Below are 57,671 nucleotides of genomic sequence, written 5' to 3'. Positions count from 1 at the left end.
TAAAAATATTTGCCAACAAGCATCTTGCCGGCAAGCTCGATTATAAAAAGACACACCTTACCTTTTTCAGGCACTTCCCTTCCCTTACGGTATCGGTAGATGACTTTTTACTGAAAGGATCCAGACCTTTTGAAAACGATACCCTGCTGGCTGCCCGGGAAGTATCGGTAGGCATCAACCTGAAAAACCTCATCTTCGACCGTCAGGTGAAAATTGATGAAATTTATGTAACGGATGCCTACGGAAACGTATTTGTAAACAGTAAAGGGGAAGCCAATTATAATGTCTATGTTTCAAAACCTTCTAGCCAGCCGAAAGATACAACCGCTACAGGAACTTCGGTTAAGCTGGATTTTATCAAACTAAAGAACTGGAACATTACTTACCGTGACCATTCGGCAAAGGTTCTGGTAGATGCCAAAGGACTGAATTATACCGGAAAAGGCGGCTTGAGTGAAGATATCTTTGACCTGGAAACGGATCTGGAGATCAACAAGCTGGATTTCAGCCTGAACAGGATTTATTATGCCAAGCAGAAAACCCTGCATGCCGATTTAATCACGAGAATCAATACCAATGCGCTGACATTTGTTTTAAGGAAAAATGAATTACGCATCAATGATCTTCCGCTAAAATTCAATGGCTTTTTAAGTATCTTAAAAGACGGCTATAACCTGGATATCAATGCGGCTTCTGAAAAAACGACGATCCGTGACATGATTTCCGTATTGCCGCCACAATACCTGGATTGGGCAAAAGAGACAAAAATTGAAGGGAACAGCGATCTGTTCTTCAGCCTGAAAGGAAAATTCAGCGAACCTAAAAACCTGAAACCCCGGCTGCAGGCAAGACTTCTGGTGAGCGACGGCTTTATTTCCAATGCCAAGGCACCGGTACCGATGAATAATTTCAATATGGATCTGCATGTCGACCTGCCGGATCTCGATACGGATCAGCTGGGAATCAATTTCAAAACACTGGGATTTGATCTGGGGCCAAACAATAATTTCAGAGCGGTAGTAAAGACAAAAGGCCTGGATGAAATGCAGATTAATGCCGATATCAAAGGAGCTGTGGATTTATATACCTTGAACCAGGCTCTTGGATTGAAGAATATTGATGTCCGCGGCCTGCTGAATACCAATATTAAAGCCAACGGAATTTTCAGCCTGGACAAAAAATTGTTCCCTAAAACCAACGGAACTCTGAATCTGAGAAACGGATGGCTGAAAACCAAATATTATCCGAACCCGATCAAGAATATCAACATTGCTGCGGATATTGTCAATACGGACGGAACCTTTAAAAGCTTAGGGGTAAAGCTTGATCCTTTTAAATTTGATTTTGAAGGCAATCCGGTTTTTGTAAATGCCGATCTGCAGAATTTTGAAGATGTCCTGTATAAAGTCAGGGCAAAAGGGGTTCTGAATGTCGGAAGAATCTATCAGGTATTTGCCAAAAAAGGTCTGGATGTCAGCGGACTGATCATGGCCGACCTCTCCCTGAACGGAAGGCAGAGCTATGCGACAACCGGACAGTACAGCAAGCTTGACAATAAGGGAACTTTAATTTTAAAAAATATCAAAGCGACAACAGCCTCCCTTCCCAAATCATTCTATATCAAAGAAGGGAATTTCCGGTTTGAAAATGAAAAAATGTGGTTTCAAAAGTTCTCTGCAACCTACGGTAAATCGGATTTTGCTTTGAACGGTTACCTGCTGAATACAATCAATTATTTTATTGAACGTAAAGGAACCCTTCACGGAAAGTTCGCGCTGAACTCGAATTACATCCTGATCGATGAATTTATGGCTTTAAAAAATGGCGACAATAAAGATCAGCCCATTGAGGTGGAATATGCCAAGGTCGAAAACCCGAAAAGCAGCGGCGTCGTGATAATTCCGAAAAACCTGGATGTTGCCCTGAGCCTTAATGCCCGGAAAGTCGAATTTAAAGGGCTGAACTTGAACCATATAAAAGGAACGGCATCCGTCGAAAAAGGACAGGTATATCTAAAAAAAACCTCGTTTGACGTAATCGGAAGCCGGATGGGCATCGATGCACGCTACCAGAATGAATCCCCGCTTACGGCAAATTACGATATCGCCCTTAAAGTGCTGGATTTTGATGTTCAGCGGGCATATAGGGAAATTGATATGATCCGAGAAATGGCAACGGCAGCAAAAAATGTGAAGGGGATCGTTTCGATAGACTATAAACTCAAGGGGGACCTTGATAAAAATATGAAGCCAATTTATCCTTCTCTTGAAGGCGGAGGCATCGTTAATCTTAGGGACGTAGAGGTAAAAAATTTAAAAATGCTTTCTGCTGTCGGCGATAATATCGGGGCTAAAGCTTTCAATGATCCGGACATGAAGGGTGTAAATATTGAAACGCACATTAAAAATAATTTGATCCACGTAGATAAATTTACGTTTAAAGTTTCTATCTTGAGGCCCACAATCAGCGGTACAACCAGTTTTAACGGCCTGCTCGATCTCAGGATCCGGGTGGGCATCCTTCCGGGCGGGATCATCGGTTTTCCAGTGGTTGTAACCGGTACTCATGAGAAGCCGAAAGTGAAAATTTTCAGCAAAAAAGGTCAGGGTATTCTCGATGCGCTCTACAACAAGAAGACCAATAAAGTAATCCGTCAGGAGCGGCGTGCGGAGAAAAAGACCAAAAGGCAGCAACGGAGAGATAAAAGAGTACAGGAACAGAAAGCGAAAGCAGCGGAACAACAGATTGATAAAGATCTTAAAGAAAAATAATTCAGGTAATAACGTGAGTCAGTTAAGCTTATTTGATGCAGATGAATACTACCGGTTTCCGGAAGAATTACTGGAGTATACCGGAAATTTTCTCCCGGAGGCTGCAGCGTCCAGGCTTGAAGAAAAGCTGCTGAATGAAACGCCGTGGAACCAGCCGACACAGAAGATGTACAACAAAACCGTCATTACGCCACGTCTGACAGCCTGGTATGGTGACGAAAGCAAGAATTACCATCTGGGAGGAAATGAATTCGGAGTCAACCAATGGTCTCCGGAACTGCTGAACCTGAAACTCAAGATCGAAAAATATTCCGGTTATAAGTTTAATTCCGTTCTGTTGAACCTTTACCGGGACGGCAATGATTCCGTAGCCTGGCACCGCGATAAAGACAGTGAGCTGGGCGAACGGCCGGTAATTGCTTCCGTAAGCCTGGGACAGGTACGCCATTTCGATTTCCGGAACGTAGAAGATCATCAGCTGAAACACAGCCTGGCGCTGAAACATGGATCATTGCTTATTATGAAGGGCGATCTTCAGGTACATTGGGAGCACCGCATCGCAAAATCCGTAAAACCGATGAAGCCCAGAATCAACCTTACTTTCCGTCTGATCCGCGAATTATCTTCTTCATAATCATGAATATGTATATTACATTTTATGATAATTAAAATATAATACAAAATTTAACAAATTTTGGCAGAGAAATTGCGTATATCATTTTGAAACGATTAAAAAACAGCAGCTATGAACATTTCATATTATGATTTTAAAAATATGCCAAACCAGGAGCAATGCAGTTTTGTAATGAATGAAGGACGCGTCATGAATGAAAGGCTTGTAAATACAACGAAATACATCCTTTATGAAGTTTCGCATTTTTCTGTTGAGGTAATCTATAATACGGTAAATAATAAAATTGAAGGCATCAATGTTTATCAGAACAGAGGAGCCTACGCCATATAGGGAGTCACTACTTTCGTTATAAATGGAGGAACGGTTTTTATAAACTGTTCCTTTTTATTTTTTCCATCCGCTTCTGCGACAGAGAAACCCCGCGGGTTTATTTATTATCCGGTTCAGGAATGATGAAATAATTATATAGGGATATCTTCTATTATCTCATTTTATTCACTGCCATCATCTGCTAAATGAAGTCCTGTTGTGAATAAAAAATAAGCAGTATGTTTATCTAAACTTTACGGCCAGAGCATTAAAATCTTTAGGTATTGAAAACAAAAAATCCTCAGAAAGAATCTGAGGATAAAAACTAATAACCATGAAAACTCAAATTAAACATGAGTTACTTAACTACATTAAAATATTGTGCCATTTAAATTTTCAAATTTAAATTTTAAGTTTTATTAATATTATTTAACACTTTTTAATAAAAAATTAGAAAATTTTATTTGGCACGGTTTATTCTATATCTGGAATACCATTAAAAAATAACGATCATGGCACATAAAATTTTTAGAAAAGGAGATTTCAGAAGGGACGAAACCGGAATATACATCCTTGAAGTACCAAAAGGAATTGTAGGAATCGGCGCAAATCTGATTATTGAAAGACAAACCGCTGATGGGGAATATGAAGTCGTACAGGCCGATATGCACCGGCATAATGATGACATCCTGATCAAATGGAGTGAACCTTTCGACGGAAGATTGCTTTACGAAGAATAAAAATGAAAGACTGTCTGAGACAGTCTTTTTTAATGGTTTAGAACCTTAATAGGTATTATTTAAGCCGCCATCCAACGGAATGCTTGTTCCCGTAAGGTAAGCTGCATAATCAGAAGCGAGAAAAGCAACCAGATGACCATATTCTTCAGGTTTTCCCAACCGCTTCATCGGAATCTTTTCTTCTTTTTTCTTTTTGAGGTCTTCAACAGAAGCACCCGTTTCTTTGGCTTCATGATCAATAAGATCCTTGATCCTTTTTGTATCAAAAGATCCTGTAAGAATATTATTAATGGTGACATTATGTTTGCCCACTTCGATAGATAATGTTTTTGACCATGCAATTACTGCCGAACGGATGGAATTGGAAAGCGCCAGATCAGGAATAGGCTGTTTAACCGACAGCGACGATACATTGATAATCCGTCCCCTGCCTTTTTTAATCATATAAGGCAATGCGAGATTGGTAGTTTCGCAGACTGTTTTGAAGAGCAGATCAAAGGCTGACTGGTGGTCCTGCGTATTTTTTTCTGACGCTAAGCCCGGCTTCGGGCCATTGGTATTGTTAACAAGAATATCAATATCATGATTCTGAAAATAGGCTGCGATGATTTTCTGAAAGCTTTCAAAATCTGAAAAGTCAGCCACGAGATAACCATGTTCTTGCCCGTCGCTTACAACAGGAAGCGAACGGACGAAATCCTTAAGTTTTTCTTCATTCCGGGCCATGACGGTAACGTTGGCTCCGCATCGGGCCAGCTCCATAGCAATCCCTGCTCCTATTCCCTGGGTGGCAGCACCTACCAGGGCGTTTTTTGAATTTAACTGAATATTCATATGTTTTTGATATTTGTTACACAAATGTATTATTAATATGATGATTAATGGTTTAGAGACTTACAAAGATTTTTAAACTATATTTTGTTTAAACTTCACAAAGTCTTTTTCACTTCTAAAAGCTTTTGGCATTTTACATTTTAGAAAGATCAAAATAAAAAAGCTGCCCAAAAGCAGCTTAAATTTTAATAAAATAGATTCTTATGGCTGGCCACTTCCTCCTGCGGCACCATAAATATGTCCTGTGGTAAAGCTGGCACTGTTATCGGCAAGCTGTACAAAAATGGACGCTAATTCGGCAGGCTGTCCCGGTCTTCCCAGCGGCGTATCCTCACCAAATTTCTCAATATTTTCCTGAGTCTGTCCGCCGCTTACTTCAAGGGCTGTCCATACCGGTCCCGGCGCCACACCATTTACCCGGATTCCTTTCGGCCCCAGCTGCTTGGCCAGTGATTTCACGTAGCTTGTGGTTGCCGCTTTGGTCTGGGCATAATCATAAAGGTTTTCCGACGGATCATAAGCCTGGACAGAAGACAGGCCGATAATGGATGAACCCGGCTTCAGGTGCGGTAAAGCTGCCTTTGTAATCCAGAATGGTGCATAGATGTTGGTTTTCATCGTTCTTTCGAATTCTTCGGTGCTGATATCCAGAATTGATTCGTGGGTTTTCTGGTGTCCTGCATTGTTGACCAGGATATCAAGTCCTCCGAGTTCCTGAACAGCCTGAGCAACGAGTTTTTTACAGAAATCTTCCGTACGGATATCTCCAGGGATGGCCACGGCTTTACGTCCGGCCTGCCGGATCAGCGCAACAACTTCTTTGGCATCCGGTTCTTCCTCAGGAAGATAATTGATGGCTACATCAGCACCTTCTCTTGCATAGGCAATGGCTGCTGCACGTCCGATTCCGGAATCCCCTCCGGTAATCAGAGCTTTTCTTCCCATCAGCCTGCCTGATCCTGTGTAGGTCTTTTCACCATGATCCGGAACCGGATCCATTTTGCCCGCTAATCCCGGGAACGGCTGAAACTGCCTTTTAAAAGGAGGCCTCGGATATTTCGTCGTTGGATCCGTAAGGTCCGGCCCCATTGAAGGATTTGCCTTTCTGTTTTGGGATTGTGCAAAGGCTCCCGGTGCTACTGCAGCCACTGCCAGGGTGGTTGCGATTTTTCCAATGGCATTTCTTCGTGTGATTTCCTTTTCCATTATTTTATATTTTGGTGTGATTGGTTTAGAATAAATTTCTGCTCAGTGGCAGGAATAACGGTGATATTTCTGCAAGTATGAGACCACCAACGAAAAAAATCTATTTTATGTAAAAAAGTGTGGTATTTAAATTAATTAAGGAATAAGCACTTATCCTACGTAATTTATATTAACATGAATCCGAAGTAGAAATCGGGACCTTAAGATAATTAATGTTTTAAACTTTAATAAAAAATCCGGGTTCTTTTTTCTTTAAATGCATACCACACCTTTAGAAACGGGCTTCCATTGGCAGATTATTTGTTTTTACAAAGAAAATTTTTGTTATGAATAATAAAATAAAAATAGCCTTGGGTTTAATCGCAGGCGGATCCCTGATTTATTTCGGGTTAAAAAAGAAAAAAGGAGAAACGAAAACATTTACCGCACCTGACGGAAATACCTACGGTGAAAACCAATTGTACCGTACGTTTGATAACAAGACGTACAAAAACGGAAAGGAAGTTCACTTCAACATGCCGGAGTCGCAAGACAAGAGCAATGCTTCCAACCACTACGAACCGAATAATGAAAAGCTGGCGAAAAACTATCAGGCAGGAAACCAGGGAGTCAATTACCACCAGAAAGGGGTAAGACACCACTGATCATCCTAAAATTAAAAATCTCCGTTTATACCTACATGTTATATAAACGGAGATTTTTTTTAAGCCGGTTCTTATTTAACCGGTTTTACAGAAACGGCAAAACCACCGCTTCTCGCCATATTAAAATTAATTTTAGACTTGCTGTTAATCAATTTTTTATAAATACGGTAACTTTGAGGATTGCTGATATAATCAGCGTCTTTTCCATCCTCATAAAAGGTGGCTTCATATGTCCTATCTTTATCAAGAAACGAAAAATCGACGGTATAAGACCTTTTATTTTCATCGGTAATCCCACCCACAAACCAGTTTTCCGTACCTTTTGCTTTTCGGGCCGTAATAATATAATCTCCGGGTTCGGCAGATAAAATCTTTGTGTCGTCCCAATCTGCAGCGACGTCTTTAATAAACTGAAAAGCATCCATATGCTTCCGGTAATTTTCCGGCAGGTCGGCCGCCATCTGTACCGGCATATACATAACCACATAAAGGGCCAGCTGTTTCGCCAGCGTGGTTTTTACAAAACGTTTGTCACCCGGAAAATAATAATCCAGCCTGGTCTGAAAAATACCCGGGGTATAATCCATCGATCCCCCCATCCATCGGGTAAACGGGAGAATGGTCTGATGATCGGGATTGTTTCCGAGAAAAGCCTCATGTTCCGTTCCGCGCGCCGATTCCGCCGATACCCAGTTCGGGTACGTCCTGCTTTCCCCGCCCGGCCGTACAGACTCATGGGAGTTTACCATAATTTTGTATTCGTTTGCTTTTTCGGCAATCCGATAAAAATGGTTGATCATCCACTGCGAAAAATGATGTTCGCTTCTTGGGATAATATCGCCAACATACCCGGTTTTTACAGCATCATAACCGTACTGATTCATCAGCTGAAAGGCTTTATCGGCCCATCTTTCATAATTGGTGGCAGATCCTGAAGTTTCATGATGCATGATCAGTTTAATTCCTTTGGAATGGGCATATTCATTCAGCTTTTCAATATCGAAGTCCGGATAAGGCGTGGTAAAATCGAAAACAAATTCCTTGGAATGCCCGATCCAGTCTTCCCAACCGATATTCCAACCTTCCACCAGCAAACCATTGAACCCGTTTTCCGCAGCGAAATCAATATATTCTTTGACTTTGATATTATTAGCTCCGTGCTTTCCGTTCGGGATCAGCTTTGTAAAATCCGTACCGTCAATATGAACGTTTGTTTTGGGCTCGCCGTAAGCCCACTGGGATTTTCCGATGATCATTTCCCACCAGACGCCCATGTATTTCGTAGGATGGATATAGGAAGTATCTTTGTACCGGGTGGGTTCATTGAGATTAAAAAGCATTTTGGAATCCAGCACCACTTCTGCCTTTGGCGAAACGATAACGGTTCTCCACGGGGTAACGGAAGATGTCTGAATATAACCTTTGGCACCGTTTTTATCCGGGGTGAGATGGGTTTTAAATTTAAAATTTTTAATATCAACCTCCAGATTTGATGCCGGATAATTTAAAACGGCAGCTTCAGCAATATTCATGTATAAAGGATCCTTCCCTTCTTTTTTAAGCATTAGCGGCGACTGTACAGCATCCTTTACCAGGGTCTGCGAAGAATGTTTATCAACGCCGTAACTCCATCGGGCTGGAATTTCCGAAATCTTCGTAGTCTGGGACGGATATTCCTGAGAATCGTAATCAGCCACAATCCACCAGGCTTTCATATCCGTAGGAAAGTCGAATTCCGTATCTTCTTCTTTAATGATAAAATAATTCAGGTTTTTCTGTTGCGGGAATTCATACCGGAAGCCAAGACCGTCATCAAACAGCCTGAATCGGATTATAATATGGCGGTCCGTAGAGGCCTGATTCAGTGTAATGGCAAGTTCGTTGTAATGGTTGATGTAATTTTTCTTTTCACCCAGCACCGGCTGCCAGGTTTCTTTTTTGGCATCCCGCTTTTCAGCCGTTATTGTAAATCTGTCACTCAGATCGTATTGTACATCTTCCGGCTTTCTAATTTCCGGGGCAAATTGTACAGTATTGTTATTGAATAACCTCAGGCCAAGCCTGGAATCTTCAATAACGGGAGTTTTGTTATACGTAAGATTATAGTAAGGAACACCCTGCTTCAGCTGGAAGTTCATTTCAAATTTTCCGTCAGGCGATTTAAGGGACTGGGCATTGGTAAATACACAGAATACCGGGAGCAGTATCGCTCCAATAGTACAGTTTTTCATATTGGCGATTTGGTCTGCTAAAAATAATGAAAGTTGACCGGACAGCCATCTTTTGAGGGGGCTAACTTTAAAAAACCCAATACTATCCTGCAGCTAATGAAACCTTACCTGCCTTTTTCTGTGGAAGCGTAAACCAGAAAGTGCTTCCCTCGCCGATTTTGCTGTACACTCCTATCTTCCCGGAATGTTTTTTTATGATTTCAGAACAGATATAAAGACCTAACCCGAGTCCGGAGTACGATTTTCCGATATGCTCCGCTCTGTAATACCGGTCAAAAAGATGGGGAATCACCGCTTCCGGAATTCCCTGTCCGAAATCACGGACCGAAACTTTTACGTAGTCAGGATCAGTTTCCGTGAAAATGTGTATTTCGTTTGAGCCTTTGGCATATTTTACGGCATTGTTCACGAGATTGATGACTACCTGCTCGATCCGGTGTTCATCAGCATAGATCTCCAGCGATTCATCGCCTTTCAGAATAAGCTTGTGTTTTCCTTCCAGCCGTATATAATGGCAGCTTTTGCCGAGCATTTCGTGAAGATTGAAATCATGGTATTCCAGCATCAGCTGATCCTGCCCCAACCGGCTCATGTTCAGCAGGTCGTCAATCAGCACGCACATTTTTTCAATGCCTTTATCCGATTGCTCAATCAGCCGTATATGGGTCTGGGAATACGGTTTTTCCTTGAGCCGGTTCAGCAGCTGTATGGAGGCCCTGACAGCAGTTAGCGGTGTCTTCAGTTCATGGCTGGCCACACTTAAGAAATCGTCCTTACGTTGCTCCGCCAGCTTCTTATCCGTAATATCGGCATTCATCCCAACCATCCGGTCCGCCATACCGTCTTTATTGAATCTCGGTCTTCCGTGAGCCTGGATCCAGTGGATAGAACCGTCTTTCCATCGTACCGGATACTCTGCCTTGTAGTCTTCATTGTTCTTAATAGATTCTTTTACAAGGTCCTTAATGCGCCTTCGGTGTTCCGGCAGGATCGACTGATAAAGATCCAGATAAGTGAATTCGTCTTCTGTCCGGTAACCGTAATTGTATTTAAACTGATTGGTGCTGTCCATGGCTCCGGTAGAAAGATTGATTTCCGTAGAACCCAAACGGCTTGCATCCAATGCGATTTCCAAACGGTTTTTTATTTCGATAATCGCTTCCCTGGCCTGTACCTGCTCGGTAACGTCGGTTGCGACGACAAGAATGGAACCCGTTGCATTATTTTCATCAAAAGTCGGCTGATATACAAAATTGAGATAGCATTCGGTAAGTTCGCCATTCTTTTCGAGCATCGCCTTCAGTTCCTTTCCAAAATAGGGTTTTCCAGTGGTATATACTTCTTTCAGGATATTAAGAAAAGGCTGATTTTTCAGCTCAGGAAGCGCTTCAGATAAAGGCATACCGACAACAGAACGGTCTTTGTTCCAGATATGCAAAGCTTTATCGTTTACAATATCCACTTTAAAATTTTCGCCCTCTAAAGAAGCCATGGCAACGGGGGACTTTTCGACCAGGTTTTTAAAACGCTTTTCATTTTCCGACAGGGTATGATTGGCCGTCAGCAACTCTCTTTTTATGATTAAAAGTTCATTATTGGCAGCAAAAAGCTCTTCATGTTTAGAAATAAGGTCTTCGTTTGTAGCAAGATACTCTTCGTTCAAGGCAGAAAGATCATTAATAAGCTTCTGTTCAGACTTGGATTTTTCATCCACCATTTCCATCGCTTTCCGTCTTTCTGTGACTTCAGAAGCCGTATGCAGAATATACTTGGTTTTTCCGTCGGTGTCTAAAATTGCCTTGTATTCGAAATCAAAATAAAATTTTTCCGGAAAACCATTGGTCAGCAGAATAGCAGGATAATCTTTGGCAATAAATGTTTCTCCGGACAGCCATACGTTTCTTAAAATTTCAAAAAAAGGCTGTCCTTCCAGTTCAGGCAGCGCAGAACAGAAATCTTTGCCGATGATTTGCTGATCTTTCCCCCAGAATTTCAGCATTGCTTCATTAGCGCTTAAGATCTTTACATCTTCATCTTTATATACCGCAGTTGCATTAGGAGAATAAAACAATACGGATAACAGCTCTTCTGCCTGGATCTGATTAGGGGAATTCATAATTTTATTTAAACGGGTCAAAGATAACCATAAAAATATCATACCACATTTAATCAAGCCATCAATTAATCCATTTTTAAATTTATTGAATCTCTTATCGTGTGGCAACCGATCCATAAAAAATAATTAAAAACAGCTTTGTTTACTGACAGACCCTTGTCACAAAGCCTTCTTATTTTTGCTTAACAATTTAAAAATCAAAAAATGAAATTAGTTTCTTTACGAATGATAACCGCTGATGCAAACCGCCTGGCCGATTTTTATGAAAAAGTAACCGGCATCGAAGCCGTACGCTATACCGAAGATTTTGCTGAGATCAAAACGCCTGCAGCCACCCTTGCTGTCGGAAGCACCCGTACCCTGCAGCTTTTCGGTGGTGAAGATATCGCAGGCCCTGCAGAAAACCGTACAGCGATTATTGAATTCTTAGTTGATGATGTGGACCATGTTTTTGAACGCCTGAAAAATGACAGGGCCATCCAGGTTGTTCAGGAACCGACAACGATGCCCTGGGGCAACCGGTCGCTTCTTTTCAGGGATCCCGACGGCAATCTGGTAAATTTCTTTACACCGGTTTCAAAAGAAGCCGTGGAGAAATTTAAAGGCGAATAATTTTTAACATCAACCTTAAAGCAGAAATCAGATGAATAGGTTGGGAGAAAGAAGCTGAATGCCGGAGGCTTTTCCTTAATCACAGCCAATAACTTTAAAGTATTCATTAACGACCTGGCTTTTTCAGATACTTAAAAACCATTAAGAACCGATAAGGTATTCGGAAAATTAAGATGAGTTTTGCTTAAGCTTGATGCTAAATAAAAACCCTTCATTTTTCTTAAGCTCTTCATATCTCTTAATGGTTTAAACTGTATTCTTATCAAGATTTACTCTTAAGTTATCGAAATTCAATATGCCCTGATTCACTTTAATTTCAATGTAAGATTGAATCTGAAATAAGGAAAGGCTGCTTATCTTCTGATCACAGCCTTTTTTTATCTGCTTTTATAATGTACGACCGAAAGGCCTTTCAGTATTTCCGCGCTCTGTTCCGGAGTGATATCCCGTTGCGGTTCGGCCAGCATTTCGTAGCCGACCATAAATTTTTTCACCTCGGCATTCCGTAATAAGGGCGGATAAAAATGCATATGAAAATGCCATTCCGGATGCGCTTTGCCGTCAGTCGGTGACTGATGGATTCCGGCTGAATAAGGAAACGAAATCTCAAAAAGATTGTCGTATTTGATGGTTAAATCCTTGATGATGGAAGCCAGGGAAAGCTTCTCAGCTTTTGAAAAATGCAACAGGTTTTCAATCTTCCTTTTGCTGACAACCATCATTTCGTAAGGCCACACGGCCCAGAAAGGAACAAGGGCTACAAAATCTTCGTTTTCCAGAATAATTCTTTCGCCGTTTTCAAGTTCTTTTTTAACGTAATCCTGCAACAGCGAGGTGCCGTTTTTCTCAAAGTATTTCTTCAGGTTTTCCTGGGTTTTTGAGATGATGGAAGGGATGGAAGACTGCGCCCAGATCTGTCCGTGCGGATGCGGGTTGCTGCAGCCCATCGTCTGTCCTTTGTTCTCAAAAATCTGAACATGGCTGATGTAATCCAGGCTGCCCAGTTCTTCATACTGTTTTTGCCAGATGTCAACGACATTTTTAATATCATCAACTTCCATTTCAGGCAATGTAAGGCTGTGATTTTCCGAAAAGCAGATCACCCGGTTGATGCCCCGTTCGGGCTGTAAAATAAAGAAGCCGGAAGATTTAAAGGATGATTCCACCTCCTCTTTTATCAGTGAGCCGAAGTCGTTGTTAAAGACATAGACGCCTTTATATTCAGGATTTCTTTCGCCGTTGACGCGGACGTTCCCCGAACACAGATAGCAGTTTTCATCGTGGGCCGGAAGTTTATCTTCCGTTCTCTTTTCGGTCTGCCCCTGCCACGGCCGGTTCGCCCGTTGGGGCGACACCAGGATCCACTCGTCCAAAAGCGGATTGTACCTTCTGTGCGGATGCTGTTTCTGATTAAATGACGAGTTCATTTCTTTTGTATTCATTAATTCCATCCGATATTTTTACCCGGTATATTTTCATTTCAATGCCAAATGCAGCTTTGTATAGGGCTGTAATCGTTTCAATAACCTCGTCCACATGTTCATCTTTGATGAGATTGATGCTGCATCCGCCGAAGCCGCCGCCCATCATCCTGGCACCCAACACGCCGTTCTGCCTTAACGTTTTCTCCACCATAAAATCAAGTTCTTCGCAGCTTACTTCAAATTCTTCAGAAAGGCCGGCATGCGTTTCATTAAGCAGTTTACCCAGATATTCCGCATTGCCTTCCGATAGAGCCTGTGCCGCTTCTTCTACCCTTTTGATTTCCTTTAAAAGGTAAAAACATCTTTTGTAGGAAGTCTCGCCCATTTCTGCTCTTGCTTCGTCCAGCATTTCAAAACTGAAATCCCTGAACTTCTGTACGGCAGGAAACTTTTCCCACAATGCCTTTTTTCCAAGGTCAACATCTTTCCGCCGGTTATTATAGCCTGAGGTAAGATGTGTATGTTTCACGCAGCTGTCAAAAAGAACCAGGCTGTAGCCATCCAGATTCGCTTCAAAATACTGATGATCAAGAGAATGACAATCCAGCATAATCACCCGATGCTCTTTTCCGAAAACGGAGGAAAACTGATCCATGATGCCGCATTGTACCCCTACAAAGGTATGTTCGGCTTTCTGGCCGATCAAAGCCAGCGCTTTTTTGGTTAAATTCAAATTAAAAATTTCGTTGAGGATGTAAGCAAAACCACATTCCAACGCTGCCGAAGAAGACAGGCCCGAACCCATCGGGATAGTGCTGCTGAAAGCAATCTGCAGCCCTCCGATCTCTTTGCCCGATTCCTGGATGGCATTGAAAACACCCAACAGATAATTGGCCCAGGTCTGCGAAACCGGAGATTGTTTTTCCTTTACTTTAAAGGTGAACGACTCGTTGAAATCTTTAGCAAAAAAAGTGCAGGTTCCTGAATCGTCTGTCTTCTTTACGGCAAAACAGATATGCTTGTCAATAGCCGCCGGCAGTACAAAGCCATCGCTGTAATCCACGTGTTCACCGATAATGTTGATCCTTCCGGGAGCCAGGAAAATACGTTCCGGTTCCGATTGAAATGCCGACCGGAATGCCTCCGAAGTATTCTTAATTAATTGTTCCTGCATAAACCTGCAAATATATTTGGATAAAAAATTTAAGTTTTAAAATAATGGATAAAGTTAACCATTTCCGGACAATTGAAGCGTCACTCATCCGGAAAAACGATTCCTGCGAGATTCCGGATCCTGTCTAAAGTCTGCATCAGTAAAATACTGTAATCGTGAGGAACTACCGTACTTTCGGTACTTCCTTTCAAAAGACACCCGGTCGCATGATGCGCTTCATACTGATACCCCAGACCCTCTTCTTTTTCTGTTTGGATAACGGTTTTTTTCTCATCAGCATCATATTCCAAAACAGAAGTCGGATCGTAGAAAGGCGCCGTCAATTTCAACCGGCCCAGCGTTCCGCAGATTTCGACCTCCGTTTCCAGATTCGCCGATATTGAGGAAAACAAGCTGGCCATTGCCCCATTGTGATATTTGAAAACAACAGCGCATTGTTCGTCGATTCCCTGCCCGGCAGGATTAATGCTGACACTGATTTCATCAGGTTTTCCCAAAATATCCAAAGCGGTGAATACATTGTAAATTCCGATATCCATCAGCGAACCGCCGCCCAGTTCAGGATTCAACAGACGGGAATCCGGTTCCGGATTGGCCTGAAAGCCGAAATTTGCGCGAACCATTTTTATTTCTCCCAGTTCCCCGCTACTCACCATTTCGATCATTTTTTGGTAATGGGGAAGGAATTTCGTCCATAAAGCATCCATCAGAAATACATTTTTCCGGTGTGCCAGCCCGATCATTTCCGAAGCCTGTCCTGCATTCAGGGCAAACGGTTTCTCACAGAGCACTGCTTTTCCATGGTTCAGGCAAAGTAAAGTATTGGGATGATGAAGATTATTGGGCGTCGCAATATAAACGATGTCAATTTCGTCGCATGCTGCCAATGCTTCATAGCTTCCGAAACTTAATGGAATATTAAATTCTCCGCAGAAAACTTCCGCACTCTGCAGCGAACGGGAGCCCGCAGCAACAAGCTCGGCATTTTCCACCCGTTTCAGGTCCGATGCAAACTTATGGGCAATCGTTCCTGTTCCCAGGATTCCCCAACGTATTTTATTCATCCTTTTTTGATGAAAATTTGATTTCATCAGATTTTAAAATTTGACTTAAAGCTTACGTTTCATTACTTTTTTAACGGCTTCAACGATATCGCTGGCAGCGTACATAATGGCTTCCCAGTTCTGCCCTTCCTGCAACTCACCGTCACCGTGAAGGCTGAAAACAAAATGCGGGTCTTTATTCAGTTTTTTTCCGGCTGCATGCCCGATGGCTACTGACATTCCCTGCCCGGGCGAACCCGAAGCAATGCGGACCCCCGGAAGATGTTCATGCGTTGTCGGATGGCCCTGAAGCCTGGAATTCAGTTCCCTGAAAGTCGCTAGTTCCGATTTGTCGAAATAGCCGGCGTGCGCCAGAACGCTGTAAAAAACCGGAGAAATATGGCCGTTGGAAAGATAAAAGACATCTTCGCCCTTTCCCGTCATATCAAACCTTCCTTTCTTTCCATTGCATTAAAATACAGGGCAACCATAAAATCGGTGCAGCCCAATGAACTGCCGGGATGGCCCGACTGGCAGGCGTGAACCATTCTTACAATATCCCGCCGAACCTGCGAAGCAATACTTTTTAATTTTGAAATATCAGGCATATTGTTATTGCATTTTTTGTGAATCTTTGATGAACTGCTCCAGGCCATTATCGGTTAAAGGATGCTTAAGCAGCGACAAAATCGGAGGCAGCGGACAGGTAACCACATCGGCACCGATTTTCGCACAGTTGATGATGTGCATGCTATGGCGTACGGAAGCCGCAAGAATCTCTGTTTCATAACCGAAATTGTCGAAAATTGTCCGGATCTCCTGAATCAGATGAAGCCCGTCGGTAGATACATCGTCCAGTCTTCCCAAAAACGGAGAAACATAAGTAGCTCCGGCTTTTGCTGCCAAAAGCGCTTGTCCTGCAGAGAAAATCAGGGTACAGTTGGTACGGATTCCTTTTTCTGAAAAATACTTAAGAGCTTTGATGCCGTCTTCCGTTACCGGAACTTTCACCACAATCTGCGGGTGCAGTGCTGCCAACTCCTCTCCTTCAGCGATCATTTCATCGTAGGTGATTCCCAATACTTCCGCACTTACATCGCCGTCTACGATTTCACAGATTTCAAGGTAGTGCTTCAGAATGTTATGCTTTCCGGAAACGCCTTCTTTAGCCATCAGCGAAGGATTGGTGGTAACGCCGTCAAGAATTCCCAAAGCATTCGCCTCTTCGATCATGGCAAGATTGGCTGTGTCAATAAAAAATTTCATTTAAATAAAGTTGTTTTATATAAGTGTTAAATTTACACTTAATTTAATAAACAGACAAATTCCTGTCTTTTTAAGAAAAGATGAATTGTTTATTTAAAAAATCAGTGCAGATGAAAATTAAATTAAATTTCCCGCAGATGAAGCAGAACTCAATCTGCGGAAAATTATAGAAGTTGATTAATCTGAATTAAAATCCTGATTAATTATGATGCCCCATATTCAGCTTGATCTTCTTCAGGTCTTCCAGCTCGTTCACCGGACGTTCGATGTCATAGGGAACCGGTCTTTTGGAGAACGTCTGGAAGTACAGCAGGCAGGCATCTTTCCACCAAACGGCATCTTTTGCCTGGATTTTAAGTTTGGACTGAACCTCAGAGAAACGCTGTTCATCGATGTAAGGCTGCATCCTATCCCAGGTTTTCTGGTATTCCCTTATCTGATGAACCCCTGAGTCGTATTTGTAGCACAGCTCGTCCCAAAGGGTTTTGCCGTCTTTCATTGTATAATTCCAAGGTACATGATGGAACCACAGGATCAGGTTTTCCGGGCAGGTTTCGATGTTTCCGTAAATTTCATTCAACGGCGGGAAATACTGCGAAACGGCGTTGCTTCCGGTTTTGGTGCGGTCGAAGCCGATTCCGTTGGCGTCTGCGCGGTGGTAATACACCGGCGACCAATCCGGTCTTCCGCCTTTGTAATCGCCCCATGGTTCCGGGCCGTAGTGGTGGTTTCCGGCAAAGATGTGATGAAGGCCCAGAGGCATCATGTAATCCACCACCGTTTCGCGGGAAGTCAGCATGATCTGTTTCACCGGATTTACAAACTCCGGTTTATCGGTAAAGGTCATTTTAATCCATTCGTCGGCGATCTGCTCGGAAGTCAGTTCATGGTTCCAGGCCAGCCTTCCGAAGGCATACCAGTTGGATTGGGCAAACTGATGACCCGTCCAGTTGGTATCTTCCCCGATATTGGCAACTGCTGAAATGGCGGTGATTTTTCCGGCCCTTAAAGTACCGTCGGTAATTTTGGCAATGGTCGATCCTTTTCCGTTGGTATAGGTATCGCTTTCAAGGGTTTCTTTAAACAATGGGGCCAGGTAAGCCAGGTGATTGGCCTGCCCCAGGTATTCCTGTGTGATCTGGAATTCCACCATTTCGGGCGTTTTTCTCAATGCTCCGAAAAGAGGATTGAAAGCTTCCCGGGGCTGGAAATCTACCGGTCCGTTTTTGATCTGGATAATCACATTGTCCCTGAACTTACCGTCCAGCGGAACAAATTCAAGGTAGGCCTGCTTGGCGCGGTCTTCTTTGCTCGGACTGTATACAAACGCTCTCCACATGACGATTCCGCCGTAAGGTTTTAGGACATCGGCCATCATATTGGCGCCGTCGGCATGGGTTCTTCCGTAATCCTGCGGCCCCGGCTGTCCCTCAGAATTGGCCTTCACCAGAAATCCGCCGAAGTCCGGGATCAGCTTATAAATTTCAGCCGCTTTGTCTTTCCACCATTTCTGAACATTTTTATTCAACGGATCCGAATTCTCTGTTCCGCCCAAAACTTTCGGAGAAGAAAAGTTCACGGAAAGGTAAACCTTGATCCCATAAGGTCTGAAAATATCTGCCAGCACCTTCACCTTTTTCAGGTAATCTTCGCGAAGCATATTCGGAGAAGCGTTCACGTTATTCAATACCGTCGCGTTGATTCCGATCGAGGCGTTCGCTCTTGCGTATTCTTCGTATCTCGGCGAAACGGTATTGGGCAGATCTTCCCATTTCCATAATGAGTGGCCTGCATATCCGCGCTCGATGCTTCCGTCCAGGTTGTCCCAATGGTTCAGGATCCTTACATCATAAGACGGTTTTTCAGTAATATTCAGGTTGTTGAGGTTCGCGTTGGTCTGCTGCAGCCTGAGCATGTGGAACACCCCATACAGCAAACCCGATTCTTTAGGTGCTGAAACAACGATCTTTTCAGGTGAGGATGTTATCCGGTACCCGTCTTTCAGGCTTCTCAGTGATTTCTCCAGTCTGAGTTCCACCGTTTGTCCCTGCCAGTGACCGGTCAGTTCTTTCCGGGCAATGTTCAGCATCGGGCTGTTGCCTCTAGCCATGATCTTTTCAGAGGATATTCCGTTTTTTGAAGGAAACCGGAGCCAGAGCTGACTTCCGTCTTCAGCGAAAATCATCATCGGAACCATCAGGAATAAGATAAGATAAGTTCGGAAATGCTGCATCGGATTGATTTATTTTTTTGATTTGAATTAAATAGGGCTTGCCTGTCGTATTTTTCTCCATAGGCTTCACCTATGGCTATTGGAACCATGTCAGGGTTCAGAGCCCTGACATGGTTGATCCAAGTTTACTGATTTTATTCCAGTCCTTCGATGGTTTTTATTTTGCCGTCGTTATCGTATTCGATTTCCACGACTTTCATGCTTCTCAGCCACGTTCTGCCGCCGCTCGGAACGGAATCGTGGAAGAACAGGTACCATTTCCCTTTAAATTCCACGATGCTGTGGTGGGTGGTCCAGCCGACAACCGGGGTCAGGATTTCGCCCTGGAAGGTAAACGGTCCATACGGATTATCACCGGTCGCATAGCAGATCAGATGCGTATCGCCCGTTGAATAGGAGAAGTAATACTTCCCGTTGTATCTGTGCATCCAGGAAGCCTCGAAAAATCGGTGTTTGTCACCATGCAATAAAGAATTTCCGTTTTCATCAAGAATCAGGAGGTCTTTCGGCTCTTCACCGAATTCCAGCATATCATCGCTCAGCTTTACTACTTTTGACGGGATCGCCGGTTCATCGTCATTCGGGATCACGGCACATTCCAGGGCTTTGTTGTTGCGGTATCTTTGTAATTGTCCGCCCCAGATGCCTCCGAAGTACATATAATGCTTCCCTTCATCCTCAAAAAGACAAGGATCGATGCTGTAGCTTCCCATCATCGGATGCTTTTCCGGAACAAACGGCCCGTACGGCTTGTCGCTTACCGCTGCCCCGATTCTGAAAATGTCGTTTTTGTCCTTTAAAGGGAAATACATATAATATTTTCCGTCCTTAAATGCTACATCACAATCCCACAACTGTCTTCCCGACCATGGAATATCCTTTACCGAAAGGACAACCCCATGATCCGTAATTTCTCCGTTTTCCACGTTATCGAGCGAAAAAACATGGTAATCATTCATATCGAAATGGTCGCCGTTGTCATTTTCCTCGATGCCGCTTTCACGGTCGTGGGACGGATAGATATAGAGTTTGCCTTCAAAAACATGCACGGAAGGATCGGCCATATAGTCTTTCGGAAAAAGGTATTTTGCTTTGTTCATTGTTTATAGTTTAGACTTTTAGATTTTTAACCACAAAAGTCACAAAAGATTTAATTCTGTATAAAGCTTTTCAAAGTTCAAAAAAGAATAATAAATTAACATATCGTTTTTTTGTTCTTTTGAACTACTCTGTTTTCAAGCATTTCTTTTGTGGCTTTTGTGGTTTATTAATTTATTTGGTTAATTCAATGATTTTCTTCACCACCGGTTTTGCCTGATCATTACGGTCGAAAAGCAACGGATAATCGGTTCTGCCTTTTACCGGGAAATCGTTTTTCCAGGACTGGTTGTCGTTGACGCCCCAAAGGGTAACCCTTCTGATTTTGTCCTGGTGTTTGATGAATAATCTGAAAAAATCCAGGTACCGGGTTTCCCATTCTTTCTGAACATCCTCCGGAAGTCCTTTGGTATACGGATTCATTTTCGCCTCGTATTCCACTTTATCGGAAACGTTGGCCGAGGTTCCCCAAGGTGAAGGAAGGGCACTGATTTCCATTTCGGTAACGTTTACCTTTACGCCGGCTGCCGCGTAATCGGTGATGGCTTTTTCATATTCTTCCAGTTTCGGATTGTCGAGTCCAACGTGGGTCTGCATTCCGACACCATCGATCCGGATTCCTTGAGATTTCAAATCTCTGACGATTTTATTAACGGTTTTTACTTTTTCAGGGAACCATTCGTTGTAATCATTGTAATACAATTCAGCATTAGGGTCGGCTTCCTGTGCATATTGAAAGGCTAACAGAATAAATTCTTCACCCAGGATTTCATAAAATTTGGATTTTCTATAGGTTCCGTCTTCCATAATGGCTTCGTTCACCACATCCCAGCCTTTTACCCGGCCTTTATATCTTCCCACCAAAGTGGAAATATGGCTTTTCATCCGCTGTTTCAGGACTTCCGGTGAAACATCTTTCCCGTCTTTGCCTATGAAAAACCATTTCGGCAACTGGGAATGCCAGATCAGCGTATGACCGATAATGAACATTTTGTTTTTCTCTCCGAATGCTACGAATTTATCGGCATCGCCAAATAAAAACTGGCCTTCCTGCGGCTGAATGAACATGGATTTCATACAGTTTTCGGCCACGATGGAGCTGAACTGCTTTCTGATGATATCGTCGGATTTTACGTCAGTCCCATCAATCTGCGGAAGACTCATCGCAGTTCCGATGTAGAATTTATTTTTAAAGGCATCTTTCAGGGAATCGCCGGAAGGCTTGGTCTGTGCTGTTTTACACGAAACCGTGAGGGCTAAAATTCCTAATACAGCAATGGCTTTCTTCATAATTATTTTTTATAATTTATCTATTAACAGGTCGCTCCTTGGGAGCTTTTCTTACCGGATTTAAATAGTGTCCTAATTTATTTTATTTCGTCACCCAATTTGATTGATGATTTTGCTTCTTTCAAGCTCCTTAGGAGCTTTATCTGTGTAGTAGAATTTTGTTTCTCTTTCACCATTCCGTAGCAATGGAATCTTTTCCGCCGTATTTTCAGATTGCACTCCTATAGAGTTCTGATTCCGGTTTATTGTTTATTCTACACAGATATAGCTCCTCCGGAACTGTTATCTTAATTCTATTATTTTCCAGTTTCTTCACAGCCCGACCTGAGTGGAGCTCTTTTTCCTGCATTGCGGTTTCAAAGTTTCCTATGATGACCAAACGTTGTTCGCAATGCCGGAAAAAAGCGGGAACCCTTCGACAGGCTCAGGATAAACTAAGGGCGGAAATAGCTGCCCAAATAAAAATTGAACCAATTTTAATTCTGTATTTTCCTTCTTTCTTTAAGATCCTGCTCGATCTGAACTTCCATCTTTTTATTGATTTTATAGAAAATCAGCAGGCCACAGGACAGGAAGAACGGAATAGACGGAAAAATACTGACCAACATTTTGGCGCCTGCAGCCACCGTTTGCGGCTGAACTACATTCTGGGCTCCTTCTGAGGAAATATATCCGTAATGCCCGATGATGGAAGAAACCAGTGAACTTCCGATGCTTAACCCGACTTTTAACCCCACCATCATGGCAGAGAAAATAATCGCTGTCGCACGTCGGTTATTTTTCCACTCGGAATAGTCGGCTACATCAGCGATCATGGCCCAAAGCAGCGGCGTGCTGATCCCGTAAAAGAATCCGTGAAGGATCTGAGAAAGGAACATCAATCCTACTGACTTCGGCGGATAGAATATAAAAGCGACAATAAATAAAGTGGAGATAAACAGGGAAGCAATAAACGCATCTCTCTTTCCATATTTATCGGCAAATCTTTTGGAGAAAGTAATTCCGACAATCATCATGATGATCCCGCCGGCATTGAACAGTCCGAAACCTGCTGACCTTGGATCTTCCCCGAAGAAATTCATCCCGATGGAATTGAAAAAGTTGGTGATTGGTGAAATGAAAGAAGCAAGAGCCGGTTCATCCACATAATTATTGAAATAGTAAACGTAAGAACCTCCTTTCATCGCCAGGGTGATGAAGATCAATGCCGTTACGGTAAGCATAATGATCCACGGCTTATTTTTAGAAAGGTCTTTCAGGTCTTCTCTCAAGCTTGATTTCTGATCGGAGGTTGGAATAATTCTTTCCTTCGTAGTGAAAAAAGTAATCAGCAACATCACCGAGCCAATGACAGCCAGCCAGGTCATTACCGTTTCAATCCCCGCTGCTTTATCGCCATGTCCTACGGATAAAATGATGGGAAGCATAAATACCTGAACAAAGAACTGGGCAAACATCACTGCGACAAAACGATAGGAAGAAATGCTGTTGCGTTCTCCCATATCTCCGGTAATTACCCCGCTTAATGCGGCATACGGCAGGTTGTTGGCTGCATACAGTAATAAAAGCAGGGAATAGGTAACCGCTGCATAGATCATTTTACCTTTATACGAAAAACCGGGTGTGCTGAAGGCCAGAAGCGCAGCAATTCCCAGAGGAACGGCTGTAAATAAAATCCACGGACGGAATTTTCCCCATTTGGTTTTGGTACGGTCTGCCAGAGCACCAATCACCGGATTGAATCCAAATCCTGCGATGAGACCGACAATCAGGGTAATAATGGAAGCATCTTCCGGCTTCAGTCCGTAAATATCGGTATAAAAATAAGCGAGGTAGGTAACCAGGGTCTGAAAAACAAGATTGGCCGCAAGGTCACCTAGGCTATAGCCTATTTTTTCGGATACTGATATTTTCTGTGGATGATTATTCATTTTTAAAATATGAAGATTAAATTAATTTTTTTCTGTTGTAAACGGTGAAGCGGGAAGCCCGGCCGTATTTTTCAGGTTGCCGTCAGGATTATCCGCCCAATCGTAGCGTACGGCTACCGGGTTTTTAACGGCATCGTTCCAGACTATTACTTTTTTTCCTTCGGTTTTTGCTTTCGCCCAGGCCCAGCTTCCGCCTGAATTTTTGATGGCAAAGCCTTTCAGCTCGGCAACCGGAGCAAGATCATCTGTTCCGGTTTTGAAAGAAAGTACGATTTTGTTTCCTTCCGTTTTCATCGACTGATACACCGGTCCGTCTGCTATGATATTCTTTTGATCCGCTATTTTCAAAGCCTGGAACGCTAACCGGTCACCGACTGCTTTTTTATTCAGCGGATGGATGTCGTTCCACTCTCCTACGTCGATGGTTACGGCCAGTCCGGTGTTCGGAACCGTCTGGGAAACCAAGCGCTGCTGGTCTCTCAGTTCCGCCCAGTTGCTTTCTATGGGCTGGCTTTTCGTTTCCATGAAGTTGGCGAGCTGAACAACCATAAACGGTGCATTTTGTTCATGCCATTTGGAACGCCAGTCGTTGATCATTGTCGTGAGCAAATCGCCGTATTCTTTCGGTTTTCCGGTATTGCTTTCGCCCTGGTACCAAAGGAATCCTTTTACTTTATAATTGGTCAGCGGATTGATCATCGAATTGTACAATCCGGTCGGTTTCCAGCGGATAAAGGTCTGTCCGGGAGCTACTCTCGACATTTTCGCGCCCACTTTATACTTCCAGGTTCCGGTAAGATCTATTTTCTGCCCTCCGACTTCCAGGTAGTACGGTTTATCGGCGATGAACTGCCCTCTTCCGCTTCCATTGGTGATCCGTACGGTGATGATGTTTTTGCCGTCTTTCAGTACGCCTGCCGGGATATCGTACCAGCGTGGCGGATATTCATAGGTTACATTTCCGACTTTGGCGCCGTTGATATAGGTAATGTCGCCATCTTTGATCCTTCCTAAATTTAGAAAGGCAGGTTTTCTGGCTGATCCGGCCGGCACATGGATTTCTTTTCTCAGCCAGACCGTTCCGTCAAATGATCCTTCCTGGTCTTCCCAGGATCCGGGAACCATCATGGTTTTCCATCCGGAGTCATCAACATCCGTTTTTTCCCAGTGCTGTGCCAATCCGGGATCATTCTGGTCAAGCTCGGCATACCATGCTCTGCTGGCTGCCTGCTCGCCGGATTCGGTAGATTTAATCAGATCATCGTTCTGCCATTTCCTGGCTTCTTCCAGATATTCGGGATATTTTTTCAGGGAATTGGTATCCATCCAGGCCTGCACCGGAGATCCGCCGAGGCTGGTGTGGATGATTCCCACCGGAACTCTATTTTCAGCATTTATTTCTTTGGCAAAAAAATACGCTACCCCTGAAAAATCAAGAATAGTCTGCGGATCGGTAGATTCCCATTTACCGCCATCGAGTTCCGTCTGCGGTGCTTTGAAATTGTATTTTTGCGGTACCGTAAAAAAGCGGATATTTTTATTGTTTGCCTTCTTTATTTCATCACCGTATAAAGGGGTCAGCCTGCGCATCGGAAGTTCCATATTGGATTGTCCGGAAGCCACCCAAACATCACCGATCAGGATGTCTTTCAGCGTAATTTCGTTGATGGTCATTACATACGGTCCGCCGGCTTTCAGTTCGGGAAGCATGATGTTCCAGTTCCCGCTTTTGTCGGCGCTGGTGATATAGGTTTTGTTTAAAAATTTAACGTTTACCTTTTCGCCTGCATCGGCAGAACCCCAGATCTTCAGCGGCATATTCCTTTGCAGGATCATCCCGTCCGAAACCAAGGCAGGAAGCTTTACTTTGGCTTCCATCATGGAAAGACTGAAGAGGCTGACGATCAGAAAAGTGGCGGTTTTGGACTTATGGATATTCATAGAAGATATGATCTGTTATTCAATTTACTTAATCGGTTCATAGTTTTGGGTGAGAAAACGGACTTCAATGATCCTTGAGGTCATGGCCTGATCCTCTGCAGAGAATTTTACCGTGAGGATTTCTTTGTTTTTCTCGGAATCGGGTACCGGTAAAAGCAGGTACTGCGGTGAATTTCCGGCTTTGCCTTCCAATTTTTTAGCAAAAACTTTTTTACCGTTGATTTCCGCATTCAGCACCCGTCCTGCATTGTTGTCGAAATACAGAACATAGAGGTAAGCTGCATTTTTTCCGGGATTCTTCATGCGGTAGCTGAACCAGCCTTTGGCATCACGGAAATGGCGGTCTTCCATATACCCTATGTTGGAATCTTTGCTTTCAAAGAAGTGATCGGATTCCGGCTGCTGCTCTCCCAACTGGATTTTATCGGCGGTAATCAGGTCAAGCTTTCTGGTTTCAGCTTCTTCCTGAGCCCTTTGCTTCTGTACGGCCTGTATCTTATCACGGTCTGCCTGCGGCCAGTAAAGAATATACCGTTCTTCCTGAATGGTGTAAAACGGAACCAGCTGCAGCCCTTTACCAAACTTTTCAGAAGGATACAATCCGTTAATGCTGAACGAAAGGTTTTTATCGCTTAAAGGCTGTACATGATTCAGCACTTCCGAAGCATTTCCTTCGATTACAGGAATTTCGTTTAAAGGAATCTGAGGACCGTGGGCAATATGCCCACCGCGGCTGTCGTCGGCCAGTAACCCCTGCTGGTTTTCTTTTCCGTAAGGAGCGGCCAGCACTACAGGACCGTATTTAAAGGCATAATAATCTGACTGATCCGGCAGCTGCTCTGCAGTAAGGTGCATCGGCATTTTCATTTCCACGACATCGCCTTTTTTCCATTTCCTTTTGATATTGATATAACCGTCGGCATCAACAGGCACCTTTATATTTTTTGAATTAACGGAAACGACTATCTGTGGAGCGTTTGTCCATTCCGGTGCTCTCAGTTTAAGGTTGATTTCAGATTTCGGAGCTACTTCAAAAACCAATTTGGTAGAAGGATTCTGCGGAAAGTTGTTTTCCTGTTTCAGCACCATTTTTTTCTCCGCCCACTTCAGAACGGATGGAATAAAAAGATTGACGTACAGGTCTTTATCCGTATGGGCGTAGATCATTTCCCCATACTTGGCATGATTCTCCATTCCTGAACCGACACAGCACCAGAAGCTGGTCTGCGGCTGCGAATACACCCGGTAATGTCCGGGACGCATCGGTGTGAAATACACGAAACCGCCTTTGTCATGATTTTCCGTGGACAGGATGTGGTTGTACAATGCCCGCTCGTAATAATCCATATAATAGGATTTGGGCAGTGTGGCAAACAGCTGTCCTGTCAGCTTCAGCATATTATAGGTATTGCAGGTTTCAGGGCCTTCAATGCTTTTGATCATGCTGCTGAAATCATTTACCGGATTGAAGTGTTCGCTTACGCTGTTCCCGCCGATGGCGGAAGACCTTTTTTCAGTGACGTTGTGCCAGAAAAAATCGGTTGCGGCGTTCCACGAAGCATTATTTTCAAGATCGGCAATGCGTTTGTAGCCGATGACTTTCGGGATCTGCGTATTGGCGTGGATTCCAGTGAGTTTATCTTCATTATTCAGCAGCGGGTTCAGGATCGCCTGATGCGAAAACCGGTGCGCCAGCTGAAGGTATTTTTTATTCCTGGTAATATCGTAAACATCGGCGAAAACTTCATTGAGCCCGCCGTGCTCGCTCCGGAGCATTTCCTGGATCTGTTCATCGGAAAGTCCCGAAACTTCACCGGCCATCCAGTCCGTCAATCTGATCAGCATCTCTTTTGCCTTTTCACTTTCTGCATACCAGTAGGCATCGCGCAGTCCGGAATAAGTTTTATGAATGTTATATAAAGGTACCCAACGGTCATTCAGTCCGAACCCGGAAGCCCGGATATTTCCTGCTGCAATTTCGTTCCAGATCTTTTTGCCGTTCGGAACCCCGGAAATATAGCCGTTACCTGAAGCTTTCTGGCAGCGTTCGAGTTCATCGATCATGTAATCGAGGCGCTGCTTTACTTTGGCATCGCCCGTGGAAGCATACATCAGTGCCAGGGCTGAAATATAATGTCCGCCGATATGTCCGTCCAGTCCCGTATTTTCCCAGTTGGGATAATTTACCGCTTTAGCGGAAAGGCCGGCTTCTTTCAGATAAGGCGCCAGTAAACGGTCCGGTTCCATCGCCATAATATACCCTTTGTCCGCCTGTATCGCTTTGTTGAAGACACTTTCGGTCAACTGCACCGTATTCAGTGGAAAATACCGGATATTTTTCTTTACCTGAGCGAAGGCAACAGCCGTAAAACCCAGGAATAATAAAGACAGTTTTCTATTCATTAATAAATGTTATTTCAACATTTCTAAAATAACAGAAAGAATCTATATATAAAACAATTTGGAAAAACGAGGAGGCAAACCCGTCAAAAACCCTATTTCTACCGGACCTTACAACAGGCAAGACCGCTCTACCTTATCATAAAAAATAAGATTATCAATAATCAAATGAATCAGATGAATACTCCCAAACCGGCACTATTTAAAACAGATAAGATGAATTTATATAAAATTGTTAATTATATCCGGAAATACTTATCGTATTTTTAAGATTAAGCCTGAAAGATGATTTCTCATCACCTGATTTTACAAATTGTTAAACTTTAACATAATTTTAACATTGCATTCATATAGATTTAATGGGTTTTACATCGTTTTTTCAGATATAAAACGCATTAACAGTTCCCAAAAATGATTCTGAGAGCCAATATTTTCACAGAATAGAAAAGATTCCGTACAAAAGTGTAAAAAACACATTTGTTTCCGGCCTTCCCGTCTTAAAAGCTTTATCTTTGTATAAAATAAAACGATGGAACAGGATTATTCCCAATATCCCAGACATTTGGTTGCGGTAGACTGCATTATATTCGGATTTGACGGAGAGCATCTTAAGATTCTCCTGGTCAAAAGGAATTTCGAGCCCCAGCTGGGAGAATGGTCGCTGATGGGCGGATTCGTCGGAAACGAGGAAACGGCTGATGATGCAGCCCAACGCGTCCTCCATACGCTTACCGGACTAGAAAACATTTACCTGGAACAGCTGAATTCCTATACTGAAATCGATCGGGAACCAACGGCACGGATTATTTCAATTTCCTATTACGCCCTGATCCACATTGAAAAGGATCTTCAGATCAATGAAAACTACAACGCCCAGTGGTTTGAACTCCAGAACGCGCCGAATTTGATATTCGATCATAACGAAATGGTAAAAGATGCGGTCCTGAGGCTGAGAAGGCGGGCTTCTACTCGGCCGATCGGATTCGAGCTGCTTCCGGAAAAATTCACAATGAAAGACCTTCAGAATCTGTATGAAGCGATTTTCAGCGAAACCTTCGACAAACGGAATTTTACCAGCAAGATCACCGGAATGGATATCCTGGTGAAAACGGATGAAAAAGATATGACTTCCTCCAAAAAAGGATCTTTCCTCTACCGCTTCGATGAAAAGAAATACAACAAAAAGATTTCTCAGGGGTTTATGTTTAAAATGTAATTTTTTCAACCACAAAAGAAACAGAAGATTTTTATACTGCATAATACAGTTAAATACGGGATGCTGAAAAAGTCTGCAAAAGTTCTCAAAATCTTTGATTTTTATACTTCCTCATTTAGCCGTAATCCTTTTGGCTCAGCGGAGGCGAAGCCATAAAAGGTTGTAATGCTGCAAAACAAAGATAAATACCCGAATCAAAACCAGAACATAGAATTCTGTACAATTTCTGATTTTTAAATTGCTTAAGTGCTATTGATTGAATCAACATTAAATTAGCTTTTATGTTTTTCAATCTTCATTCAGATTAATTTAAAATACAAACCCTTTCAGTATTCAAAATGCTGAAAGGGTTTTGTATTAATAATGAGGAACTATAATCTTTCCATCACCATTTTTCTCGGTCCCATATCCACTTCCTGTTTCAGAAGTTCAAGGGTTTTGCTGTCGATGAAATAGGTGCTTACGGCTTTTTGCTGAGAGATATCATCCGTTACGGAAACCATCCAGACCGGCTTGTTTTTGTACGTTCCTTTTTTTGTCCCGGTGATATACGCTTTCATGATGCCTTTTCCGGAAGCAGGATTGTAATCGAAAATGGCCATTTCAGTAGTATAGCCTTCTTTCAGCGGCAGCCAGCGGATCAGCTGGGTATACAGATTACTGTCGAAGAATTTTCCTTCGGTAGCTTCATTAATTTCGGTCTTTTCATTTTTCGTTTTGTCAAGATAATATCCTGTCACAGTATTTTTCTTTCCGAAATCCAGCAGCATATCGCGCTGAACATTAAAAGACGTATGTTTCACCGGAGCAAAATTCGAGAATTCCGCTACGGTTTCATCTTTCCAGTCCGGCATGTTCTTCATTTTAACCGTCGTATTTACTGTAATACTCTTATCTGATTTCAGGATCCGGGTATCTACTTTTCCGATTTCAACTTTTGCCGTATCCTTGAGTGCATACCAGGCCATAGAGTAATCTTCGTTTCTGACCAGCGAACGGTCTACCTGATTTTTTTCCGGTGTCTGAACCGGCTGCTGAGCATTTGAAAAAGCCGGCTGTAAAAACAGCAATACAGGAAGAAGTTTTAACAGTTTCATAGGTTTGTTTTTACTAATTAGTGAAGGACCCTTCTGAATTGTTACAGGATGATATTGAAGAATTGCAGTTAAGGCGCTCTTTGAATATTTTAATCCGGCTATTTATAAAGATGAGGCTCATGAATTCCTCTTTTGTTAAGATTCTCTTTATTCATTTCATAATGCATGATGGTCATATCATTGTAATATTTTTTAAAGGACGGCATATCATATTCTTTTCTAAGTTGCTCTACATGGGCGCTGTCGATAAGTCCGTTTTTAGGAACAGCCTGTCCCAGTTTATTATAGGTCACCTGCGAACCGAATCTCTGTTTCTGATCGGTATTGATAGCAATCCGGTCTTCAAGCATGGCATAATGTAACTTCGGGGCATTGTTTCTTCTGATCTCTTTTCTTAAAGCTTTCAGCATTTTCTTTTGGAAGTCGATATCATTGTCCGCATGCTGTACTGAAATCCAGAAGTCGGTTTCATTCGATCCTACTTTATCAAATCCGAGATAGCCGTAACGTTCATACAGTCGCTTGATTCTTTCCTGATTGTCATTACCCACACTGTCTCTTTTACTGATAAAAATCTGCCATCCTTTTTCTTCTCCATACTTTTCCATGACTTCTTTAGGCGGAATTCCTGCATATCTCTGATCTATCTCAGAGATGTATTTCAATTCTTTCAGCACAGATGCCTTTTCATTTTCAGACATTTTATGGGAAGCACAACCGAGAATTGTAAGGCAAAAAATAAAGACCAATACGTTTTTCATAAGATTTTCATGCAAAATTGCTTTAAATGATATAACGGAAATTGTACAAATGTAAACTCAGGCCAACATCCATGGATTAGAGGTCATAAAATGTATATTTTTAAAGAATAATTTGGGCTGATACCCTGTAATGTTTCTGATTTCTTTCGAGAAATGCGACTGATCATAAAACCAGGCATCAAGTCCTTTATGGGTTAAGCTTATTTCTTTACTCTTTGCAGACTGTATGAATCTCTGGATCCGTTTAAAATCCCGCGGAGACTTTCCCAGATAGCGGTGAAACAAATAATTGATGTATTGTCTTGAGATATTGTATTTCAGCGACAGGCTTGCCATATCAAGGTATTCGATTTCTTTGACGAGGTTTGTAATAAGATCTATTTTTTTTAAAACGAATCGGTTAGCAAAATAATTTTCCAGTTCCGATAAAGATTCTCTGGGATTTTCAGCACTTAGGATGTTCCAGATGCCTGATTCAAAATCATGGAACAGGTTAAAATTTTCAAACTGTTCATGATTTTCGATTTGAGACACAAACTGATGTAATCCTAAAGGCTTGAAATAAATGGTGAGCTCTTTTACCTTCCCGAAATATTCGATCTTCATGGGCGAAGCATAATGGTTGATAAAATAAGCCGAGACTGGATTGCCTGAAGGCATCACTTGTATCAGATTACCTTCTTTGCTTGCTGTACCGTTAAGGAGAAAGGTTACCATCTGGAAATTATTCGGAAAGGTCTGGTAGGAAAATCCGGAATCTTCTTTTTCATTAGTCAGCAGATAAAAGCCTTCAATATACTCTGACAGCAATTTGCTGTCCGGTTTTTTAAAATAGACATCCATCATTATATTTTTTAATTACCGAAAACATTAGAGGCTTCCGGTAAATTTCATCCGAATGCCCTGCTGGAAGTTGCTGATAGTCTTGAAAATCTCGGTCAGGGTCACGCGTTCGATTTTGGTAAGACGGCTGATCTCAATGTAATTGTCCGGCATTTTCTTTTCGATATTAATCTGATGCACCTGGTTTTTCAAACGCAATGCCATCAGGTAATAATACGAATGATGCAGTTCCTGGTATTGTTCTTTGCTGAAAACGCCTGCTTTCTGCAATTTTTTCATCCGTTCCCCGGTATTTTCATTATTGATCCCGTTTTTCAACGCGTACACCCTGAGCAGGTCGACAATCGGGCTCATGGCCGTTTTGATGTCGAAAACTTCCGCTTTACCGATCGTCTGCGTCCTGATCCTTTTAAAAAAGGTCAAAGGTGCTTCGTACTGGAGGGCATTTTTGGCAATAAAAGTAAAAAACCTTTCATTCGGAACGCGAAGCTGGTCCTGTATGAAATCTTTCAGTTCGTTGATAATGGATTCTTCCCCGTAGATATAACGGCAGTCGAAAAGGGTAGAAAATTTCATTGCATTCTCAGGAACGGTTTCATTGATCCATTCTTCGTAATTCCTTTTCCAGTGGGACAGCGAATGGGTCCATTTCGGATTGCTGGCCATGAATTCGCCTTTGCAGTATACAAAACCGATGGTATTCAGGTCATCCGAAACCCTTTTGGCAAAATCGAGAAAGTATTCGCGTACCATTTCGCGCTGTTCATTCGCTTTGTCTTCGTAAATGATGCCGTTGTCCTGATCGGTGCTCAAAGTCTGCTCTTTCCGTCCTTCGCTTCCGGTGACCATGAACACGAATTTCGCCGGCGGTTTCCCAATCTGGCGGATCACGTTTTCAATCACTTTTACCGTGATGGTATCGGCAATGGTGGTAATGATCTGGCTGGCAATTTCCCCGTGAACGCCACGGCCCAGCAGCTGATTGATCATATCCGGAACCTGAAGCCACTTTTTCCGGAGTTCTGCCGGAGTTCCGGCCTGCTTAACCGATTGGATAAAGACCAGCGGCGACTGTGCCTGTTCGCTCAGCAAGCGGTTTCTGCTAAGAAATCCTGCCATCTCGCCGTCTTTCTCCACCAGTAAATACCGGGTCTTGGTTTTGAACATCATCAGTACCGCTTCGTAGAGATAGGCATCGCTGGAAATAGAAACAATGGGATTATCCATTACTTCCTTCACCGCTTTCTGAGGATCGATACATTGGGCAATCACATTGTCACGCAAGGTTATATCCGTTACGTAACCAATGATTTTCCGGCTGTTTTCCTGCCTGATGAACAGACAGCTTACCTTGTTTTTCGCCATGATCCGGGCCGCTTCAAAAATGGGTGTATTTTCGGCACATGAAACGATATCTTTAAAAGCAATGCTTTCTATTTTCCTGGAATACAGCTGGTCCGCCGCAAAATAACTTTCCTCAAACGACGCCGGGGTCTTCACAAAGTGCGCAAATTCCTCATCCAGCATTTTCTTTCCGAAATCCGAAGTGAAATAATGGAAGAAATCCTCGTAGGCATTGCAGAGTTCCGTAAATTCCTTTTTGGGAAGGGTATACACCACCGTTCCTTTCTTCGCCATCACCGATTTTAAGGCACGGACCCTGTTCAGCACTACTGATATTCCTCCGAAACAATATGGTGAATGGTGAATTTCGATGGATCTTTTATTCTGGGAAGCATCAAAGAAGAAGGTTTCGTATTCGCCTTCCATAATCACATCGACGCCCTCCATTTCCGTAACTTCCTGACGATATGCCAGTGTTTCTTTAGGAAAAGTTCTTTTCTGCATGCTTTCGGAGACTTCCTGCAACACGCTTTCCGGCAAAAGGCTGAAAGGCGGGGTTCTTTGTAAAAGCGGGATCAGATGTTCCATAAATTTATTGGGATTTTAAAACGGAAAAATGTAATGTATCGGCAATCATACGGTTGTTTTCTTCAAGATCTTTCTCAGTCATTTGATTTTGACGCCGGATTTCAAAAAAACAGCGGGCCGTCATTCCGGCATCAACAATCGCATTATGGGAAGGTTCTGCTTTATCATTTAAAAGGAGACGATAGAGCTGCGGCAGACGCATACCGGTTTTTGAAGTTCCTGACCTGTATTGATGGCTTTTCAGCATCGTACAGTAAAAGCGGCTGTTTCCGAAAGGATTCGGCAATTGCGCTCTCAGGAAATCAGCTGACAGGATGTGCAGGTCAAATTCCAGGAAATGGCCGACAACTAAAGGATTGTATTTTATAATATCTGCGGCAAGATCATTCAGCACTTCCCTTCTGCTTTTCCCTCTTGATCTCAGGAATTCTTCGGTAATGCCGTGCACCCTGAAAGAGCCTTCGCTGATCACCAGATCTTCTTCAAAGATGTACCGGTCTTCCTTTTTTATCTCCGTCCCGTCTTCCGAACAGATGATCCAGGACACCTGAACCGCAGAGGGCCAGTTTCCGGTATCGGAATACGGCAGATCCCAGCGTTTGGGAACTGCGGTGGTTTCCGTATCGATAAATAAAAGGTAAGAATTCACGGGAAATGTTTAAATACAAATGTAGTGATATTGATCTTTTCAGGAGCCTAATTAGTTGTTATAATTTTATATTTTACAGTATATTTCAAACTTTAATTTTGAAATATACGCTCGCAGATTTAGCGGATTCTGCAGATTTTTAAAATAATAATGGACCAGGAAGTAAAGCAGGATATTAAATGTGGTCAAACCGGCCAGGTAAGAGAAATTAATTTCTCCTGATCAGTGCACCTGCATAGTATTTGTACAGTTTAGCTACATTCGTACTCCGTACTCCGTAGGTTTTTTTATCTTTCTTAATCGCCATTTGAAAGAGTGCTTTATAAAAGTATTTTTATTGTAACTTATTTATAAAACCTGATTTTTTTTCAGAAAGATTTATAGATGAATTAATAAGAAGTCGTATCTTTCATTAATATACAGATAACTTCTGAACTTTTTTAAGTTGTTTTTTCAGTCTTCTTTTTATTTACTTTTTCTGTAAATTTAATATCGTTACTTTTTTTATTATTACTGAGAAAATCACTTATTTTATGTTCCTCCTGTTTTGTCAATGGCTTTCCATCTCCGATGAAATCTACATCCAATTCTTTTAATTTATTTTTCATTGGGAAAGTATTTATGAGTTAATTTTAATGCAGCAATTCTATCGATGATCATAATTCTTCCACCAATATGAACAGCTCCCACAGATTCTTCGTAATGCTTGATAAGCTGGCTTTTAGCGATAAACGAAACATTACCGTCATGACCTCTTTGAAAAGATAATTTACAAGCGAAAGCAACAAGATTTCCGGGAACACCGGCATAAACCTATTCTCTTCCTTTATTGAATGGTGAACTTTCAATTAAATGCATATAAACGTGGTCTGATTTTACTTCCAAGCTTATCAAACCCTGAATTATATTACTATTATTTGTTATCGAAAGCTTGTAAACTTCTCTTTGCGGTTGCTTTAATTCATTTTTCCAATTAAATTGCCAGCCATTCTTCTTTAAAATAGCCTTTAATTCAGAAATCGAATTTATTAAGATTACTTCAGTTGTAAAACTATCACCGGTAATAATATTCTGAATCGAATTTGTAAGCTTATCAATTTCAAATTCAAGACCTATTTCCTGTTTTTGTTTCATTAAGTGAATATACAAAAATTGAATTATATAACAAAGATACAGCTTAATATTCTGCGCCTGACACAGAAAAAAACAGAACACCGATGGCATCCTGTTTTTTATTTATCTTGTCATTAAAACTTACCAGAATCTTACGTAAATAGCGGTAAGCAGTAATAAAGTAACGACAATAAGTATCATCGTTCTTGGATCTACCTTGAACATTTTGCTGTCGATGGCAAAAGCTTTCGGGTTAACTTTCGGACCAGCCAAGCTGATCAGTACCATCACGACGATAGTGATGAAAAACGACCATCCCATATTGATGAGGAACGGGATTTCGGTAATGGTATGCACCACGCCGTTTTCCAGCTTTTCGTAAGTGAATGCCGTATACAGCCAGGTTTCTTTTCCAAAGATGCCGATGGCAAAGCTGTTGAAGAAGATCGCCAATACAAAACCTAAAATGACCCCCACCAAAGCGGCAGTTCCTGTTGTTCTCTTCCAGAACATTCCCAGTAAGAACATCGCGAAAACCCCCGGGCTGATAAATCCGGTGTATTTCTGGATAAAGGTGAATCCGCCTTCTCCACCGATGCCCAGAACGTCCGTCCAGGTAAAGGCAAGCGCAACCATCATTGCGATGATGATGACCCATCTTCCGGTTCTTACCATTTCAATTTCAGTAGCATCCGCTTTCAGGTATTTTTTATAGATATCCAAAGTGAAAATCGTAGAGATACTGTTTACTTTTCCGGCCAGGGAAGCTACGATGGCTGCCGTTAATGCCGCCACCGCCAGACCTTTCAATCCCGAAGGCAGGAAAGTAAGAATGGCAGAATACGCACCGTCTTTCACGCCGTTGAATCCCGGAAGCTGTCCTTTGGTATACAGCACATACGCTGCAATTCCCGGAAGCATCACGATGATCGGCATGAATAATTTCAGGAATCCGGCAAACAGAATCCCGGTTCTTGCCGTTTTCAGATCTGCCCCCAAAGCACGCTGGGTGATGTACTGGTTGCAGCCCCAATAGTTCAGGTTTACAATCCATTGTCCGGCAAAATACATGGCCAGTCCCGGTAATACCACATATTTCTGAACTTCCAGGTTTTGTGGCATTCCCAAAGTAGTGGTGGTCGTTGTCGGTTTATCAAGCATCAGCTTAAAGTGTCCCGGTGCTTCGTTCATCAAAGTATTGAATCCGGCGAATGCATTTCCTACCGCTACGCCGTTGATTCTCTGGTCAACAATCTGCAACGCCATGTATACGGTAGCAAAACCACCGATGATCAGTACCGCTACCTGGATTACATCGGTATACCCGATTACTTTCATTCCTCCCAGACCGATCAGCAAAGCCATCAGCAGGAGAACGATCATAATGATGTGAAGGTGTTCGCCGCCCAATAAGGTATCAATCGCCAGAGCTCCAAGATACAGGATGGAAGTCAGGTTTACAATCACATATAAAAACAGCCAGAACACGGCCATGATCAGGGAAACCGATTTGTTGTAACGGGTTTCCAGGAACTGCGGCATCGTGTAGATCTTATTTTTAAGATAAATCGGAATAAACCATACGGCGATGATGATCAAGGCTACGGCTGCGATCCATTCGTAGGCGGCAACGGCCACTCCCACAAAGAATCCTTCACCGCTCATTCCGATGAATTGCTCCGCCGAAATGTTGGAGGCAATCAGGCTGGCACCGATGGCCCACCACGTAAGCGATCCTTCGGCAAGAAAATAATCTTTACTTCCGGTAGACTCGGATTTTTTCCTTTTGTAAATCCAGAGTCCGTATCCGGCTACCACCACAAAATAAATGAGGAATATAATGATATCAATGGTTGCTAGTTGTCCCATAGTTTATTTTTTAACTGAAAATTTATAGATGGTTTTAGTCTGGTATTTCTGTCCGGGCTTCAGTTCCGTGGTCGGGAAAGCCGGCTGGTTCGGAGAATCCGGATAATGCTGGGTTTCCAAACAGAATCCGCTTCTCTTTTCGTATTTGCCACCGGTTTTGGTATCAAATTTTCCGTCCAGGAAATTTCCGGAATAGAATTGTACACCCGGCTGATCGGTCATCACTTCCATTACTCTTCCACTTGCCGGATGGTATACGGTTGCAATGGTTCTCATTCCGTTTCCGTTCAGGATCCAGTTGTGGTCATAACCGCCGCCCAGCTTCAGCTGCTCATCTTCTGCATTGATGTCTTTTCCGATGGCTTTGGCAGCCGTGAAATCAAACGGAGTTCCTTTAACCTCTTTCTGCTCTCCTACAGGAATAAGCGTTTTGTTCACCGGTAAAAAGGTATCGGCATTGATCTGCAATTCGTGATCGGTAATCAGGTTGGAAAAGTTTCCGGAAAGATTGAAGTACGAATGCTGTGTAAGGTTTACGACAGTTGCTTTATCGGTTTCCGCTTCATAGGAAATTTCAAGGGCGTTATCGTCCGTTAGGGTGTACAGAACTGTAGTGGTAAGTTTTCCCGGATATCCTTCTTCACCGTCAGCACTTACATAGATTAATTTTAAAGTTGGTAACTTCGCATCTTTCACCGGTTCGACGGTCCAAATTTTAGTATGGAATCCCTCTTTTCCTCCGTGGAGACTATTTGGGCCATCATTTTTATCGATGTCATAGGTTTTGCCATCCAATGTGAATTTAGCATTGGCAATCCGGTTTCCATATCTTCCGATTAACGCTCCGAAATAATACGGGTTTCCGTTAAAATAATCTTCAGGCTTCGTAAATCCAAGAACCACATCCTGGTATTTGCCGTCTTTACTGGGAGCCGTAAGGGAAGTGATGATTCCACCGTAATTGATGATTTCTACCTTCATACCATTCTTGTTGCTCAACGTGTATTTTTTGATGGAATCTCCCTTTGCGGTGACCCCGTAATCTGAAACCTGTACATTTTCCATGGTATCTGAGTTCGTTTTATTGTTGTTTTCCTTTTTATTGCAGCCGAAAATACATAAAACTGCTAATAAAATGAATACACTGCCTCCTATTTTTTTCATAATACATGATATTTGTTGAAGAATTAACGGTAATAGATTTCATTCCAGCGAAGGGTGTTCTTAAAATCACGGATTTTCGTGTCTTCATCGATCACCAGCGATTCGATGTTTGCCATTTCTGCAAAGTCTTCCAGCTGATCTACCGTCAGATTTTCGCTGTAGCAGGTATGGTGTGCGCCTCCGGCCAGGATCCAGGCTTCAGCAGCCGTGTACAGGTCAGGAAGCGGTTTCCAGAGCACCCTTGCTACCGGAAGTTTCGGAAGCTCTTCAGTAATATCAAGCGATTTTGTTTTGTTGATCAGCAATCTGAAATGGTTTCCGAAATCCATCAATGCGGCAACCAGCGAATCGGTATTGCCTCTTGAATTGAACACCAGTCTTACAGGATCTGCCTTTCCTCCGATTCCCAATGGGTGGATTTCACAAGAAGGTTTATCAACAGCCAGTACAGGATCCACTTCCAGCATGTGGGAACCCAGAATCGATGGGTTTGAAGGGTTTAAATGATAGGTATAATCTTCCATGAATGCGTTTCCACCTTCCAGTCCCTGCCCCATAGTTTTCATGGCTCTTACCAAAGCTGCCGTTTTCCAGTCGCCTTCGCCGGCAAAACCGTATCCTTTTTCCATCAGTCGCTGTACGGCGATTCCCGGAAGCTGTTCCATCCCGTGAAGGTCTTCGAAAGTATCGGAGAATCCTTTAAAATTTCCGTCTTTCAGGAATTTTTCAAGACCAAGCTCAATTCTGGCAGCGGTTTCCAGGGATTTTCTGCTGGCTCCGCCGGCAAGCAGGGATTCTGCCATCCGGTAGGAAGCTTCATATTCTTCGATCAAAGTTTTCACTTCGCCTTCTCCGATGCCGTTGATCACGCTTGCCAAATCCCCGATTCCCCAGGTATTTACGGAAAATCCGAATTTGGTTTCCGCCTCCACTTTATCGCCATCGGTAACGGCCACATATCTCATGTTATCTCCGAAACGCGCGAACCTGGCACCCTGCCAGTCGTCCCAGCCGGCAGCCACACGACTCCAGTCGCCGATCTGTTTCTGTACTCTTTCTTCCGCCCAGTGTCCTACCACCACTTTCCTGTTTTTACGAAGACGGCTTACCATAAATCCGAATTCACGGTCGCCGTGTGCAGCCTGGTTCAGGTTCATGAAATCCATATCCATCGTTGACCACGGAATGTCCTGGTTGAACTGGGTGTGAAGGTGCAACAAAGGTTTCTGTAAAGCGGTCAGTCCGCGGATCCACATTTTTGCGGGTGAAAAGGTATGCATCCAGGTTACCACTCCGATACAGTCGGCGGTGTGATTGGCGGCTACCAGGGTTTCAAAAATTTCTTCCGTGGTTTTTACGGTAGGCTTTAAAACTACTTTTACAGGAATCTGTGACGAAGCATTGAACGCTTCCACGATTTTCGCCGAGTGCTCGGCAACCTGCGCCAGTGTCTCAGGGCCGTATAAATGTTGGCTTCCGGTGATGAACCAGATTTCTTTCGTATTGAGAGGTGTTAACATAGTTTATAAATGATGATTGATAATTGATGATTATTTTTATTGTAAAATGTATCGGCGTACAATGTAAAAAGTACACTATACATTTTTACATTGTACATTGTACAGAATTATTGCCCGTAATAAGCATCCTTTCCGTGCTTTCTTTCGTAATGCTTTTTGATTAAAGAATCTTTTAACCGGAGCGCGTCCGGGTTGATCTGCCGGGTAAGATAGGCCATTTCAGCAATGGTTTCCAGGACTTTGCTGTTGTACACCGCCTTTTCCGCATTTTTTCCCCAGGTAAACGGGCCGTGGTTCCCGATCAGGACCATTTCCACTTCCTGAGGGGAAAGGTTTTTCTCCCTGAAACAGTCGAGGATCTGGATGCCGGTGTTGTATTCATAGTTGCCTTCGATCAGGCTGTCGTCCATCGGAGGCGCGCACGGAATATCAGAGGTCAGGTGATCCGCATGGGTCGTCCCGAAAATAGGAATGTCCATCTGTGCCTGGGCCCACGCCACGGAATAAATAGCATGGGTATGGGAAATTCCCCCGATGTTTTCCCAGTTTTTATAAAGGTACGCATGGGTTTTGGTATCGGAAGACGGTCTCAGTTGGCCTTCAATGACATTCGCATCAAAATCGAGGATGACCATATCTTTCGGCTTTAAATCGGCATACGGAACACCGCTTGGCTTGATGGCGAAAATGCCTTCGTTGCGGTCAACGGCACTTACATTGCCGAAGGTATAAACCACGAGCTTTAAGGCATCAAGCTGCATATTGGCTTCGTAGCATTCCCGTTGAAGTTCTTTATATTTTTTCATTTATTATTTTTTCTTAATTAGTCCTAAGCCCTGTTAAGGTCTTAACCTTAACAGGGCTCTTAATTACGCTTTCCGTAAAATCGGCCAGCTGCTGGTACTGCTGCATCAACCGGGCATACTGCTGAACTCGTTCCGGCTGCGGATGGTATTCGGCTTCAAAATCGGAGCCCATTTTCCGGCTGGCTTCCTGAACATCAGGATAAACGCCTGCGGCAACGGCAGCATAAATGGCGGCACCCAACGCCGGAGCCTGGTCTGAAGCGGCAACGATGATCGGCATATCCAGCACATTGGCCAATGTCTGCATGATAAAGGGCGATTTTCGGGCAACGCCCCCGATTCCGATCACTTTATGGATAGGAACGCCTTCTTCCTCGAAACGGTCTACAATTTTTTTAGCACCGAAACAGATGGCATTGACCAAAGCTCTGAAAATATGCGGTGCTTTGGTTCCAAGGGAAAGATGGCTGATGGCGGCTTTCAGTTCCTGGTTGGCATCCGGGGTTCTCCTTCCGTTGACCCAGTCAAGGGCTATCGGTAAAGCTTCATCGGCCGGAATTTTTTCCGCTTCCAGGGTTAGATTTTTAATCAAATTGTTTTCAAACTCTTCTTTAAGCTGCGCTTTCTGTTCCGGAGAAATGATCTCGGAATGGTGCAGCATATTGTTCACCGGCCACATCAGAATGTCACGGAACCATGCCAGTACGTCTCCGAAGGCAGATTGTCCCGCTTCGAGCCCGGCCATTCCCGGAATCACGGACCCGTCTACCTGGCCGCATATGCCTCTTACGGTTTTGTCGCCAATGATTTCGTTCGGGGCGACCATAATGTCGCAGGTGGAGGTTCCCATGATTCTGATCAGGGTGTTTTCTTCCACTTTGGCACCTACCGCACCGGAATGGGCATCGAAAGTTCCGACGGCAATCACGGTAGAAGTCGTTAAACCTAATCGTTTTGCCCATTCTTCATTAAGGTGGCCGGCGATTTCGTTAGAAGTATAGGTTTTATCATATAACCGTTCTCTCAGTTCTCCCAAAGACGGATCGAGCCTGTTGAGGAACTCTTCGGAAGGCAGTCCGCCCCAGCTTTCATGCCACATGGCTTTGTGTCCGGCTGCGCAACGGCTTCTCTTGAATGTTTTTAAATCTTTATGATCCGACAACAGGAAGGTGATATAATCGCAGTGTTCCATCCAGCTATGCGCTGCATTTTTTACGTCTTCATCTGCCCTGTTGATGTGCAAAATTTTGGCCCAGAACCATTCGGAAGAGTAGATACCGCCTTCAAAACGGGTGTAATCTTCGCCACCCCAGGTTCTGGCGAGGATATTGATTTCTTCGGCCTCACGGATGGCAGTGTGGTCCTTCCAGAGCACCATCATGGCATTCGGGTTTTCTTCAAAGCCCGGCGTTAAGGAAAGAGCTATTCCCTCCTGAGTTACAGGCAGCGGAGATGATCCCGTAGTATCGATGCAGATGCTGACAATTTCTTCCGGCTGTACACCGCTTTGCTGAACGACTTCGGAAATGGTTTTTTCCAGTCCCTCGATGTGGTCTGAAGGATGCTGCCTGAACCTGTTCTTTTCAGGACTGCAGAAACGGCCTTCTTTCCATCGCTGGTAATAGCTTACAGAGGACGCCAATTCAGCTCCGTTTTCGGTGTCGATGAGTACTGCCCGAACGGAATCGGTTCCGTAGTCTAATCCTATAACATATTTTTTCATGAATGGGAATGCTTGATTTCTTTTTTTAATCTGTTTAAATTCTCTACCTCATTTAATGATTGATGTATTCTCGCAGATCAGCAGATTCAGCAGATTTTTTCGAGATTAAACCTGCGTAATCACTGCGATCTGTCAGAAATTACAATGTTATAAAGTCATTATTTATTCATTCCAGAGATTTAAACAAATATAAGATTCTTTTCAATTAAATGTAATAAATACACTTAATTTTTATTAATTATTGATTACCAATTATTTAAAATTACTTTACCTTTAAAATTATGAGAGATTGCGAAGGAATTTCCACCGTCATTTTCCCTTTTTTGAGACTTACCGTTTCTTCTTTGGGCTGAATGGGTTCATTTTCAAAGCTGTTCTCGGTGGAGAGCTGAGGGGCCGTCAGGGTAATTTTGGTCAATGTGTTCCCAAGTTTCAGGTTTGCCGGATTGATGGTTACGGATTTGCTTCCGGCATCCGTATTGACTATTTTGATGATGGTTTCCTTAGTGGCTGCATCTTTTACAGCCGTGGCATACAACTGATCCTGACCGGTTACGGGTTTACCATGATCAGTAATTTTCAGGACTTCCGTTCCTTTGTTGTTGGAAAAAAGTTTCTGAACGTAATAATTCGGGGTTGCGTAAGATTTCAGATTATTAAACCAAATCAAATCCGGCGTCCACTGCCATCCGTCTGCGTGGGCGAAAAGCGGTGCGTAAGACGTCATGGTCACCACATCGGCATTTCTTTCAAGGCCTGTCATAAAAGCGGCTTCCGAAAGTGCGGTAAGCCAGTTGTTTTTATTGTCCGGTTTTACGACACCCACCGATTGCGCTGCATATTCCCCGGCGAAAACTTTGGGTCCGGAACGGTCGTATGTATCATATCTTCCGGCATTTTTCATAAACCATTCCGGGGAATTGTAGTAATGTTCGTCGACGATCTGGGCATTGAGTTTTTTCAGCTCTTTCCATCCGTAATCAAAGAATTCGCCGTCGGGAGAAGGTCCGCTTCCGGAAACGATTTTAATATCCGGATATTTGGTATGAATGGCCTTTTCAAAAACTTTATAACGTTCGATATAATCTGCTCCCCATTGTTCGTTTCCAACCCCGATGAATTTCATATTAAAGGGTTTCGGATGTCCCATTTCAGCACGAATTTTCCCCCATTTTGAGTTGGAATCTCCGTTGGCAAATTCTATCAGATCCAAAGCGTCCTGAACATACGGATCCAGATCTTCCATTTTGACGAGTTCGGCAGTATTAAACTGGCACGCCATCCCGCAGCTGAGGATCGGAAGCGGTTCAGCCCCCAGATCTTCTGCCAGCTGGAAATATTCAAAAAAACCAAGTCCGAAGGATTGCCAGTAATCCGGGGTGAGCCGGTGCGCAAATCCGTTGTTCCATTTATTAATTAAGTTTTCCCGGTCTTCTACTTTACCGATTGTTTTTTTCCATTGATAACGCTCTGCCAACGTCCTCCCTTCGACAATACAACCACCCGGAAAACGTAAAAATCCAGGCTGCAGATCATACAGTTTCTGAACTAAATCTTTTCGTAAACCTCCTTTTCTTCCTTTCCAGGTATCCTGAGGAAACAGGGAGATCATATCCATATTTACCACTCCATTTCCGGTAAAGGTGATTTGAAGCTTTGCTTTTTCAATCGTTTTGGAAGGATTGAAAACCGCATTGTATTTTTGCCAGCCACTACCTTTTATGATGTTTGAAACTGAAGAAACTACCGTTCCGTTTTCGTCGACAAGACTGATGTTGATGGCAGAAATGTTTCCTGAAACGTTTTCCAAATTAAAATTTAAATCATATTTACCACCCTGATGCAGGCCGATTCCTCTGAATCCATCGTTTTCCAGCAGATAATTTTTGTCGTTCGAAACCGTAACTCTTGCATAATTCTTATTAGGTTTAGACTTATCGGTGATGATGGTCAAAAATCCGGAATCCAGGTTTGGAGATAATGTTTTCGTATTGGGTTGCTTCCAACCGGTCAGCGGTTCGTCAAACTCGAAGCTGCGGTTTTTGATCAGTTCCGCATACAATCCGCCATCGGCTGCAAAGTTGATGTCCTCAAAGAAAATCCCGTACATCGTGGGCTGGATTTTAATACCGGTGGGAGCTCCGTTCAGATCCAGCACATAGCTTGAATTTTGAGACTGAGCAGAGAAGAAAGTGGCCGTCAGGAAAAGGGCGGCGGCACAGATTGTATTTTTCGTTTTCATTAAGGTTTTTTATCAAGCTAAACCTCATAGGTTTTAAAAACCTATGAGGTTTGATAAGGTTAATCATTATTTTACTTGCAGCGAAAGGCTTTTTAATCCCGAATCGGCTGATGTTCCGCCATACAGGATGGTGTAATCGCCAGGTTTCGATACCAGGTCATCCGCTTTTTCGTCGTAGAACATAAACGAATCCGGAGACAGGGTCAGCTGAACGGTTTTAGAGGTTTTGGACGGAACGGCTATCCTTTGGAATGCCCTGAGCGTTTTTACAGGAGCCAGCGGATCACTGTTGCGTTTGATGTACACCTCAACAACCTCCTCCCCGTTTTTTCCTGAAGTATTGGTAACAGGAACGGAAATGGTTACGTTTTCGTTAGCACTGATGCTGTTTTTGCTGAGTGTCGCATTCCCGTAAGAGAAATTGGAATAACTTAATCCGTGACCGAATGGATATAACGGCGTTTCTTTCATATACCGGTAGGTCCTTCCCTGCATATCGTAGTTTTCAAATCCCTGATGCTTGCTGGTTTTGGACAACCCGTTATCCAGTTGCTCAATACTCTTGTAGAAGGTAATAGGCAGTTTTCCGGACGGATTGTAATCACCGGACAGGACATCTGCCACCGCTGTTCCACTGGACTGTCCGCCGTACCAGGCGTTCACCAGGGCATCATAATTTTTTTCATCCTGCTCCAATCCGAGGGCGCTTCCGGTGCACAACACGAAAACAACGGGTTTTCCGGTTTTCCTCAATTCGGCCAACAGTTCGCGCTGCACTTTCGGAAGCTCAATATTGGTTTTGTCACCGCCTTTGAAGCCTTCTGCATTCACCATCATTTCCTCTCCTTCCAGGCTTGGAGACAGTCCACCTGCAAAAATGATGACCTCCGCATCTTTTACTTTTTCCTTTACGGCAGCGAAATTGACAGGATCTTTTCTATACACATCAAAGGTGATGCTCACGTATTTGCCGATCTGCCTATGCTGAAGTTCAATTTTATATTCTTTTCCTTTTTCCATCTTTACAGGGAATTCCGAAGGATGCCTTGCATCGGGACCTTTTCGGGTAGCCACTTCTTTGCCATCTACAAAGAGCGTATACACATCCGAAGTGGATGCTGAGAAAATCACATCGCCCGTGTAGGTACTTTTAAAAATTCCTGAAATTTTTGCAGAGGTATTTTCTCTGCCGACATTCGGGGCAAGCTGGGTGCCGCCGAAACTGTTGTAGCTGATTCCGGTTGTATTGACGGAAATATTGGCCGGTGATCCTTTGAATTCGTTGTTGTTGAAAAACTCTACTTTCAGGCCTTTCTCCCCATTTTTCTGACTTAAAAAGTTCTGGTACAGTGAAGTTCTGGAAGACGGATCGGTGACTTCACTACCTTTTTCATAAATGATCTCCGCATTCGGAAATTTGGTTTTGATGCCGTCTAAAATGGTTACGATAGAAGAAGGTGTTCCATTGTAATTCCCGAGCTGCATCAGTCCGTCATCGGCATTTGGCCCTACGACAGCGATTTTTTTGATATTCTTGTTTAATGGCAAAACATTTTTATCGTTTTTCATAAGCACAATCGACTTCCGGGCCATTTTCAGTGCCTGCTGCCTGTGTTCTTCAGAATCGACCACTGTGTACGGGATGCTGTTCCAGTGAACGGCCGATTTCGGATCGAGCATACCTAATTCAAACCAGCCTTTCAGGATCCTGCGCATGGAGGCATCGATGTCATTCTCTGTGATTAGTCCACTGGCAAGGGATTTATTAAGGTTGTTGTAGGTATCGCCGCATTCAAGATCGGTGGAATGTTTCAGTGCATCTGCAGCAGTCGATTTTTCATCCGGGTGGGTGCCATGGTATTTTTTCTGGTAGAAATCGGCGAGTGCCCAACAATCGGACACCACCATGCCGTCGTATTTCCATTTTCCGCGTAAGATGTCGCTGACCAGGAAATCATTGGCGCAGCAAGGTTGGCCGTCGAAAGCATTGTAAGCACACATCACTTCCCTTACATTTCCTTCCATCACCAAAGCCTTAAAAGCCGGAAGATAGGTTTCGTAAAGGTCGCGGTGCGAAATTTCGGCGTTGTAGGAATGGCGGTTCCATTCCGGGCCGCTGTGTACGGCGAAATGTTTGGCGCAGGCGTAGGTTTTGAAATAGTCGGGATCATTTCCCTGCAGTCCTTTTACGGCTGCTACACCCAGGCTGGCTGTCAGGAACGGATCTTCTCCGTAAGTTTCCTGACCTCTTCCCCATCGCGGGTCACGGAAGATATTGATGTTGGGCGTCCAGAACGTGAGTCCTTCGTAGCGTCCGGTTTTGCCGGCTTCATCGAAAGACCGGTTGTATTTGGCCCGGGCTTCATCGGAAATCATTTCAAAAGTTTTCAGGTGTTCCGGAACATCCCAGCTTGCCGCAAGCCCGATCGCCTGTGGAAAAACGGTAGCGGTTCCGGCTCTGGCCACGCCATGCAGGGCCTCGTTCCACCAGCCGTATGCGGGAATGCCTAATCGCGGAACGGCTTTGGAATTGTCCATCATCATGCCTATTTTTTCATCTACGGTGAGCAGTCCGAGGAGGTTTTCAATCCGCTGTTCTACCGGCAGTTTTGTATTTCGGAACGGTTCAGTTTTGGCGGTCTGTGCAGATACTGCCGATGCGGTGCTGATGAGGAGGCTGATGCCTAATGTTATCTTTTTCATATATGAATATCAATGGTCACATGTTTATGCTTTTCATCATTTAATTCATCAATGGTTTCTGGTAATCTTTGTGAGAAGCACAAATATAGTATTCTCTTTTAAATAAATGTGTAATTAACACTTAATTTTTGATAATATTGCGGATGGTTGAATTTTAAGTAGCAGGACAACCGGTTTTCATTGATGAAAGTTTTGGGATATGGAAATTAAAACATAAGAACTTGTAATCATTCTGTTTAATTTTCAGTCAGGAAGATTTCTTTAACGCAAAGGTTTTATTTTCCTTGTGTGTACATCAAGGAAGCAAAGATTTGATCAGCAGGCTGATCTGATGAAGCTGCTGCTTTATTTCTTATTTGATTCAAATAATTATATAAATAAATTTATGGAAACTGAATAAAGAAGCAAATCGAGGCGAAAACATGCGTTCTAATCCCTGCAATCCGCGGGGAAATATTTCAATCAATATGGTTGTACATGGCTTTATTTGATGTGAATTCGGTAATATTTAATTTGGGAAATGATAGGGAATTTTAGAATAGAGTTTGTTTTTACGGAGTACAAGCACGATCATCTGATATTTGAGACTGTTATCGACATGTTAACCGAAGAAACTTCTAACATCCAGCTTCCCTTTCTCCAACCTTTAAATTCATTTCCTCGTCGAATCCAATTTATTTAAATAATAAATACTTATAATCTCACAAAATACAGTAAATTAAAGCCTTAAAAATTGTTATCGATTATATACCAATAGCAAAAACCAAAGCCAACTATGAAATCTATTGTTCTTATCTGCTTTTTTACGGCTTCTGCTCTGTCTGCCCAGCTGAGTACCTTTTCTAACCGTGACCTTTATGAAATGGGAAAAGTCTGGGGATTGATGAAATATTACCATCCTGCCATATCACAAGGAAAAACAGACTGGGATGGTGTTCTGCTGGAAAGTTTCCGGTCCGGCCCAAAAGAAGGGGTCAACGGCCTTGTTAAAAATTGGCTGAGCAAGGCAGACCAACAAAAGTTTGATAAGGTCGCCGGAAAAGATAATAAATGTGACAGCATTACCCTCCGGAATTTTGATGTTTCGTGGATTGACAAATTAAAAATTTCGCCTGAAAATAAAATCCGCCTGACAAAACTGGTTAATCAACCGGCCGATGTCGGTTCATTTTATTCCAATACAGCTAAAAGCAGCATCTATTTCAGCAGTGCCAATGAAAAAGTGCATGGTACTTTTTCAAAAGAGGTTAAGATGCTGGATCTCTTCAGGATCTGGAATGCCATTGAGTATTTTTATCCTTATAAATATCTCCTTGACCATAACTGGGATGACATCCTGAAAAAATACATTCCCTTATTTAAAAAGATCAACAATGAGAAAGATTATGAATCGGCAGTGATGCAGCTGGCCGCTGAGCTGCAGGATACCCATGCCGGGATTGAAGAGACCTACCAATATGATGTAGCCGGGAAGCTGTCTTCTCCGTTTACTTTTCAGATGGTTGAAAATGCTGTGCTTATCACAGGAATCAAGGATGAAGCAAAGATGAAAAAAGCCAATCTGGAAGTTGGTGACCTGATCACTAAAATTAACGGTAAACCGATTCTAAAAAATATAAAGGAAAAATCGAAATATTTTGCCTTTTCCAACCCATCCGTTGAACTGCGTGAGGCGTACAGTTACCTTTTCAGCGGGGATGAGGAAACCATTGTCGTGGAAGGAATCCATAAGAACGGGGAAAAGTTCCGGACCGCCGTAGAGCGTACAAAGCGTATTTTCTATGAAGAATGGGATAAAGACGGAATCCCGGATCTTCACCTGGTGTACAAAGGAAAAAACTATAATTATTTAACTTACAATGAAAAAGAAAGCCGCCTGAACCCAAGTTTCCCAATAGATGATAAGGTGTATTTCGAATTTGCATCATTGAAGGGAGCAGAAATCCCTTCCCTGATGGAACAATACAAACATACCAAAGGGATGGTTTTTGACCTGCGCGGCTACAATGACAATGCTTCCCTGCTTAAAGTATTTGATTATTTACTTACCAACCCTGTTGTATACGGAATAAAAACCCAGCCCAACTTCAGCCAGCCGGGTAAATTCTGTTTTGTAGACAATATTGTGAATAAAGAATATAAATTCGCAGGAAAAGATAATCCTGATCCGTATAAGGGACTGGTAGTTGTGATTATTAATGAACATACCCAAAGTGCGGAGGAAATGTGGGCCATGGTTTTCAAGAAAATCCCAAATGTTATTTTTGTAGGCAGCCAGACGGCCGGCGCCGATGGTAATAAAACTTCCATTAAACTGACGGATGGCCATAAGATCATCTTTTCAGGACTGGGTATTTATTATCCGGACGGAGGCGAAACCCAGCGTATCGGCATCAAACCGGATGTCGTGGTGCGTCCTACCGTTGAGAGCACCCGGAATAAAGAAGATCTTCTGCTCCTGAGAGCACTGGAACTGATTGATCAAAAGAAATAAATAAACATATTGAAACGCGGATTTCAGACCGATTCTGTTACAGCAGGAGAAAGCCTTATGCTAAAAACCTCACAGGTTTTCGAAACCTGTGAGGTTTGAGTACCAACAAACAAAGCCACCCTAACCGGTGGCTTTGAAGTATAAAAAATAATCTTTGCTTAAAAAATTACTGCTTGATAAACTTTTTCTGAACGGATTTGTTTCCGGATGGGGAGATTTCCACCAGATACATTCCTGCAGGAAGATGTCCGATGTCGATGCGGTTTTTACCTGAACGCAACGGTTGATCTTTAATGATCAGGCTGCCTTTGGCATCAAATAGGGAAGCCGTGCCGGAAGTCTTCAGGTCGATGAAGATTTCATTCTTTGCCGGACTCGGATAAAGACTCGGTTCATTATTATCGGCAAGAAGATTTTCTGTTGCCAGCGTCGTAAAGCTTAACGGAAGTACTGATGCCGTGTAGGTATTTTCCTCGGTCAGATAGGCTCTGAAAGGATTGATTATCGGTTCGTTTCCTGCTGCTACTTTATAGAATCCCGGTGTGCCGTTGACGGTCTGTAAAACATAGCTGTTGGCCGGAACTTTTAGGGTATTGTACACCCCGTTCATCTGGTTGACGGTGATGGCTTTCGGCGTGGAAACATTTCCGGTTCCCTGGAAGGTAACGGTTCCGGTAGCATTTACCAGTACCGGTGTATTGGCCGGAATGGTTCCGTTCGTAATAGCGGTACAGCTGATTCCGGTGGAACCTGGTGCTAACTGATAAACACTCACTCCGGATGGAATATTTGCGGTGAATGGCAGGATCAGCATTTCAAATCCGTTGAATGTACGGGAATACGATGCAGCTGATGCACTGAAGGTAAACGGAACCTGGAAATCTTTGCCCTGATCTGAAAGGACAAGATTAGCAGCACTGGTTCCGGAAATCACGTTGTTGCTGGAAGAAGTTACCGTGGACGGCACATAATAAATGCTGTTGGAATTGGCACTTCCCTGTTGCCAGTTGTTCGCAGAGGTTATTCCTGTCGTATTCCTGAAATCCACTGAAGTGTAATAGCCGTTTTCAAGCGCATCCATCAGGTTGCTGTCGCCGTCGGAATAGGAGCCTGCAAATTTGGAGGCTACTTCATTACCGACGTTGAAATATACATCGCCTAAATTCAGGGTGAGTACAGAGCCGTAATTGGAGTTTCGTAACCCTAAGATGCCTTTGCATCCGTCAGTGAGCACCTGTCGGGAAATATCCAGGGTAATATCGAAATTCCCTCCTGTAGGGAAAGTAATTTTCCCGTAATTATAGGATTTTGTGAGCCCCTGGCTGTTGATGTAATACAGCGTGGTATTGTCCGAATAGCTCTGCCCTGCCGTTGTAAAACTGTTGACATGCATCACCATTTTATTATAGCGGTCATTCAGCTGCAGGTATCCGTTGGCTGCCGTCATGTTGGTGCTGATCAGCGGGCTGGCGTTGGAGAAGGTAGCTGTCGTATTGCTGATATTGTAGCCTGCCCCGAAAGAAGCATTTGTCGGCGTCATGGTTTCAATCTTGTTGTAACGGATGTCGCTTCCGTTCATCTGGGAAGCCGTACGGTCGGCACTTTTATTAAAGACAAAAGTCATCACGCTGGAAGCATTGATCGTAACGCCCGGACGGAATGTCTGAGCCATTGTGATGGGTGTGGTCGCCATATTATTCTGTGCATCCGTCAGCACTTTGGTTCCTGATGTAGAATAAAACGGCAGATCCACTTTCAGGTTATAGGCATTTGCCGAAGGATTGATCACCATCAGCACCACCTGGTTTCCATCCAGGGAAATATAGGAAGAACCCTGAAGCACACCTGTACTGTCGCCCCAGGTTGCGGCGATCCGTGTTTTCCCGGTGGTGTATTTGGCATAATGGGATAGAATGTAGCCTCTTTTGGTCATTATACCGGTGGTTGTTCCGTTGGTTCCGTCACCCATCAGGGCATAGTAGCGTTTGGCCGCATAATGAATCCATGCATTTACGTTGCCGAGCATGGCATTATTAATGCTGGAAGCGAAATTAAAGGCATCCAGATTCCAGCTGAAATCACGCGGCGTCCCGGTGGATGGATTCCAGTTAATCAGGTATTCCGTCTGCCAGATTTCTTTATTGTTGTTTTGAAACTGCTTGTAAGCAGACTGCATCAGCCCGTACTGGTGACCGCCATACACCTCAAAATTATCCATTGTAGCCTGGTTGAGCATCGCATTGGCGAAATTGTCGGTAAAGCCCACACTTTCGGGAGCGATTACTTTACAGTTGATCAGCTGGCCGTAATCGCGTACGAAAGTAGCAATCTGCGCCGGTGTCCAGATGCATCCCTGGTACTGTGCCATTTCATCCGGTTCGTTTTGGATCGAGATATAATCCAGCGTTACCCCATTGGTCTGCAGATACGTGACAAAACTATTGAGATAAAGAGCATAATCCTGGTAATTGGCCGTTTTAAGGGAACCGACCTGCTGTACACCGTTGGCATCGGTATAGACTGCATTTACATGATTGTTGGTTTTCCAGGCGGCCGGCATGGTCCACGGACTGGCAAAAATCGTTAAGCCCATCGACTTGGCCAGCTGGGCCGTTGCCAGCACGGAACTCCAGTTGTTGCTGTCTTCCGGGATGTAGAGCCTCATGATGTTGTAGCCTGCCTGGCTGTTAGCTCCCCAAAGGGTCTGGATTTCCGAAGTCGTCATGTGGTTGTACCCGAATTGCGGGCTGCAGACAAATCCGCCGAAACCCGTGACTTTCTGGTAGGTCGTGTTTTTATTGATTCTTACCGTGGTAAGCTGTCCGGATACGCTGATGCCTGTAAGTACACAGACGGCGGCCAGAGCAATGCGTTGAGCAAGTTTTTTCATAGTCTTATTGTTTTAGGTTAAGCTCCAGCAAGCGGCTGAAGAGTATTTTATATCTGTTTCAGAATGATCAGGTTTTGTCACTGACAAACTTTCCTGACTGTTGGATAGTCAGGCTAAAATCGGTACACAAATTTGTTGGAAATGTTCCTTTCGTATTCTTATGATCTGTTGAAACCATTTAAATACAAAAGGCAAAGCGGAATTATGTATTCATATTATATTATAGATTTGGGTTGGATCGGCCTATTTTATTATTTAGTGAAGCATTTTATTCCTGGAAATGATCATTGAATGCAGTCCTTCATTATTGGATACTCACTATGATTTTAAATCATCTGTGAGAAAACACATCCTTTACCCAAAAAATTCAATAAATCTGAAATGATGTTCCTTTATGAACAAAATTTCATATTCCGTTACAGACAAATATAACATTCTATTTGAAATAAATGTATAAAATACACTTTATTTTTGTAAAGTTGATTCAAACAGTTGTTTAATAAACATAAAGCCAAATACATTTATCTGATAATCAAAAATATAAATATCATCAATTCAATGATTTAAATTTCAGGTATTTTGGTTTTAAAAGGATCAGACAGCTCATTTTTGCCATCAGAAACCCTGTTTTCTAGTAAAAGTTTAACCGAAAACAGGGTCTGCCACTGTAAATCGGACGATACGGTGAAATACGGTTTATGATTAAGAACGGATGTACAGGATGAGCATCAACCGGAATTATTTGTCCGGAATTTTTTCATTATCCAATGCTGATCAATCATCATTAAAAAAAACTCCGTCAAACTACTTTAACAAAAATTAGCTGTAAACACATTTCAAACTTTCCGGAACAACTGTTCTGTTCCGGTTTAAGCAATATCTTCTTTGAAAGGATTAACACTGATTTCGATCAGATGTTTCAGTTTTTTTTAAGCTCAATTGTAAAACCTGTTTAAACAGATTTATTCTCTAAACCACCCGTCAAAAATTCTTTGAATTTTCACCACCTCTCCGGGCCGGAGGGGAATTCTCATACCGCTGATTATTAAAATTTTAATTATTAACAAACTTTTGTGTCTTTGACTTCGTTGAAATTTCTGCTAGTAGCTGAAGAGAAATTTTAGACAGTTTTGACATTACCAAAAGAAAAAACCACCGGAAAAATCCGATGGTTTTAAGAGGTAACAAAATTATTTTCCGGTGTAATCACTTTCCGGGGCACCCAGATAAGTCGGTTTCAGCCCGCCGGTATTGATGAGGATCTTCTCCAGTACGATGCCTGGTTCCAGCACCCTGAAACGGAGCGTATGTTTTCCGGGCTGGGAGATCTGGTGTTTGGTGATGGATCGGATGATGTGTTCCGACTGCCATCTTCCCAGCTCACCTTTATAATGGCCGTTGAAATTCACCACTTGCGGCGCTTGCCCGTCGAACGAAATTTCATAGCGCAGTCCTTTGTTGTGATTGAAATTCAATGTCGGAGCCAGTAACAGTTGGACTTCAAATTCGCCTTTGGATTCAAAATTCATGTCGTATTCCAGATAGATGTTTTCATCCGGTTTCGGATAGGCATTTTGTGGAAAGGTCGTTACGCCGGATTTGGTCTTCCCGAAATCAGGAATCACTTCCCAATGAATCCGGTCCGAATTCTGCATCCTGGCAAAATGTTCCGCTTCTATAGAAACATAGCCATTCTTCTCCTGAAATGCCTTTTCTTTCGGAATATCCGCTTCGGAAATATAGGTCACTTCCGGCATGATGTTTTCTTTCCCGTCGGCCCAGGTTTTATAGCCGATCCGCATCTGGTCCATCATGTGCTGCCATTTTCCGCCGGCCATCACATTATTATAATAGTTGTCCAGATAAGCATTTCTTTCAAAGCACTGCTTCACCTGATCAGCATATTTATTCGCTTCCGGATCTTTTTTAGCAGCCAGTTCCCTGTTTTTGGCTACGGCATAATACATTTCGTACAGGTTGCTGCACGCATCAATCGGGTACAATACCAATTGGTAATACGCGTCCTGATATTCTGCCGGAATGTCTTCTTTCAGACGCAGTGCTTTCAAGGCCAAAGCCCGGTAATCATTGAGAACCGTTTCAAATTCGTTGTAATTCTCCAGGCTATAGGTGTTCCAATTCAGGGTTTCAGGCGTTACCCGGCGGTTGTATTTGGCATATAAGTTAATCATCTCCGCAATTTCTTTCGCGTGCTTTTCACCAAAGTGCTGCGCGGCCCATTTTTCAGTGTACTGGAATAAATTATTTGCATTAAACTGCTTCGGGTTCCAGGCCATGTCCAGGAAAAAACTGATCGGGAATTCCATCGGTTTTAAATCGCCGACATTCACTACCCAAACCTTATCTACTTTATGTTCATAGGAAAGGTTCATCTGTTCCCAGACGCGCTGGATCGGACTGATGTTGATCCATTTGGAGTTTCTCGGTCCGCCCACGTAATCGAAATGGTAATACATTCCGTAACCGCCTTTATGCAAAGGTTTGGAAAGATCCGGAAGCTTTCTTACGTTCCCCCAGTTGTCATCGCAGAACAACAGGATCACATCATCCGGCACGCGCATGCCTTTGTCATAATAGTCCTGAACTTCTTTGTACAACGCCCAGACTTGCGGGGTTCTTTCCGCTTTTTTCCCGGTGACATCGGCAATAATCTTTCTTTGGTCTTTCACTATTTTTTCCAGCAGGGCAATATTGGTGCCCTCTCCCATCGCTTCATCACCATCGCCACGCATGCCTACGGTCACAAGCTTTTCCCAGTTTTTGCTTCTTTCCATCCCGGATCTCCAGAATTTCTGCAAAACCTCAGCGTTTTTGGAATAATCCCAGACATTCGGCAGGTTGTTTCTTTTGATGTACCGGTGCCAGTCGGTTTGCGCTAAAGCCATCGGTTCGTGGTGTGAAGTTCCCATGACAATGCCCATTTCATTGGCCAACGGTCCGCTCAAAACATCGTCGTCATAAAACGCTTTTCCCCACATCGCCGGCCAGATGTAATTTCCTTTCATCCGGAGGATCAGTTCAAATACTTTTTCATAAAATTTGGAATTGATCCCGCCGAAAGTCGCCCTTGCCCAGCTCCCCAGCGAAGGTTCTTCATCATTTAAGAAAATTCCTCGGTATTCCACAGCAGGTTCTCCGTCGGTATAGATTCCTTTTTTAAAGTATACGTTTTCCTTTTTCTCAACCGGAACATCCGCCCAGTAATACCAGGGCGAAACGCCGATCTGCTGCGACATTTCGTAGATTCCGTAAATGGTTCCCCGTTTGTCGCTTCCGGCAATGACAACCGCTTCGGAAACGCCCGGGAACGGATTGCTTATATTCTGGATGATAAATTTCTCATTCTTGCCCTTGAGCGAATTCCCATCGATCTTTTTAGCCTTGATCAATGCATCAATGGTTTTGCTTTTTCCGGCTTCACCAATGATAATGAGCATTCCGTTTACCCCGGAATTTTGGGAAATGAGATTGGGCTGAATGCCGGTTACTTTCTGAAAATCGGACTGAAGATTCGCCACTGCGTGGAGAATCCCTTTATCAGAATCGCTGTCCGAAAACATCGTCAGCCCAGAATTGCCTTCTTTCAATACCACCGAATTTTCTGTTTTCACAAAAGAAATAAAAGGATCGGCCGCTTTTACTATGGTTGTAAAAACCAACGTAATCAAAAGAGAAAAATAGTTGAATATCGTCTTCATAATCATTATATTATTTAATGCGTATTTATTTAATAGGTTAGGTAATCAAAACTTACCAGTCATCCGTTTTGAACGGCGATGCCAGCAGGCCTTCTGCGTTTTCCAGATTCGCCTCTTCGGGATTATTGCTCCATGCATACCGTACCGCCACCGGATTTTTTATTTCCTTGCTGCTTACCACAACGGTATTGCCTTTAATCTTTGCTTCGGCCCAGACAAACTTTTTATCGCTTCCGGCAATGGCAAAATGTTTCAAAGCTCCGTTTCTGCTTTTCAGACCGCCTCCGATATTGTCGAACGAAAGGACGATTTCTGAATTTTCCACTTTCATCGACTTGAAAACGGGGCCGCTGCTGACCAGCTTTTCACCATACACCAGTTTGCGGGCAGCCAGGAACAGGCGTTTGGCCATATCTTTTTTATTGAGAGGATGAATGTCATTCCATTCCCCGAGATCATAGTTCACGCTCATCGCTGTGTATGGAACCGTTTGTGAGGTTTTAAACTGAGCTTCACGGATTTCCGCCCATCCGCTTGGTGCATTGGGATCGCTGGTTTTTTCCATAAAATTCGGAAGCTGAACCAGTAAAAACGGCATCTGTTTCCATTGAAAGGCTTCCCGCCAGTTTTCAATCATGTTTTTCAGCAGACCGGCATAATTCTCCGACTGGCGGGCGTTGCTTTCACCCTGATACCAGATCGCACCGCGAACCTTGTAATCCCGGATCGGATAAATCATCCCGTTGTACAGTCCGGAAGGCGTGCTTCGCAGGTTTTTCAGCTTCGATTTGTAGTCTTCATCTTTACTCGTATCCCGACCGATATTGTATTTCCATTCACCCGTCAGATCAACGATAACGCCGTCTCCTACGATTTTATAAGGCTTGTCGGCGACAAATTCACCGTTTCCGAAGTTGGACGTAAGCTGGATGGCAATGGTATTTTTCCCCTGTTTTAAAATGCCGCCCGGAATATCATATTTTCTCGGCGGGTAAGTATATGAGGTCGAACCTACGAATGTTCCGTTCACGAA

The 57,671-nt window shown here is 43.2% G+C and carries 39 protein-coding genes and 1 pseudogene (2 of these 40 cut by a window edge); 8 read left to right on the top strand and 32 right to left on the bottom strand.

The genetic code is table 11. From position 1 onward, the window contains the following. From FY557_RS04690 to FY557_RS04675, 4 genes are all read left to right on the top strand, one after another. Positions 1 to 2,771 carry the 3' portion of an AsmA-like C-terminal region-containing protein gene (locus tag FY557_RS04690; RefSeq protein WP_149246132.1) on the top strand. It extends 121 nt beyond the left edge of the window, so 2,771 of the gene's 2,892 nt are visible here — the last part of the coding sequence; the start codon falls outside the window, past its left edge; its stop codon occupies positions 2,769 to 2,771. Between the two features lie 13 nt (positions 2,772 to 2,784). Further along, positions 2,785 to 3,405: an alpha-ketoglutarate-dependent dioxygenase AlkB family protein gene (locus FY557_RS04685; protein WP_149246131.1), complete on the top strand. Its 621-nt coding sequence runs from the start codon at positions 2,785 to 2,787 to the stop codon at positions 3,403 to 3,405. Between the two features lie 111 nt (positions 3,406 to 3,516). Next, positions 3,517 to 3,735, top strand: coding sequence for a hypothetical protein (locus tag FY557_RS04680; RefSeq protein WP_149246130.1), 219 nt, complete (start codon positions 3,517 to 3,519; stop codon positions 3,733 to 3,735). A 491-nt stretch (positions 3,736 to 4,226) separates the two neighbouring features. Then, complete coding sequence (locus FY557_RS04675; RefSeq protein ID WP_149246129.1) at positions 4,227 to 4,454, top strand: glutathione synthase; 228 nt, start codon at positions 4,227 to 4,229, stop codon at positions 4,452 to 4,454. Between the two features lie 45 nt (positions 4,455 to 4,499). Here FY557_RS04675 and FY557_RS04670 read toward each other — a convergent pair whose 3' ends face one another. Together FY557_RS04670 and FY557_RS04665 are read right to left on the bottom strand one after the other, a co-directional pair. After that, positions 4,500 to 5,288: an SDR family oxidoreductase gene (locus FY557_RS04670; protein ID WP_149246128.1), complete on the bottom strand. Its 789-nt coding sequence runs from the start codon at positions 5,286 to 5,288 to the stop codon at positions 4,500 to 4,502. A gap of 201 nt (positions 5,289 to 5,489) precedes the next feature. Beyond that, on the bottom strand, positions 5,490 to 6,494 hold the full coding sequence (locus tag FY557_RS04665) for an SDR family oxidoreductase (protein ID WP_149246127.1): 1,005 nt from the start codon (positions 6,492 to 6,494) through the stop codon (positions 5,490 to 5,492). Positions 6,495 to 6,820: 326 nt separating this feature from the next. On the opposite strand from FY557_RS04665, the gene FY557_RS04660 reads away from it, so the two are divergent. After that, entirely contained in the window at positions 6,821 to 7,138 is a 318-nt protein-coding gene (locus tag FY557_RS04660) for a hypothetical protein (RefSeq protein WP_149246126.1), read from the top strand. 71 nt (positions 7,139 to 7,209) lie between these two features. On the opposite strand, the gene FY557_RS04655 is transcribed toward FY557_RS04660, so the two are convergent. Beyond that, entirely contained in the window at positions 7,210 to 9,369 is a 2,160-nt protein-coding gene (locus FY557_RS04655; protein WP_149246125.1) for a glycoside hydrolase family 97 protein, read from the bottom strand. Positions 9,370 to 9,451: 82 nt separating this feature from the next. Then, positions 9,452 to 11,485 (bottom strand): ATP-binding protein, encoded by a 2,034-nt coding sequence (locus tag FY557_RS04650; protein WP_185151648.1) that lies wholly within the window; start codon positions 11,483 to 11,485, stop codon positions 9,452 to 9,454. Between the two features lie 204 nt (positions 11,486 to 11,689). Here FY557_RS04650 and FY557_RS04645 point away from each other — a divergent pair, with 204 nt between their 5' ends. Continuing rightward, positions 11,690 to 12,097, top strand: coding sequence for a VOC family protein (locus FY557_RS04645; protein WP_149246123.1), 408 nt, complete (start codon positions 11,690 to 11,692; stop codon positions 12,095 to 12,097). Between the two features lie 377 nt (positions 12,098 to 12,474). On the opposite strand, the gene FY557_RS04640 is transcribed toward FY557_RS04645, so the two are convergent. From FY557_RS04640 to FY557_RS04590, 11 genes and pseudogenes are all read right to left on the bottom strand, one after another. Then, positions 12,475 to 13,539, bottom strand: coding sequence for a UDP-glucose--hexose-1-phosphate uridylyltransferase (locus tag FY557_RS04640; protein WP_317131774.1), 1,065 nt, complete (start codon positions 13,537 to 13,539; stop codon positions 12,475 to 12,477). Then, a complete protein-coding gene (gene galK / locus FY557_RS04635; RefSeq protein ID WP_149246121.1) occupies positions 13,508 to 14,695 on the bottom strand; it encodes a galactokinase in 1,188 nt (395 codons plus the stop codon). The genes FY557_RS04640 and galK overlap by 32 nt, the downstream gene beginning before the upstream one ends. Positions 14,696 to 14,775: 80 nt before the next feature. Continuing rightward, on the bottom strand, positions 14,776 to 15,759 hold the full coding sequence (locus tag FY557_RS04630) for a Gfo/Idh/MocA family protein (RefSeq protein WP_185151647.1): 984 nt from the start codon (positions 15,757 to 15,759) through the stop codon (positions 14,776 to 14,778). A gap of 78 nt (positions 15,760 to 15,837) precedes the next feature. Continuing rightward, positions 15,838 to 16,346 (bottom strand): annotated as a pseudogene (locus tag FY557_RS04625) (1-deoxy-D-xylulose-5-phosphate synthase N-terminal domain-containing protein); the annotation flags it as partial. A gap of 4 nt (positions 16,347 to 16,350) precedes the next feature. Further along, a complete protein-coding gene (fsa, locus tag FY557_RS04620; protein WP_149246119.1) occupies positions 16,351 to 17,004 on the bottom strand; it encodes a fructose-6-phosphate aldolase in 654 nt (217 codons plus the stop codon). Between the two features lie 199 nt (positions 17,005 to 17,203). After that, positions 17,204 to 19,237 carry an alpha-glucuronidase gene (locus FY557_RS04615; protein ID WP_149246118.1) on the bottom strand — a complete coding sequence of 678 codons (2,034 nt, stop codon included), beginning with the start codon at positions 19,235 to 19,237 and terminating at the stop codon, positions 17,204 to 17,206. 134 nt (positions 19,238 to 19,371) lie between these two features. Continuing rightward, positions 19,372 to 20,337, bottom strand: coding sequence for a glycoside hydrolase family 43 protein (locus tag FY557_RS04610; protein ID WP_149246117.1), 966 nt, complete (start codon positions 20,335 to 20,337; stop codon positions 19,372 to 19,374). 172 nt (positions 20,338 to 20,509) lie between these two features. Beyond that, positions 20,510 to 21,625 carry an endo-1,4-beta-xylanase gene (locus tag FY557_RS04605; protein ID WP_149246116.1) on the bottom strand — a complete coding sequence of 372 codons (1,116 nt, stop codon included), beginning with the start codon at positions 21,623 to 21,625 and terminating at the stop codon, positions 20,510 to 20,512. A gap of 476 nt (positions 21,626 to 22,101) precedes the next feature. Then, positions 22,102 to 23,556, bottom strand: a complete 1,455-nt coding sequence (locus tag FY557_RS04600) for an MFS transporter (RefSeq protein WP_149246115.1) — start codon at positions 23,554 to 23,556, stop codon at positions 22,102 to 22,104. Positions 23,557 to 23,577: 21 nt separating this feature from the next. After that, positions 23,578 to 25,497, bottom strand: a complete 1,920-nt coding sequence (locus tag FY557_RS04595; protein ID WP_149246114.1) for a sialate O-acetylesterase — start codon at positions 25,495 to 25,497, stop codon at positions 23,578 to 23,580. Positions 25,498 to 25,521: 24 nt separating this feature from the next. After that, positions 25,522 to 27,900: a glycoside hydrolase family 127 protein gene (locus FY557_RS04590; RefSeq protein ID WP_149246113.1), complete on the bottom strand. Its 2,379-nt coding sequence runs from the start codon at positions 27,898 to 27,900 to the stop codon at positions 25,522 to 25,524. A gap of 526 nt (positions 27,901 to 28,426) precedes the next feature. Between FY557_RS04590 and FY557_RS04585 the strand changes: the two genes are divergently transcribed. Beyond that, positions 28,427 to 29,113, top strand: a complete 687-nt coding sequence (locus FY557_RS04585) for an NUDIX hydrolase (RefSeq protein WP_149246112.1) — start codon at positions 28,427 to 28,429, stop codon at positions 29,111 to 29,113. A 371-nt stretch (positions 29,114 to 29,484) separates the two neighbouring features. On the opposite strand, the gene FY557_RS04580 is transcribed toward FY557_RS04585, so the two are convergent. The 14 genes from FY557_RS04580 to FY557_RS04520 all read right to left on the bottom strand — a co-directional run bounded on the left by FY557_RS04580 (position 29,485) and on the right by FY557_RS04520 (position 47,535). Then, entirely contained in the window at positions 29,485 to 30,210 is a 726-nt protein-coding gene (locus FY557_RS04580; RefSeq protein ID WP_149246111.1) for a hypothetical protein, read from the bottom strand. Between the two features lie 98 nt (positions 30,211 to 30,308). Continuing rightward, positions 30,309 to 30,971 carry a DUF6624 domain-containing protein gene (locus FY557_RS04575; protein ID WP_149246110.1) on the bottom strand — a complete coding sequence of 221 codons (663 nt, stop codon included), beginning with the start codon at positions 30,969 to 30,971 and terminating at the stop codon, positions 30,309 to 30,311. Positions 30,972 to 31,028: 57 nt separating this feature from the next. Next, positions 31,029 to 31,817, bottom strand: a complete 789-nt coding sequence (locus tag FY557_RS04570; RefSeq protein WP_149246109.1) for a helix-turn-helix domain-containing protein — start codon at positions 31,815 to 31,817, stop codon at positions 31,029 to 31,031. Positions 31,818 to 31,841: 24 nt separating this feature from the next. Beyond that, a complete protein-coding gene (locus FY557_RS04565; protein ID WP_149246108.1) occupies positions 31,842 to 33,746 on the bottom strand; it encodes a DUF294 nucleotidyltransferase-like domain-containing protein in 1,905 nt (634 codons plus the stop codon). 4 nt (positions 33,747 to 33,750) lie between these two features. Beyond that, positions 33,751 to 34,395: a 3'-5' exonuclease gene (locus FY557_RS04560; protein WP_149246107.1), complete on the bottom strand. Its 645-nt coding sequence runs from the start codon at positions 34,393 to 34,395 to the stop codon at positions 33,751 to 33,753. A gap of 440 nt (positions 34,396 to 34,835) precedes the next feature. Beyond that, complete coding sequence (locus tag FY557_RS20035; protein ID WP_185151646.1) at positions 34,836 to 35,003, bottom strand: hypothetical protein; 168 nt, start codon at positions 35,001 to 35,003, stop codon at positions 34,836 to 34,838. Between the two features lie 205 nt (positions 35,004 to 35,208). Further along, complete coding sequence (locus FY557_RS20285) at positions 35,209 to 35,529, bottom strand: hypothetical protein (protein ID WP_228451705.1); 321 nt, start codon at positions 35,527 to 35,529, stop codon at positions 35,209 to 35,211. A gap of 120 nt (positions 35,530 to 35,649) precedes the next feature. Then, the gene (locus FY557_RS04550) at positions 35,650 to 37,377 is read right to left on the bottom strand and encodes a sodium:solute symporter family transporter (RefSeq protein WP_149246106.1); all 1,728 of its coding nucleotides are present in this window, start codon (positions 37,375 to 37,377) and stop codon (positions 35,650 to 35,652) included. Positions 37,378 to 37,380: 3 nt separating this feature from the next. Beyond that, on the bottom strand, positions 37,381 to 38,541 hold the full coding sequence (locus tag FY557_RS04545) for an aldose epimerase family protein (RefSeq protein ID WP_149246105.1): 1,161 nt from the start codon (positions 38,539 to 38,541) through the stop codon (positions 37,381 to 37,383). Positions 38,542 to 38,564: 23 nt separating this feature from the next. After that, positions 38,565 to 40,061, bottom strand: coding sequence for an L-arabinose isomerase (gene araA / locus FY557_RS04540; RefSeq protein WP_149246104.1), 1,497 nt, complete (start codon positions 40,059 to 40,061; stop codon positions 38,565 to 38,567). A gap of 107 nt (positions 40,062 to 40,168) precedes the next feature. Beyond that, the gene (locus FY557_RS04535) at positions 40,169 to 40,867 is read right to left on the bottom strand and encodes an L-ribulose-5-phosphate 4-epimerase (protein WP_149246103.1); all 699 of its coding nucleotides are present in this window, start codon (positions 40,865 to 40,867) and stop codon (positions 40,169 to 40,171) included. A 13-nt stretch (positions 40,868 to 40,880) separates the two neighbouring features. Further along, a complete protein-coding gene (locus FY557_RS04530; protein ID WP_149246102.1) occupies positions 40,881 to 42,590 on the bottom strand; it encodes a ribulokinase in 1,710 nt (569 codons plus the stop codon). A gap of 262 nt (positions 42,591 to 42,852) precedes the next feature. Then, positions 42,853 to 44,832 carry an alpha-L-arabinofuranosidase C-terminal domain-containing protein gene (locus tag FY557_RS04525; protein WP_149246101.1) on the bottom strand — a complete coding sequence of 660 codons (1,980 nt, stop codon included), beginning with the start codon at positions 44,830 to 44,832 and terminating at the stop codon, positions 42,853 to 42,855. 66 nt (positions 44,833 to 44,898) lie between these two features. Continuing rightward, positions 44,899 to 47,535, bottom strand: coding sequence for a glycoside hydrolase family 3 C-terminal domain-containing protein (locus tag FY557_RS04520; RefSeq protein WP_149246100.1), 2,637 nt, complete (start codon positions 47,533 to 47,535; stop codon positions 44,899 to 44,901). 775 nt (positions 47,536 to 48,310) lie between these two features. Here FY557_RS04520 and FY557_RS04515 point away from each other — a divergent pair. After that, a complete protein-coding gene (locus FY557_RS04515; RefSeq protein ID WP_149246099.1) occupies positions 48,311 to 50,029 on the top strand; it encodes a S41 family peptidase in 1,719 nt (572 codons plus the stop codon). Positions 50,030 to 50,195: 166 nt separating this feature from the next. Here FY557_RS04515 and FY557_RS04510 read toward each other — a convergent pair whose 3' ends face one another. The 3 genes from FY557_RS04510 to FY557_RS04500 all read right to left on the bottom strand — a co-directional run. Then, positions 50,196 to 52,919: a T9SS type A sorting domain-containing protein gene (locus FY557_RS04510; RefSeq protein ID WP_149246098.1), complete on the bottom strand. Its 2,724-nt coding sequence runs from the start codon at positions 52,917 to 52,919 to the stop codon at positions 50,196 to 50,198. A 1,190-nt stretch (positions 52,920 to 54,109) separates the two neighbouring features. Beyond that, positions 54,110 to 56,638: a glycosyl hydrolase 115 family protein gene (locus FY557_RS04505; RefSeq protein ID WP_149246097.1), complete on the bottom strand. Its 2,529-nt coding sequence runs from the start codon at positions 56,636 to 56,638 to the stop codon at positions 54,110 to 54,112. A 52-nt stretch (positions 56,639 to 56,690) separates the two neighbouring features. Continuing rightward, positions 56,691 to 57,671: the 3' portion of a sialate O-acetylesterase gene (locus FY557_RS04500; protein ID WP_228451704.1), read on the bottom strand. Its footprint extends 906 nt past the window's final position; 981 of the gene's 1,887 nt are visible here — the last part of the coding sequence; its start codon lies off the right edge, out of view; it ends in the stop codon at positions 56,691 to 56,693.

Source organism: Chryseobacterium sp. SN22, assembly GCF_008329705.1.
Taxonomy (GTDB): Bacteria; Bacteroidota; Bacteroidia; order Flavobacteriales; family Weeksellaceae; genus Chryseobacterium.
Note: the sequence above shows the minus strand (reverse complement) of the source record. Positions and strands in the feature narration are given on the sequence as shown.

Excerpts from the sequence above, each read along its gene's own strand:
- FY557_RS04680 (WP_149246130.1), top strand. The coding sequence starts at position 3,517 with ATGAACATTTCATATTATGATTTTAAAAATATGCCAAACCAGGAGCAA.
- FY557_RS04675 (WP_149246129.1), top strand. The coding sequence starts at position 4,227 with ATGGCACATAAAATTTTTAGAAAAGGAGATTTCAGAAGGGACGAAACC.
- FY557_RS04670 (WP_149246128.1), bottom strand. The coding sequence starts at position 5,288 with ATGAATATTCAGTTAAATTCAAAAAACGCCCTGGTAGGTGCTGCCACC.
- FY557_RS04665 (WP_149246127.1), bottom strand. The coding sequence starts at position 6,494 with ATGGAAAAGGAAATCACACGAAGAAATGCCATTGGAAAAATCGCAACC.
- FY557_RS04660 (WP_149246126.1), top strand. The coding sequence starts at position 6,821 with ATGAATAATAAAATAAAAATAGCCTTGGGTTTAATCGCAGGCGGATCC.
- FY557_RS04655 (WP_149246125.1), bottom strand. The coding sequence starts at position 9,369 with ATGAAAAACTGTACTATTGGAGCGATACTGCTCCCGGTATTCTGTGTA.
- FY557_RS04650 (WP_185151648.1), bottom strand. The coding sequence starts at position 11,485 with ATGAATTCCCCTAATCAGATCCAGGCAGAAGAGCTGTTATCCGTATTG.
- FY557_RS04645 (WP_149246123.1), top strand. The coding sequence starts at position 11,690 with ATGAAATTAGTTTCTTTACGAATGATAACCGCTGATGCAAACCGCCTG.
- FY557_RS04640 (WP_317131774.1), bottom strand. The coding sequence starts at position 13,539 with ATGAATACAAAAGAAATGAACTCGTCATTTAATCAGAAACAGCATCCG.
- galK (WP_149246121.1), bottom strand. The coding sequence starts at position 14,695 with ATGCAGGAACAATTAATTAAGAATACTTCGGAGGCATTCCGGTCGGCA.
- FY557_RS04630 (WP_185151647.1), bottom strand. The coding sequence starts at position 15,759 with ATGAATAAAATACGTTGGGGAATCCTGGGAACAGGAACGATTGCCCAT.
- fsa (WP_149246119.1), bottom strand. The coding sequence starts at position 17,004 with ATGAAATTTTTTATTGACACAGCCAATCTTGCCATGATCGAAGAGGCG.
- FY557_RS04615 (WP_149246118.1), bottom strand. The coding sequence starts at position 19,237 with ATGCAGCATTTCCGAACTTATCTTATCTTATTCCTGATGGTTCCGATG.
- FY557_RS04610 (WP_149246117.1), bottom strand. The coding sequence starts at position 20,337 with ATGAACAAAGCAAAATACCTTTTTCCGAAAGACTATATGGCCGATCCT.
- FY557_RS04605 (WP_149246116.1), bottom strand. The coding sequence starts at position 21,625 with ATGAAGAAAGCCATTGCTGTATTAGGAATTTTAGCCCTCACGGTTTCG.
- FY557_RS04600 (WP_149246115.1), bottom strand. The coding sequence starts at position 23,556 with ATGAATAATCATCCACAGAAAATATCAGTATCCGAAAAAATAGGCTAT.
- FY557_RS04595 (WP_149246114.1), bottom strand. The coding sequence starts at position 25,497 with ATGAATATCCATAAGTCCAAAACCGCCACTTTTCTGATCGTCAGCCTC.
- FY557_RS04590 (WP_149246113.1), bottom strand. The coding sequence starts at position 27,900 with ATGAATAGAAAACTGTCTTTATTATTCCTGGGTTTTACGGCTGTTGCC.
- FY557_RS04585 (WP_149246112.1), top strand. The coding sequence starts at position 28,427 with ATGGAACAGGATTATTCCCAATATCCCAGACATTTGGTTGCGGTAGAC.
- FY557_RS04580 (WP_149246111.1), bottom strand. The coding sequence starts at position 30,210 with ATGAAACTGTTAAAACTTCTTCCTGTATTGCTGTTTTTACAGCCGGCT.
- FY557_RS04575 (WP_149246110.1), bottom strand. The coding sequence starts at position 30,971 with ATGAAAAACGTATTGGTCTTTATTTTTTGCCTTACAATTCTCGGTTGT.
- FY557_RS04570 (WP_149246109.1), bottom strand. The coding sequence starts at position 31,817 with ATGATGGATGTCTATTTTAAAAAACCGGACAGCAAATTGCTGTCAGAG.
- FY557_RS04565 (WP_149246108.1), bottom strand. The coding sequence starts at position 33,746 with ATGGAACATCTGATCCCGCTTTTACAAAGAACCCCGCCTTTCAGCCTT.
- FY557_RS20035 (WP_185151646.1), bottom strand. The coding sequence starts at position 35,003 with ATGAAAAATAAATTAAAAGAATTGGATGTAGATTTCATCGGAGATGGA.
- FY557_RS20285 (WP_228451705.1), bottom strand. The coding sequence starts at position 35,529 with ATGAAACAAAAACAGGAAATAGGTCTTGAATTTGAAATTGATAAGCTT.
- FY557_RS04550 (WP_149246106.1), bottom strand. The coding sequence starts at position 37,377 with ATGGGACAACTAGCAACCATTGATATCATTATATTCCTCATTTATTTT.
- FY557_RS04545 (WP_149246105.1), bottom strand. The coding sequence starts at position 38,541 with ATGAAAAAAATAGGAGGCAGTGTATTCATTTTATTAGCAGTTTTATGT.
- araA (WP_149246104.1), bottom strand. The coding sequence starts at position 40,061 with ATGTTAACACCTCTCAATACGAAAGAAATCTGGTTCATCACCGGAAGC.
- FY557_RS04535 (WP_149246103.1), bottom strand. The coding sequence starts at position 40,867 with ATGAAAAAATATAAAGAACTTCAACGGGAATGCTACGAAGCCAATATG.
- FY557_RS04530 (WP_149246102.1), bottom strand. The coding sequence starts at position 42,590 with ATGAAAAAATATGTTATAGGATTAGACTACGGAACCGATTCCGTTCGG.
- FY557_RS04525 (WP_149246101.1), bottom strand. The coding sequence starts at position 44,832 with ATGAAAACGAAAAATACAATCTGTGCCGCCGCCCTTTTCCTGACGGCC.
- FY557_RS04520 (WP_149246100.1), bottom strand. The coding sequence starts at position 47,535 with ATGAAAAAGATAACATTAGGCATCAGCCTCCTCATCAGCACCGCATCG.
- FY557_RS04515 (WP_149246099.1), top strand. The coding sequence starts at position 48,311 with ATGAAATCTATTGTTCTTATCTGCTTTTTTACGGCTTCTGCTCTGTCT.
- FY557_RS04510 (WP_149246098.1), bottom strand. The coding sequence starts at position 52,919 with ATGAAAAAACTTGCTCAACGCATTGCTCTGGCCGCCGTCTGTGTACTT.
- FY557_RS04505 (WP_149246097.1), bottom strand. The coding sequence starts at position 56,638 with ATGAAGACGATATTCAACTATTTTTCTCTTTTGATTACGTTGGTTTTT.